We start from the raw sequence: 57,671 nt of genomic DNA, 5'->3' as shown, positions 1-57,671 counted from the left end.
CTAAACAATTGCGCGACGTCGCTGCGCCGGGTCAGCACCGCTTCTGCGCGCAGGCCGGCGTCGTCGTTGACCAGGGCGATGACGCATGGCGAGAAGCGATGTTCGCCGAACACGCGGCCGACCAGGTAGGCGCGCCGTTCGCGATAGAACACCGTCTCCAGCAATTCCACGCTGCGCACCGGGTGCTCGCCCCAGTGCGCGAGATCATCGAGCAGGCGCACCGCGATCGCCGCTGCACAGCGGGTGCGATGCGCATACGGAACGTCGAAGGAATAATCGCCGAGCACGCGCACCAGCATGTCGGTCAGCCGGCCGGGCGAGACCGCATAGGTATGCCGTGCGACCGGCACCGTGATCGCGTCGGTCGGCTCGATATCCAGCGCGATGAATTCGATCTCCGCATCCACGCCGTGGGTGCCGAAGTAACGCCGGGTCAGGGTGTTGTAGAAGGTCTTGTACAGCTCCTGGTCGATCAGCCCGCTCAGCAGCGCGGCGTAATGCACGCGTGCACGCATCCACAGCGCGCGATCGTGCGCCTGCCCCAGCAGCACCGCACGCAAGCGCAGCATGCATTCGCTGATGTACTGGTCGTACAGCGCGATCCGCGCCACCGCATCATCGCGCGCGCCGCTCCAGTCGCGCGTTTCGAAGCGCTGTTTGGCGCGTGCGGTGATCTCGGCAAACCGGGCGTGGTAATCCTCGAAGGCGTCGTACACGGCATGGGCGATCGCCAGCGCACGGCGCTCGGACTGTGGCGGTAACGGGAGCTGGCTCATGCCGGCAGTGTACCCAGCGCATGTTGCGACGTGCAGCGGAGACAAACGATCCATCGAACAGGCGCACAGTCGGCCACATGCCGAGACTGCTCGCACCGAGGCGCAGGATCTCTCGCAGGCAAGGCACTGCCAGGTCGTGAGGCCTGGCACGCAACGACCGTGTTCTCGCTGTTGCGCGCAAACGCCGGAAACGACAAGGCCCGCCCCTCATCGAGGCGGGCCCTGCCTGTTGCACCTGCTGGACGCACCGCCAGGCGGTGCGCTGGATCAGGCCTTCAGCGTGGCCAACACGTCGTTGAAGGTCTTGCTCGGGCGCATCGCCTCGCTGACCTTGGCCAGATCGGGGTGATAGTAGCCGCCGATCTCGACCGGCTTGCCTTGGGCGCCGTTGAGCTCGGCCACGATGGTGGCTTCGTTCTCGGTCAGGGCCTTGGCCAGCGGTGCGAACTTGGCCTGCAGGGCGGTGTCCTCGGTCTGCGCAGCCAGGGCCTGCGCCCAGTACATCGCCAGATAGAAGTGGCTGCCGCGGTTGTCCAGTTCACCGACCTTGCGCGCTGGCGACTTGTTGTTGTCCAGGAATTGACCGTTAGCGACGTCCAGCGCCTTGGCCAGCACCGTGGCCGACGGATTGTCGTAGCGGTTGCCCAGATGCTCCAGCGAGGCGGCCAGGGCCAGGAACTCGCCCAGCGAATCCCAGCGCAGGCTGTTCTGTTCGACGAACTGCTGCACGTGCTTGGGCGCCGAGCCACCGGCACCGGTCTCGAACAGGCCGCCACCGGCCATCAGCGGCACGATCGACAGCATCTTGGCGCTGGTGCCCAGCTCCAGGATCGGGAACAGGTCGGTGAGGTAGTCGCGCAGCACGTTGCCGGTGACCGAGATGGTGTCCTGGCCCTTGCGGATGCGTTCCAGCGAGAAGGTGGTCGCTTCCACCGGCGGCAGGATGCGGATATCCAGGCCGCTGGTGTCGTGATCCTTCAGGTATTTCTCGACCTTGGCGATCACCTGCGCATCGTGCGCGCGCGCCTTGTCCAGCCAGAACACCGCAGGCGTCTCGCTCAGGCGCGCGCGCTCGACGGCCAGCTTGACCCAGTCCTGGATCGGCGCGTCCTTGACCTGGCACATGCGCCACAGGTCGCCGGCTTCCACCGCATGTTCGAACACGGTGGCGCCGGTGTCGTCGGTGACCTTGACGGTCCCGGCGGCGGCAATCTGGAAGGTCTTGTCGTGCGAGCCGTATTCCTCGGCCTTCTGCGCCATCAGGCCAACGTTGGGCACCGAGCCCATGGTGGACGGATCGAATGCGCCATGCGCCTTGCAGTCGTCGATCACCGCTTGATAGACATCGGCGTAGCAGCGATCCGGGATCACCGCCTTGGTGTCCTGCAGCTTGCCTTCGGCATTCCACATCTGACCGGAGTCGCGAATCATCGCCGGCATCGACGCATCGACAATCACGTCGCTGGGCACATGCAGGTTGGTGATGCCCTTGTCCGAATTGACCATGGCCAGGGCCGGACGCTGCGCGTATTCGGCCTGGATATCGGCCTTGATCTGCGCCTGCTGGTCGTCCGGCAGCGTGGCGATGCGTGCGTACAGGTCGCCGATGCCGTTGTTGGGGTCGAAGCCGACCGACGCAAGCGCTTCGGCATGCTTGCTCAGCGTGTCCTTGTAGAACTCGCCGACCACCACACCGAACAGCACCGGGTCGGAGACCTTCATCATGGTGGCTTTCAGATGCACCGAGAACAGCACATCCTTGGCCTTGGCATCGGCGATCTGCGCGTCGATGAAGCTGGCCAGCGCGCGCTTGCTCAGCACCGCGGCATCGACGATTTCGCCGGCCTTGACCGCCACCTTGTCCTTCAACACGCTGCTGCTGCCGTCGTTACCGACGAACTCGATCTTCAACGCGCCGGCGGCCGCCACGGTGGCGGATTGCTCGCTGCCGAAGAAATCGCCGTCGTCCATATGGGCCACGTGCGACTTCGAATCGCTGCTCCACTTGCCCATGCGGTGCGGATGCTTGCGCGCGTAATTCTTCACCGACAGCGGCGCGCGACGGTCGGAGTTGCCTTCGCGCAAAACCGGATTGACCGCGCTGCCCTTGACCCTGTCGTAGCGCGCCTTGACGTCCTTTTCGGCATCGTCCTTGGGCGTGTCCGGATACGCCGGCAGCGCATAGCCCTGGCCCTGCAGTTCGGCGATGGCGGCCTTGAGCTGCGGCACCGAGGCGCTGATGTTGGGCAGCTTGATGATGTTGGCTTCCGGCGTGGTGGCCAGCTCGCCCAGCTCACCGAGGTCGTCGGCGATCTTCTGCGCGTCGCTCAGGTGCTCGGGAAACAGCGACAGGATGCGGCCGGCCAGCGAGATGTCGCGGGTTTCGACCACGATGCCGGCAGTATTGGTGTAGGCATCGATGATCGGCAGCAGCGACTGCGTGGCCAGATACGGTGCTTCGTCGGTGAGCGTGTAGATGATCTTCGGTGTCTTCGACATAAGGTGCGATGGCTCGTGTGGTCGGAAGGAGCGCCGGCGTTGTTGGCACTGGCGTTGGCGTGCGCGACGGGGGTCGCTGCTGGCACGCCGATCGGCCGGCGCGTGGAACGCGGCGATGGATCAGCACGGCATTGTCGCGTCTGAGCCGCGCCCGGGTAAAGCGACCACAGGCGGATGCTCCATCCCGCCACTCGGCCAATGCGATGGATGCAGCTGTAACGAATGTGCCGGCTGAGAGAATTACGCAGAAAAAAGGGCGCGATCGTGTGATCGCGCCCCGATGGCCTGCTTAATGAGCGTTGGGACAGCGCGATGGACGCGCCTGTCCGACACGCTTGGTATCAGTCTACCCAGGTTGCGAGCACGCATCCCTATTTGCAGACGGACTGCTCGCGTGGCTGCTTACTTGACCGTGATGGTCTGCGGAGTACCCGCCGGCTTGCCATCCACCATGACCTGCGCGGTGTAGCTGCCGGCCGGCCAGCCATCTGGCTTGCTGAAGCTGAGGTTGGTGGTTTCCGGGCCAGTCGTGGTCAAGGTGGCATTCTGCTCGCCGGCCACCTGGCCATCCTGATAGGTGAGCTTGGCTGCGACCGCCACATTGCTCGCGCTGCCATCGGTTTTCACCGAGACGATGATGGTGTCTTTGCTGCCGATGTTGCCCGACGGGGTCACCGACTTGTCGGCGGTCGCCGTGGTGCCGACCACTACGCTTGACACCGTGACTGCCGAACCCATTGCGGCTGCGGTATCGGTGCTGGCGGCGCCGGTCGCGGTGCTCTGGCCAGCCTGATCGCTCGCCGGCGGTGTTGCGGCCGGGCCTGGCATCGCCTCGGTGGCAGCCCCGGAGGTCGGATCCTTGGACACGCTGTCGTCGTCGGCCTTCTTGCTGCAGCCCGACAGGGCGAGAACGCCGGCAAGGGCAATGGCGAGGGTGCTAGAAACGGATGTAGTACGCATGGATCAATCTCCGGATATCAGAATAAAAGTGGGTTTCGAAAGGTGCCAGGGTTGCGGTGCGCCTATGACTTCGGCGGCAACTGCAGGACCTGACCGGGAAAGATCTTGTCCGGATCCTTGAGCGTTTCGCGGTTGGCCTCAAAGATCCGCGGCCACAAGTTGCCGTCGCCGTAATGGCGCTTGGCGATGCTGGACAGACTGTCGCCCGCCTGCACGGTGACCGACTCGCTGACCAGCTGCGCAGTGCTCTGTACGCTGGTACGCACGTTGGAGAAATCCGCCGCTGGCGCAACGTCTGCGGTGCTGTCGACCGAGGACGTCACGTTGGAAAAATCTGCTTTCTTGTCGACATTCATTGCCGCAATCCCTTTGCATCACGATGACTGCAGGGTGCGCGGCGCGCTGTTAAGCGTGGATCGCGCCACCGTGAAGCTGGCGCGAGCCTTGAATGGGCGCGATTACTGGCGCAGGTCGCGGAAGATCGACAGCGGTGTCGGCACGCTGGGCGAGCTGCGCAAGGGGTTGATGTCCAGCCCGCCACGGCGGGTATAGCGCGCTTCCACCACCAACCACTCGGGCGCACAACGGAGCAGCACGTCATGGAAGATACGCTCCACACATTGCTCGTGAAACTCGGCGTGGTCGCGGAAACTCACCAGATAGCGCAGCAGGCCTTCGCGGTCGATCGGGGCGCCGCGGTAGCGCAACATGACGCTGGCCCAATCCGGTTGACCGGTGACCGGGCAATTGGACTTGAGCAGGGCCGAGGTCAGCACTTCTTCCACCACTGGTTGTGCGTGCGCCGCCAGATACGCCGCATTGGGCGGGCCGTAATCGTCGATGCTGACATCCAGTGCGTCGATCGATTCGCCCTCGCCCACCGCATCGATCGGCGGCAGACCGAATTCCACCGCCACATCGGCACCGGCGCGCGTGGACAGGTCGGAGGCGATGCGCATACGCACCGCTTCGGCGCTATTGAAGCGGGTGGCATTGAGCGAATTGAGATACAGCTTGAGCGACTTGGATTCGATCAACGACGGCGACTCGCTGGGCACGTGCAAGGTGGCGGTGGCCACGCACGGCTTGCCCTGCGCATCGAGCCAGCTGAGTTCGTAGGCATGCCAGCGGTCGCGGCCGATGAAGGGCAAGGCCCCCGTCAGGCCGATCGCCTCGCGCCCGGCCGCGCGCGGAATCGGGAACAACAGCGACGGATCGTAGCCGCTGGGATAGGCGACCTCACGACCGAGGGTGGAATCTTCTGGGGTATTCATCGCGCCATTTTAGGCCGAGCGGGCTGGCCGTGAGGTGTATAGCGGACGCTGGAGCGAGCTGGCGACAGAAGCAGCGGGCCGTCAAGCGGCCCGCCGCCCCACACGATCACCAACGCTCAGCGGAGACGGCGCAACTGCACACGATTCCCGATTCCCGAATCAACCAGCCTCCCCCTGATGCAGGTAATCCAGCGACACCTGCAACAGCGCGCGCAGACCCACATCCAGCGACGATTCGTCGAGCAGGAACTGCGGCGAATGGTTGCTGGGCGCGGTGGCCGGGTCGATGCCCTTGGCGGTGGAGCCGACGAAGAAGAACATCGACGGCACCTGCTGGGCGTAGAAGGAGAAATCTTCCGCGCCCATCTGCAGCGGCGGCTCGTAGACATTGTCGGCGCCGACCACGGCCTGCAGGCTGGGCAGCATCCTGGCGGTCAGCGCCGGGTCGTTGACCGTGGCCGGGTTGCCGGGCTGGTCCGGTACCTGCGCCTCAACCTTGGCCCCGTGGGCGGCGGCGGTGTGCTCGGCCACCGTCTTGAGGTCGGCGAAGATCTGCTGGCGCATGGCTTCGTCGAAGGTGCGGATGGTGCCGACCATTTCCACGTCGTCGGGGATGATGTTGTAGCGGATGCCGCCCTTGATCGCGCCGAAGCTCAACACCGCCGGTTGTTTGGACAGGTTGGCGCGGCGGCTGATCACGGTCTGCGCGGCACCGATCATGTCGGCGCTGGCCACGATCGGGTCGATGCCGTTCCACGGCGCCGAGCCATGCGTCTGGCGGCCGATCATCTTGATCGCAAACCGGTCCGAGGCGGCCATCAGCGGGCCGCTGCGCACCGCGATCTTGCCGGCCTGCACGCTGGAGAACACATGCAGGCCGAACACCGCCTGTGGCTTGAAGTCGGCGAACAGGCCTTCCTTGAGCATCAGCGAGGCGCCGCCCTCTTCGTTGCCGGGCGCGCCCTCTTCGGAGGGCTGGAAGATCAGCATCACTTCGCCGGGCAGCTGCTCGCGCATGCCGACCAGCGCTTCGGCCACCCCCAGCAGTATCGCGGTGTGGGCGTCGTGGCCGCAGGCATGCATCACCCCGACCTGCTCGCCGCGGTACTCGGCGGTGACCTTGGAGGCGTACGGCAGGCCAGTCTGCTCCTTGACCGGCAAGGCATCCATGTCCGCGCGCAAGGCGATCTTCGGACCTGGCTTGCCGCCCTTGATGATGGCCACCACGCCGTGATGGGCGATGCCGGTGCGCGGCTTGAGGCCGAGCTTGCGCAGCTGCGCGGCCACGGTGGCGGCGGTGCGCTCCTCGCGGTTGGACAGCTCCGGATGCTGGTGGAAGTCGCGGCGCCACTGCACCAGCTTGCTCTGCAACGGCGCGGCGGCGGCCTGGACGTCGGGCCGGGGCGCGGCCTGGGCGGCAGCCAGGGTGGGCAGGGTGAGCAGCAACGCGCTGGTCAGCAGGCGGGAGTGGCGCATCAGCAATCCTCTAAAGATGGTTGCTTAATGTAGTGCAGGTGCACGCTCGGTGGGCTGCAGTGGGGCTCGATTCAGTCCTGCGGTCAACCACATCGGCCCTGACGCGTTGCCGCTGCATTGCATCTGTGAACGCTGCAGTCGTTTCGTCCGGCGGGCCGTTACTTCAGTAACGCTCAATTGCCTGATCGCAACGATATGCTTCGCACAGCCGCCCCACGGTCGCACCAGCGCCCGGCCCGCCCTCAGGAGTTGTCGCATGTCGCGTTTTTGGAAGATCACACTGCTGGTCGTAGCGGTGCTCGTCGTGGTGTTCGTCGCAATGCGGATGTTCGGTGGGGGCAACCACGGCAAGCGGGCGGACGCGCCTGACGGCAATGGCACCGAGAACAGCGGCCCGGTACCGGTCACGGTCGTGGCCGCCACCACCCAGGATGTGCCGGTCTACGCCAGCGCGCTGGGCACGGTGACCGCGCTCAATACCGTCACGGTCAGCCCGCAGGTCGGCGGCCAGCTGATGAGCCTGAATTTCAAGGAGGGCCAGGAAGTGAAGAAGGGCGAGCTGCTGGCGCAGATCGACCCGCGCACCCTGCAGGCCAGCTACGACCAGGCACTGGCGGCCAAGCGCCAGAACCAGGCGCTGCTGGCGACCTCGCGGGTGAACTACCAGCGCTCCAACGACCCGGCCTACAAGCAGTACGTCTCGCGCACAGACCTGGATACTCAGCGTAACCAGGTGGCGCAGTACGAGGCGGCGGTATCGGCCAACGATGCACAGATGCGCTCGGCGCAGGTGCAGTTGCAGTTCACCCGCGTGACCGCGCCGATCGACGGCATCGCCGGCATCCGCGGCGTGGACGTGGGCAATATCGTCAGCGCCAGTTCCACCATCGTCACCCTGACCCAGATCCGCCCGATCTACGTGTCCTTCAACCTGCCCGAGCGCGAGTTGCAGGCGGTGCGCAGCGGCCAGGCGGCCGCCCCGCTGGACGTGGCAGCGCTGGACCGCGGCGATGCGCACGTGATCAGCGGCGACGGCAAGCTGGAGGTGATCGACAACCGCATCGCCGCCGACAGCGGCACCTTCGGTGCGCGTGCGATCTTCGCCAACACCGACAATGCCTTGTGGCCGGGCCAGTTCGTCAACGTGCGCCTGCAGCTGCGCACCATCTCCGGCGGCACCGTGGTGCCGACCCAGGCCGTGCAGCGCGGCCCGGACGGCGATTACGTCTACGTGGTCGGCAACGACAACACCGCGCAGATGCGCACCGTGGTGCAGGGCGTGGAAGTGGACGACAGCCATGTGCAGGTCACCAAGGGGCTCAAGCCAGGCGAGCGCGTGGTGACCGAAGGCCAGTTCCGGCTCAAGCCGGGCAGCAAGGTCAGCGCACTCAAGCCGGGCGAAACCCCGCCGGAGCCGACCGAGGCCGAACTCAAGGCCGCGCAGGACAAGAGCCGTGGCGGCGCTGGCGGCCGACGCAGCGGCGGCGGCCCGCGCTAACTCGCGAGCACCGGCGACGGGCCTTCCGTCGCCGGTGTGCATCGGCGCTGCGCGCGCCGGCATCGATTGACGTCTTCAGCAAGGACACCCCCCGTGGGCTTTTCGACCATCTTCATCCGCCGTCCCATCGCCACCTCGTTGTTGATGGCGGGCATCCTGCTGCTGGGCATCCTGGGCTACCGGCAATTGCCGGTCTCGGCGCTGCCGGAGATCGACGCGCCCAGCCTGGTGGTCACCACCCAGTATCCCGGCGCCAACGCGACCACCATGGCCTCGCTGGTGACCACGCCGCTGGAGCGCCAGTTCGGGCAGATCTCCGGGCTGCAGATGATGACCTCCGATTCGTCGGCAGGCCTGTCCACGATCATCCTGCAGTTCTCGATGGACCGCGACATCGACATCGCCGCGCAGGATGTGCAGGCGGCGATCCGTCAGGCCACCCTGCCCTCGTCGCTGCCGTATCAACCGGTCTACAACCGGGTCAATCCGGCCGACGCGGCGATCCTGACCCTCAAGCTCACCTCCGACTCGCTGCCGCTGCGCGAGGTCAACCGCTATGCCGATGCGATCCTGGCCCAGCGCCTGTCGCAGGTGCCGGGCGTGGGCCTGGTGTCGATCGCCGGCAATGTGCGGCCTGCGGTGCGCATCCAGGTCAACCCGGCGCAGCTGTCGAACATGGGCCTGACCATGGAATCGCTGCGCAGCGCGCTGACCCAGACCAACGTCAGCGCGCCCAAGGGCTCGCTCAACGGCAAGACCCAGTCCTACAGCATCGGCACCAACGACCAGCTCACCGACGCGGCGCAGTACCGCGAGACCATCATCAGCTACAGCAATGGCCGCCCGGTGCGGCTGGCCGATGTGGCCAAGGTGGTCGACGGGGTGGAGAACGACCAGCTCGCCGCCTGGGCCGACGGCAAGCCGGCGGTGCTGCTGGAAATCCGCCGCCAGCCCGGCGCCAACATCGTGCAGACGGTGGAGCAGATCCGCAGCATCCTGCCGCAGCTGCAGGCGGTGCTGCCGGCCGACGTGCACCTGGAGGTGTTCTCCGACCGCACCGAAACCATCCGCGCCTCGGTGCACGAGGTGAAGTTCACCCTGGTGCTGACCATCGCGCTGGTGGTGGCGGTGATCTTCGTGTTCCTGCGCCGGTTGTGGGCCACCATCATTCCCTCGGTGGCGGTGCCGCTGTCGCTGGCCGGCACCTTTGGGGTGATGGCATTTGCCGGCATGTCGCTGGACAACCTGTCGCTGATGGCGCTGGTGGTGGCGACCGGGTTCGTGGTCGACGATGCGATCGTGATGATCGAAAACATCGTGCGCTACATCGAACAGGGCAAGAGCGGGCCGGAAGCGGCCGAGATCGGCGCCAAGCAGATCGGCTTCACCGTGCTGTCGCTGACCGTGTCGCTGGTGGCGGTGTTCCTGCCGCTGCTGCTGATGCCGGGCGTGACCGGGCGGCTGTTCCATGAGTTTGCGTGGGTGCTGTCGATTGCGGTGGTGATCTCGATGCTGGTGTCGCTGACGCTGACGCCGATGATGTGCGCCTACCTGCTCAAGCCCGACGCCCTGCCCGAAGGCGAAGACGCGCACGAACGCGCCGCGGCCGCCGGCAAGACCAACCTGTGGACGCGCACCGTGGGCGCCTACGAGCGCAGCCTGGACTGGGTGCTGGCGCACCAGCCGCTGACCCTGGCGGTGGCGATCGGCGCGGTGGCGCTGACCGTGGTGCTGTACATGGCGATCCCCAAGGGCCTGCTGCCCGAGCAGGACACCGGCCTGATCACCGGCGTGGTGCAGGCCGACCAGAACGTGGCGTTCCCGCAGATGGAGCAGCGCACCCAGGCGGTGGCCGCGGCGCTGCAAAAGGACCCCGCCGTGACCGGCGTGGCCGCCTTCATCGGCGCCGGCACCATGAACCCGACCATCAACCAGGGCCAGTTGTCGATCGTGCTGAAGACGCGCGGCGACCGCGAGGGCCTGGACGAGGTGCTGCCGCGCCTGCAAAAGGCGGTGGCCGGTATTCCCGGCGTGGCGCTGTTCCTCAAGCCGGTGCAGGACGTCACCCTGGACACCCGCGTGGCAGCCACCGAATACCAGTATTCGATGTCGGATGTGGACAGCAGCGAGCTGGCCACCTGGGCCGGGCGCATGACCGAGGCGATGCGCAAGCTGCCCGAGCTGGCCGACGTGGACAACAACCTGGCCAACCAGGGCCGGGCGCTGGAGCTGAGCATCGATCGCGACAAGGCCAGCATGCTCGGCGTGCCGATGCAGACCATCGACGACACGCTGTACGATGCCTTCGGTCAACGCCAGATCTCCACCATCTTCACCGAGCTCAATCAGTACCGGGTGGTGCTGGAAGTGGCGCCGGAGTTCCGTAGCAGCACCGCCTTGATGAACCAGCTGGCGGTGGCCAGCAACGGCAGCGGCGCGCTGACCGGCACCAATGCCACCAGCTTCGGCCAGCTGACCTCGTCCAACTCCTCCACCGCCACCGGCGTGGGCGCGCAGAACACCGGCATCGTGGTCGGCGCTGGCAGCATCATTCCGCTGGCCGCACTGGCCGAGGCCAAGGTCACCAACACGCCGTTGGTGGTCAGCCACCAGCAACAGCTGCCGGCGGTCACGATCTCGTTCAATCTGGCCCCGGGCCATTCGTTGTCGCAGGCGGTGGAGGCGATCGAGCAGGCGCGCCAGGATTTGAAGATCCCCACCCAGGTGCATGCGGCGTTCGTCGGCAAGGCGGCCGAATTCACCGGCAGCCAAACCGATATCGTATGGCTGCTGCTTGCCTCGATCGTGGTGATCTACATCGTGCTGGGCGTGCTCTACGAGAGCTACATCCACCCGCTGACGATCATCTCCACGCTGCCGCCGGCCGGCGTCGGCGCGCTGCTGGCGCTGATGATGTGCGGATTGAGCCTGTCGGTGGACGGCATCGTCGGCATCGTGTTGCTGATCGGCATCGTCAAGAAGAACGCGATCATGATGATCGACTTCGCCATCGACGCCCGCCGCGAAGGCGCCAATGCGCACGAAGCGATCCGGCGCGCCTGCCTGCTGCGTTTCCGCCCGATCATGATGACCACCGCCGCCGCGATGCTGGGCGCGCTGCCGCTGGCGCTGGGCACCGGCATCGGCTCGGAACTGCGGCGTCCGCTCGGCATTGCCATCGTCGGCGGCCTGCTGCTGTCGCAGCTGGTGACGCTGTACACCACGCCGGTGATCTATCTGTACATGGAACGTGCCGGCGAGCGGCTGCGTGACTGGCGCGCGCGGCGTGCCTCCCGCCGCGACGGCATGCCCCCGGCTTCCACTTCGGAGCGCCCGGCATGATGACCGATGGCGTCATCGCTGATCGGTCTGCCTGCCCACGGCATCGCCTTCCCGCACGCGCGTATGGCAACTGCGCTGGCTGTTGCCTTTCCCGATTCCCGAATCCCGAATCCCGATTCCCGGCAGTCACCCCATGAACATCTCCGCGCCCTTCATCAAGCGCCCGATCGGCACCGCGCTGCTGGCGATCGGTTTGTTCGTGATCGGATTGATGTGCTATCTGCGGCTGGGCGTGGCGGCGTTGCCGAACATCCAGATTCCGGTGATCTTCGTGCACGCCACGCAGTCCGGCGCCGATGCCAGCACCATGGCCTCCACCGTCACCGCACCGCTGGAACGCCACCTGGGCCAGCTGCCCGGCATCGACCGCATGCGCTCCTCCAGTTCGGAGAGCAGCAGCCTGGTGGTGCTGGTGTTCCAGAGCAATCGCAACATCGATTCGGCCGCGCAGGATGTGCAGACGGCGATCAACTCCTCGCAATCGGACCTGCCGTCCGGGCTCGGCACGCCGATCTATTCGAAAGCCAATCCGAACGACGACCCGGTCATTGCCATCGCGCTGACCTCGGACACGCAATCGGCCGATGAGCTCTACAACGTTGCCGACTCCCTGCTGGCGCAACGGCTGCGCCAGATCACCGGCATCAGTTCGGTCGATATCGCCGGCGCCTCCACGCCGGCGGTCCGCGTGGATGTGGATCTGCGCGCGCTTAACGCGCTGGGCCTGACCCCGGACGATCTGCGCAACGCGGTGCGCGCGGCTAACGTCACCTCGCCGACCGGATTCCTGTCCGACGGCAACACCACCATGGCGATCGTGGCCAACGATTCGGTATCCAAGGCCGCCGATTTCGCCCAGCTGGCGATCTCCACCCAGTCCAATGGCCGCATCGTGCGGCTGGGCGACGTGGCCACCGTCTACGACGGCCAGCAGGATGCCTATCAAGCGGCCTGGTTCGACGGCAAACCGGCGGTGGTGATGTACGCCTTCACCCGCGCCGGCGCCAACATCGTCGAAACCGTGGACCAGGTGAAGGCGCAGATTCCCGAGCTACGCGCCTACCTGCAGCCCGGCACCAAGCTGACGCCCTACTTCGACCGCACCCCGACCATCCGCGCCTCGCTGCACGAGGTGCAGGCCACGCTGCTGATCAGCCTGGCGATGGTGGTCCTGACCATGGCGCTGTTCCTGCGCCGCCTGGCGCCGACGCTGATCGCGGCGGTCACCGTGCCGCTGTCGCTGGCCGGCTCGGCGCTGGTGATGTACATGCTGGGCTTCACCTTGAACAACCTCAGCCTGCTGGCGCTGGTGATCGCCATTGGCTTTGTGGTCGACGATGCGATCGTGGTGATCGAAAACATCATGCGTCATCTGGACGAAGGCATGCCGCGTCTGGATGCCGCACTGGCCGGTGCGCGCGAGATCGGCTTCACCATCGTGTCGATCACTGCCTCGCTGGTGGCGGTGTTCATTCCGATGCTGTTTGCCAGCGGCATGATCGGCGCGTTCTTCCGCGAGTTCACCGTGACCCTGGTGGCGGCGATCGTGGTGTCGATGCTGGTGTCGCTGACCTTGACACCGGCGCTGTGCAGCCGCTTTCTGTCCGCGCACACCGAGCCGGAAAAACCTAGCCGTTTCGGCGCCTGGCTGGACCGCATGCACGAGCGCATGCTCGCGGTGTACACGGTGGCGCTGGATTTCTCGCTGCGGCACGCCTTGCTGCTGTCGCTGACGCCGCTGCTGTTGATCGCCGCCACCGTCTTTCTCGGCGGCGCAGTCAAGAAGGGCTCGTTCCCGGCGCAGGACACCGGCCTGATCTGGGGCCGAGCCAATTCCAGCGCCACGGTGTCGTTTGCCGACATGGTCAGCCGCCAGCGCCGCATCACCGACATGCTGATGGCCGACCCGGCGGTGAAGACCGTCGGCGCGCGGCTGGGCTCCGGCCGGCAGGGTTCCAGCGCCTCGTTCAATATCGAATTGAAGAAGCGCGACGAAGGCCGCCGCGACACCACCGCGCAGGTGGTCGCACGCCTGAGCGCCAAGGCCGACCGTTACCCGGATCTGGATCTGCGCCTGCGCGCGATCCAGGACCTACCCAGCGACGGCGGTGGCGGCACCAGCCAGGGTGCGCAGTACCGCGTTTCGCTGCAGGGCAACGACCTGGCGCAGCTGCAGGAATGGCTGCCCAAGCTGCAGGCCGCGTTGAAGAAGAATCCGCGCCTGCGCGATGTCGGCACCGACGTGGATACATCGGGTCTGCGCCAGAACATCGTGATCGACCGCGCCAAGGCCGCGCGCCTGGGCATTTCGGTCGGTGCCATCGATGGCGCACTGTATGGCGCCTTCGGCCAGCGCTCCATTTCCACCATCTATTCGGATCTCAACCAGTACAGCGTGGTGGTCAATGCACTGCCCTCGCAAACGGCAACGCCCAAGGCGCTGGACCAAGTCTTCGTGCCCAACCGCGCCGGCCTGATGGTGCCGATCACCTCCGTCGCCACCCAGGTGCCCGGGCTGGCGCCGCCGCAGATCGTCCACGAAAACCAGTACACCACGATGGATCTGAGCTACAACCTCGCACCGGGCGTGAGCACCGGCGAGGCGGACCTGATCATCAAGTCCACCGTGGAAGGCTTGCGCATGCCCGACGGCATCCGCCTCAGCGGCGACGACAGCTTCAACGTGCAACTCAGCCCCAACTCGATGGGCGTGTTGCTGCTGGCCGCGGTGCTCACCGTCTACATCGTGCTGGGCATGCTGTACGAGAGCCTGATCCATCCGGTGACCATCCTGTCCACGCTGCCGGCCGCCGGCGTCGGCGCACTGCTGGCGTTGTTCCTCACCAACACCGAGTTGTCGGTGATCTCGATGATCGCGCTGGTGCTGCTGATCGGCATCGTCAAGAAGAACGCGATCATGATGATCGACTTCGCGCTGGTGGCGCAGCGCGTGCACGGCATGGATGCGCGCGCGGCCGCACGCGAGGCCTCGATCGTGCGCTTCCGCCCGATCATGATGACCACGATGGTGGCGATCCTGGCCGCGGTGCCGCTGGCGGTCGGCCTGGGCGAGGGCTCCGAACTGCGTCGCCCGCTGGGCATCGCGATGATCGGCGGGCTGATCTTCTCGCAGAGCCTGACCCTGCTCAGCACCCCGGCGCTGTACGTGATTTTCTCCTGCCTGAGCGAACGCTGGAAGGCGCGTCGCGCACGTGCGCGTGCACGCCGGGCAGAGCGCGCGGCGGCACGGCGCCCGGCGGCGTCGGCGCACTGAGGCGAAGCAGCACACGCGCCGGTCTGCACGGACCGACGCGTGCCGGCCGGTATGCCGGTGGCCCGCATCTTTCGCCATCGCTCGTTGATTGCCGGCATGCCGCAGGGGCGTCGCTGCTGGCAGTGCATTCAAACGCGGCACAGTGATGCGAGCTGCAAATGCACGCTCGACTTACTTGCTTTTGGCCAGAGCCCACGTGTTTGACCGCATCCAGACGACACTGCGACCGGAAGTTCGGCTGCCTTGACGTGTTGGACGGCAGGGATGGATCAGTTGTCGCGCGGCGGGGCTGCGGCCTGGTTACAGGGCCCTTGCCCGCCCACCATCGCAGGACACGCCGCAAGTACGTCCGTGTAGGCGCTTACGCGGCATCCATGCCGCGTAAGGTCCCGCGACGATAGGCGGGCAATGACCTGTCGAGATGGTCGGTGTGCAAGATGCAAACCGTGCGTTACATACGTTGTTCGGGCGACGGCGCGCCCTGACCGCTACACCAGCAACGCCTGCAGCGACGCCCGCTCCAGCTGCGCGTACAACGCGCACTCATCCTGCACCTGCGCACCCAGCGCCTGTTCGAAACTGCGCTTGCTCGAATGGGCGGCATAGGCGCGTTGTTCGGCGCCACCGAGATTGGACTGGAAGATGCCGGCCGCACTCACCGGCAGGAAATCTTCATAGATGATCGGATCGGCACTGAGCAGACCGAGCGCAATCGCGGTTTCTGCCGGCATCGCCGCCACCTGCGCGGGATCGGCACGTCCGGCCTCGGTCAGCGCATAACGGAAATAGCCCAGACCTTCCTGACGCAGCACGGCTTCGTCGTCGGGAAACGCCACGAACGCGGTCTGCAGCCGCGTGGCGTAATCGGTACCGGTGCTGCCCGCGCCATCGCTGTCGCGTGCCTGCGCCAGCAGCGCGTCGTACAGCGCGCGGCCCTTGGGCGTCAGCGCGAGCCCGCGTTGTTCGATCTCGCCAAAGCGCGCGGTGTGCGTGCCGTGCTCGGCCTGCCCGCTGTCGCCGACAAAGCGCACCGGCTCCTCCAGTGCCTTGAAACTGGTCTGGCGCAGCAGGATCGGCACCCGCCGACGCGGCGGCCCTTCGATCACCGCCTTGGCGTCGATGCCGGCGCGCTGCATCTGCGCCTGCGCCGCATCGATATCCAGCGTGCGTGGCGTCAGGTGGTTGATATGCGGCCCGTGGAAGCTCACCACGTCGGCGATCAGCTTGTGCGCTTCGCTCAGCGCGCGGTAGGTCGGCAGCGACACCGTGGCATCGCCATGCCAACGGAAGGTTTCCAGCGCTTCGTCCACGAACTGCTGCGCCTGCGCCGCCTCCAGCCCGCCGTGGCGCTCGTGCTGCTCGATCAGCTCCAGCGCGGCGGCGGTGAAGATCTGCCGCTGCTCCAGGATCTGCGCCGCCTGCGCCCGCAGCGCGGCGTCTTCGATCAACTCCAGCCGCAGCAACGAGGTGAACACGCGGAACGGATTGACCGACAGCGCCGCCTCGTCGATCGGGCGGAACGCAGTGGAATGCACCGGCACACCGGCCACCGACAAATCGTAATAGCCCACCGGATGCATGCCCATCACCGCAAACAGCCGCCGCAACGTGGCCAGTTCCTGCGCCGTGCCGACCCGGATGGCGCCATGCCGTTCCAGATCCAGCCGCGCGCGCTCGTCGTTGCGTTGCAGGCGCGCGGCCAGGGCGGGATCGGCACTCAGGGTGTCGGCGTTGACCTGCGCCACCAGCGTCATCAGGTCGCCGTACAACGGCACCTCGGCGCGATACATGTCCGACATCGCCTGCGCGAACAGGCTGCGGATGTGATCGGGGGAGACAAACACGGTATCGCGCATGGGCTGGTCTTGGCAGGGCCGGCCAACGCCGGCGTTGCGGCATTCTCGCCGACCGCGCCCTGCGGCGGCCAGCTGCACGGCAGCATGCCGCCGCCTGTGTTGCCGCGCAGACAGGCGCGCAGCCGATCGGTCACCTCACGGCTTGCCGCTGCGCAGGTTCCCACCAGGCGTAAGACGCACCGAGTGGCGGCTGGCGATCCGTGGCGAGCAGTCGTCCGCTGGATGCAGATGGCGCACAAGCTTGGAACCCCAGCGCACGGCGTGGTCCATGTCGGTCCTACTGCCGGCTGCGCCTGTGTGGCCGGGAGCGCAGTCATCTTGTGAGTCGCTCCGGGGATGGCCAACAAGCGCGAGAGGCCGCCAGCCTCGCCCAGGCTCAGGCCGACCCGGCGCGCACCGAACGGCCGGCACGGCTCCGGTGACACTACTGCAGCGAGTTGACGCCGAATAGCACGCTGCCGCGCCGGTAGCCGACACCACCTTGAGCCGGCAGCCGCCGGATGTGCGTGGACGGCGCGCAGGAAGCGCAGCGCACGAGTGCTACACGCCGGTTCCTAGCACCGCCGCGCTCGCCTGGTGGCTACGCCGTCGGTTTGCCGGTCGTTCTAAAGCCCGGCCTGGGCCGCTGCCTCGGCCGCCTCGCTGGCCTGGCGCGCGGCTTCCAGCCGTTGCGCATGATCGCCGAGCTGGCGGCGCAGCAGCGCGTCCAGCGTGATCGGACGTTCCCAGCGGTCGTAACTGGCGACGATGGCGTGCCGCAGCGCGCGCATATGCACGGTCTCCGGCGTGACCGACAGCCGCGTGATCACGCCCTCCCAGCCGTCATGATGGTCGCGGCTGTAGGCGCGTACCGTGTCGCGGCAGGACAACTGCAGCGTCTGCGCCCAGAAACAGGCGAAATAGATGTCGCCGGCGTGCCAGCCATGCACCTGCAACAATGCCTGCACATAGCCGCGCGGGGTGCCGGTGTAGCGCGCAACTTCGCCGATGAAACTGTCCGGGTAGCGCTGCGCGTAGCTGCCCATGTCGGCCAGATGCTGGTCCACCCAGGCATCGCCGGTGCCTGGCGTCACTGCCGGCGCAGCAGCCGATGCCGCAGCGGCAGGCGCAGGCGACGTCTGCGCAACTGCCAGCATCGGCAGCAGCAGCGCACTCAGCAGCGGCAGGGATCGCAACGGCGAGGTAAGCAGTGAAGGCATGCGCCGATGATGCCGCATGCCCGCGTCGCTGTCAGGCCGAGCGCTTGCGCCACCGACACAGGCGGCGCGCCGTCAGCGCGCCAGCCGTATGGGATGCCCCGAGTCGGAACGGATGCATGACGCCGGACCGCCACGAGCATTCGCATGTGTGGCGCGCACACAGCGGCGCCGGCCGCGCTCAGCGCAGATCGTAAAAGCCGCCGTAGTGCACTTCGCGGCAGCCGCTGAGATCGCAGGCACCCACATAGCCCGGGCCGATGTAACGCTGCCGCGCATCGCGATTGTGCGGGCTGCTGTAAGGGTCCGGGCCGTACAGACCATTGCCGTAATAGATCTGGCCGTAGGGGCGGTTGCGCGACGCGCCTAGCCGCAGCCCGGCGCCATACCAGAGGTATCCGCGGGCGTCGCCGCCGTATGGGCCGTAGCGCTCGCCCGAATATCCGTCGGCAGCAAATACGCTGCTGCGCTCACGCCGGTCCGGCCGGGTCTGCAAGGTCGCAATGCTCTGGCCCTGGGCATCCACATAGCCCTGCTCGCGATCGAAGCGCACCATGCGGAAATACACCAGCTCTCCCGCGTCCCGACGCGTACGCAGGCGGACATAGTTGCCGCCATCGTCGTAGTAAGGCTGACCGTCGCGAAAGATCACTTCGCTTGGGTTGATGACTTCTTCTTCGAGCTCGGCAGCCGCTAGCGACGGCACGCCGCCTGACAGAGCCAGCAATACGGTCAGGCTGACACGGCAGGTAAACGACAACATGCGCATCGGTGATCCCTCCTAGTCGGCCGGGCATGCACGCCTGACCGGAAACGTCCTGTTGCTGGGCGCCGCCGGTTGCGCCGGCAGATCCAGGTCGCGGCGCTGGCCGCGACGGAGCTCAGCTTAGCGCGTGCTGCCGGGCCACTGCATCCAGCGCATGCACTGCCGCCGGCCAGCCGGCAGCGTCGGGCACTTCGCGCATGCGTGGCTCGTCGGCGGCCACGCCATGCTCCTGCTCGTGCGCCCAGGTCACCGCGTACGGGGTGTAGATCCCCCAGCCGCCGATGGCCAGCACCGGCTCCACGTCCGAGCGCAAGGAATTGCCGATCATCACAAAGCGCTGCGCCGGCAGGTCGAACTCGCCCAGCACGCGCGCATAGGTCTGGGGATCCTTCTCGGACACCACCTCCACGCGCGGAAACAGATCGGCCAGACCGGATTGCTCGATCTTCTGCTCCTGATGGAACAGGTCGCCCTTGGTGATCAGCACCACCGCATAGTCGGCGGCAATTGCGCTGACCGCCTCGCGCACGCCGGCAATCACCTCCACCGGGTGCTGCAGCGTGGCGCGGCCGATCTCGACGATGCGCTGGATGTCGCGTGCGGCAATGCGCGCCTGCGTCAGTTCGATCGCCGTCTCGATCATCGACAGCGTCATGCCCTTGGCGCCGTAGCCAAATACCTTGAGATTGCGCCGCTCCACCGCCAGCAGGTGCTGCTGCATGCGGCTGTCGCCCAGATCCAGGTAATCGGCCAGGATCGCTTCGAAATCCGCTTCGGCAGTGCGGTAATAGTCCTCGCTTTTCCAGAGGGTATCGTCGCCGTCGAAGCCGACCAGTTGGATCGCCTGGCCGTCGCGCTGTGCAGAAGAGGTCATCGCGCTAGTTTAGCAGCGCACTGGAGCGCTGCCGCGGTCAATCCCCCGCGGCGTCGCCTGGACCGGGCTGGTAGCTGGCGAATTCGTCACGCGACAGGCGCCCATCACCATTGCTGTCGAAGCCGGCAAAATTCTCGCGCAGGACGGGGTCGGCGCCGGCTTCGGCCACCGTCAATGAGCCGTCGGCGTCGCTGTCCAGGCTGCGGAAGGTCCGTGGCGCCAACGTGCCGGCCTGCGGCGCCAGTGCGGCCTCCGCACCGCCTTTGGCAGCCGATGGCGCAGCAGCGTCGGCCGGCAGCAAGGGCGTGGTGGCAGGCGGTGGTGGGTCGATCGGCAACGGCGCCATTGCCGGTGTTGCCGGCCCTGTGGTGGAGGTCACACGCGACGGGTTGGCTGGCGGCAACTCCGGCGGCGCCGCGAGCGCCCACAGTGGACTCGACAGGCCGACCAGCATGGCGATACGCAGCAGCATGAGAGTGGGTCGAAGGGACGAGCGGGCAATCTAGCGCGGTGCACGTAAAGAAAACGGGAGCGACCCTGGCAGATCGCTCCCGCGTGTCCATCCTGTTACGTGGTCATGCTGCTACTTGCCGATCACGGGCATCCACTAAGCGACGCCGCGGATCAAACGACAACAACTGCTCAAATGACTGCAATTGCGAAAGCTGCCTCCTGATGTCGAAAAAACACGTCAGCAAACGAACTCACTAGCTTGCGACCTACTACCTCAGTTGCCTTGCGACCCACTACCCGCTGCGCCGCCCTGCTGCTTGGCGACAAACGCCTTGTATTCGTCCGGAGTCAGCTTGCCGTTTTTGTCGGAATCGGCGTCATTGAAGATCTGCGCGAGCCCGGCGTTGACCTGGGCCTCCTGTGTGCTGATGGCGCCGTCGCTATCGGTGTCGACGCTCGCCCAGGTCTGCCCGCCGCCGGACTGCGCAGGCTGTGCCGCGCTCGTGGCAGAGCTTCCCGACTGGGCCGACGTCGCGGCGGCATCCTGCTGCGTACTCTGCGCCATCGCCGGCAGCGCCAGGGCGGCGGCAAGAGCGGCGGTGGCGGCGAGCAGCGAGGTGCGGTTGCGATTCTTCATTTGGGTGGTCTCCTTGGCTTGGGAATGCGCGGTGTCGCCGCACATGGCCCCACCTTACCCAGCACGAATGAACGCAAAACCCGCCGCAATTTCGCGCAAAACATCCTCTTAACCACGCGTCGGACGTTTGCGCCTAGCCATCTGTTAGACATCGGTGAGCCAAACAGAAGCAGCTCATTCAATGCATCGAAATATGCGAACCGCGCCCCATTTCATAACGTAAATTTACGCATTCGGTGCCTCGTCATCCCAGCTTCCGGAGCTGAACAGTTTCCAACCCAGCACCACACCGGCAATCGCTCCGGCCACTTCCAGGATCACCCGCGATCCCAATTCGTTGGGATCGTGAATCTTGGCCAATGCCAGGCGCGCGTACAGCGGCGACTCCAGCCGCACGATGCTGGTGTAGACGAGATTCCAGATGTCGTAGCCGCCGCCAATGGCGACCGCGAGCAGACAGGCAATACCCAGCGTGTGCCCGTGGGTGAAGTGCACACGCCGGCCGATATGCTCGACCCCGGCGAAGACCAGCACACCCAGCACCAACGCGATCAGGCCAGCCTCCAGCGAACCGAGCAGACCGAAGTGCAGAGGCAGATTCATCGTGACGATCCAGGCAGCAGGCGCATCAGTCTAGCGGTTGCGGGTGATGGATCCCGGCCCAAGCAGCAAGCGCGAGCGCTTACGCGAACGCGGACCGGCCGGGCGCTACGAGTGCCCGATGCTGCGGCACGCCGCGCTCACGCATCGTCCTGCCCGCGCGCACTGACCTGCGCCTCGCCTTCCTCATCCCACTGCACGCTGACCGAGATAGGCTTGCAGCACACCTGGCAATCTTCGATGTAGTGCTGGTCGCCGCCGGTCAGATCCAGCGTCAGGGTGATCCACTCCCCGCAATACGGGCAGGCGATATCGATAAAACGTTCCGGGTCGGACATGGCAATTCCTTGCAGCAATTTGGGGTGATGCACAACATGGACAGGCCGGTGGCCGAGTCACCGCCTGCGGCGCGGTTGCTCAGTTGACCGGCACATCGAACGCGGTATCCGGCATCGGCTCGGGGCGGAAGGTGAAATGCCACCACTCCATCGGATAGTTGGCAAATCCCTCCGCTGCCATGGCACGCAACAGCTGCTGGCGGTGGGCACGTTGGGCAGGACTGATGTCGCGCGCATCGGTATGCGCACGCGCATCGAAGAAATCGAAGTCGGTGCCCATCGCCACCGGCTGGCACGGGCCCTGCCGGCAATCGAGCAGGCCCAGGTCCAGCGTCGCGCCACGGCTATGCCCCGAAGTCTCGGCAATGTAGTCGCCCAGCAGTGCGCGCTTGTCCACACGGGGGTAGTACTGCGCCTTGGTCGCCTGGTCCTGCAGATCCGCAGCCCAGGCCACGAACGCCTGCACCGCGCGCCCCGGCCGGTAGCAGTCGAACACCTGCAGTCGATATCCCTGGGCCTTGAGGGACCGCGCCACCCGTGCCAGCGCCTCCGCCGCCGGACGCAACAGATAGCACGTGGGCGCCTCATACCCCGGCACCACGCGCCCGGTGAAGTTGTTGCTGCCCGCATAACGCATGTCCACCGCAATCTCCGGCGCAAGGCCCTGCACATTGACCAGACCGGCTTGTGCGGCGGTTGTTGCCGAAGAGACATGCACCTCGGCAGCTGCGGCAACCAACGGCACCACCGCGATCGACAGCAGTGCCTGACAGACCGCTCCCCGAACCCGCCGACGCAATGTCCGCACCGACCTGATTTGCCTCATCGTTTTTTCCCTTGTAATCAATGGGGACATTGCACATCAGGCATCACGCCCGAATCGGTCGCCAGGATGGCGCTGGCGAACGCGACCACGATGCACTTATGAGCCTTCGCTCTCAAGCTGCTTGGCAGTAACTGGCACGCTGAGTGGTCGCAGCGGCCCGGTCAACGCATGCAGGATGCGCAAATCCTCGGCATCCAGCGTGCGGGCGTCGCTGCCGCGGTAGTGATGATGAAATGCCTGCAGCGTCGCAGCGGGATCGTCGACGCTGTAGCCGAGCAGGGCCAGCGCCTGCCAGGGATCGAAGCCTGCCGGCGCGGCGGGGGCATCGGCGGCAGGCCAGCGGCCGAAGCCGGCGTCGGCCAGGCGTTTCCACGGAAACAGCGGGCCGGGATCGTTCTTGCGGGTCGGGGCCACGTCTTCATGCCCGACGATCTGCGTGCGCGGAATGCGCAGGCGGGTGCACAAGTCGTCCAGCAGCACCAGCAGGCTGTCGATCTGGGCGGGCGCGAACGGCTCGCTGCCGTCGTTGTCCAGCTCGATGCCGATCGAGGCGGAATTGATGTCGGTGATGGTGCCCCAGCGCCCGGCGCCGCCATGCCAGGCGCGCTGGTCGTCGCTGACCAGTTGATAGCGCGCGCCATCCTCGCCGATCAGATAGTGCGCACTGACCCGGCCGCCGCTATTGCGCCCGCGCAGCGTGCCCAGGCTCTGCGTCACCGATTGCTGGTCGGTGAAGTGCAGCACGATCAGGATCGGCCGCCGCGCGTCGTAGTTGGGCGAGGGCACCCACTGGGCCAGCGGGTTGCGCTGCGGCGCATGCGCGCACGCACCCAGTGACAGCACCACCAGGCACAGCGCGGCGCGTAGCCAGGGCGATGGCGACAGCGTGGGAGCAGATGACATCGGATTCTCCTGGCAAAACGGCAAGGGCTTGCGCTGCACCAGCACCCTGATGGGCCGCGCAGGCGATGCACCCATTATCTGCCGTGCGGACGATGGCGTGCAGCACGCGGCTGCGGCCGGTGGCAGGCAGACTGCACGTGCGCAGAGACCGACAGACCTTACGGCGCCGCTGCGCCATGCGACACGCACAGGGGATACTTGCGCATGCGTACACTACAAGCCGGCGCGGTCGGCGCAGGTCCACCCTGCGCTTGCCGTAGTGATTTCCCGCACAGAGCCTCGCCAGTCGCTGCATCCATCAAGAGCCCTCTTCATGCCACTGTCGCGCCGCCTGCTGACGTTGTTGCTGCTGGTCACTGGACTGTCCTGGGATGCCGCTGCGGCAACCCCTGCCACTCCGATACCGCACACGGCACCGTTTGCGGCCAGCGATGCGCAGCTGACCGCCGACTACTGGATCCAGCGCGCTGGCAACGCGCAGACGCTGCGTATGACTGCCGCACAGATCGCCGGCTTCAATGCGCGTTTGCTGCGTGACGATGGCTCCATGCACGACCTGTCGCCGCTGGCCGAGGTGCTGCCAGCGGCCGAGGTGCGCGCGCGCATCGAAGCGCTGTCGGCCATGCCGACGCGTGCGCTGTACGACAGCGAAGGTCGCAGCATCGATGCCTCCCGCCTTGCGACGCTGCGCCACGCCCTGGCACTGGATGCACTGCCTGCGCAGGTCACGCCACGGTTTGCACTGGTGGTGCAGCGCGCGGCACTGCGCACCTTCCCCACCGCGCAACGCGTGTTCAGCACTACCGACGACCACGATATCGACCGCTTCCAGGAATCGGCGCTCTACCCCGGCACGCCGGTGGCGGTGCTGCACACCAGCGCCGATGGTGCATGGCACTTTGTGCTGGCAGCCAACTATGCGGCCTGGATCGCTGCCGACCGGATTGCCGTGGGCACGCGTGAGGAAGTGCTGGACTATGCACAACGCCGCCCACGACTGGTGGTCGCCGGCGCACGCGTGCAAAGCGCCTACACCCCGGAGGTACCCGCCATCTCCGCACTGGCGCTGGACATGGGCACCAGCGTGCCACTGCTTGGCGACTGGCCGCCGCAGCAACCGGTCAACGGGCAGTTGCCGCAGGCCGCCCATGTCGTGCAGCTGCCGCTGCGCAACAGCGAGGGTCGCTTGCAGCTGGTGCCGGCACTGATCCCACGCGGCGCCGACGTGCGCGTGGGCCCGTTGCCGGCCACGCCTGCAGCGTTGTTGCAGCAGGCATTCAAATTTCTCGGCGAACGCTATGGCTGGGGCAACGATTACGATGCGCGCGACTGCAGCGGTTTCGTGCTGGATGTGTATCGCAGCCTGGGCATCGCATTGCCGCGCAACACCGGCGACCAGGCACGCAGCCCGGCACTGCTGAGCGTTCCGTTTCATACCAAGGCCGCACTGCCGCAGCGCCTGCAACAACTTGCCCAGCTGCAGGTCGGCGACCTGATCTACATCCCTGGTCATGTGATGCTGGTGATCGGACACGAGCGCGGTGCGCCATGGGTGATCCATGACGTGGCCGGCGCCAGTTACCGCGACGCAGCCGGCAACGTGCAGCGCGCGCGCTTGAACGGTGTGTCGGTGACGCCGCTGCTGCCCTTGCTCGCCAGCGACGGCACACCGTTCATCGACCACATCACCCGCATCCAACGCATCGCACCGATTGGCTTTCCATGAAGATCACCGGCTTTCGCCTCGGCATGCTGCGCGTGCCATTGAAGACCCCGTTCAAGACAGCAGTGCGTACCGTGCAGGCGATCGAGGATGTGGTGGTGCTGCTGCAGACCGACAGCGGCCACATCGGCTATGGCGCAGCGCCGGCCACCGCCCCAATCACCGGCGATACGCACGGCTCCATCATCGCTGCGATCCAGCATTGCATCGGGCCGACGTTGATCGGCCAGGACGTGGCCGATCTCAACCGGCTATGCGCGCTGGTGCAACACGCGCTGGAGCGCAACACCAGCGCCAAGGCGGCGGTGGAGATCGCGCTCTACGACCTGTGGGCGCAGGCCCTGGGCACCCCGCTCTACCGGGCGCTCGGCGGTGGCATGCCGCGCATCACCACCGACATCACCATCAGCGTCGATAGCATCGACGTGATGGTGGCGCAGGCGCAATCCGCGCTTGCACGTGGCTATCGGTCACTGAAGATCAAGGTCGGCAAGGACAGCGGCTCGGACCTCGAGCGTATCACCGCGATACATGCCGCTGTCGCTGGTCGCGCATCGCTGCGCCTGGATGCCAACCAGGGCTGGACGCCCAAACAGGCGGTGCGCACCATGCACACACTGGAACACGCCGGCATCGTGATGGAACTGGTGGAGCAGCCGGTTAAGGCCGCGGACATCGACGGAATGGCGTTTGTCACCGCGCGGATCGACACGCCAGTGATGGCAGACGAAAGCGTGTTCTCGCCGGTCCACGTGATCGACCTCATCCAGCGCCGTGCCGCCGATATCGTCAACATCAAACTGATGAAGACCGGCGGGCTATCCAACGCAATCCGCATTGCCGATATCGCTGGCCTGTACGGCGTGCCCTGCATGATCGGCTGCATGATCGAATCCAGCATCAGCGTGGCTGCGGCAGTGCATCTGGCGGTGGCCAAGGCCGGCAGCATCACCCTGGCGGATCTGGATGCGCCCGCGCTCGGGCAGTTCGATCCCACCGAGGGCGGCGTGCACTTCGACGATGCCCAGATCCATATCGACGACTCGCCCGGCCTGGGCATCCGCCGCATCCACGGGCTGGAGCTCTTGCCGGCTTAAAACGTCAGTAGGATCTCCAGGCCGCATTGGCCCAGGCATGGCGCCGTCAGCGCTTCTTTGCACACGCAGTCACCCGGACAGCGAACGTCGTGCATTGCTTGCACCATGCCCACCGATCATCTCGACAGGTCCTTGCCCGCTCACCGTCGCGGGACCTTACGCGGCATGGATGCCGCGTAAGCGCCTACAAGAACGTACTTGCGGCGTGTCCTGCGAGGGCGGGCGGGCAAGGGCCCTGCAGCCATGCCCCAGATCAGCCGCTCTGCAGCCAGCCACAGAGGCCAACTCTCCCAGAAAAAACAAGACACACTCGCTAACTGTTACAAGCCCCGCCAAGCAGTCGCACAAACCAGGCGCGCGCATGCGGCACACGGCCACATTGCTGAGTACAGTAGCGACAGTTGGGTGTGCCCAACGCGGCACCAAAGCAGCGTACTGTCTCCGTCAACCGTGTATCGCCCCCAGACTCGTCCCCCGCTCGACCTATTCCCCCCGGAGCCTGCATGCGCCTTGCCACCTTGTTTCGATCCGCTGTGCTGTTGGCGCTGGCGAGCTGCGGCAGCGTTGCCGTCGCTGCCGGGCCGATCGATGCCCTGAATCAAGCGCGCGCATTGATCGTGGTGACCACGCCGGACTGGGACAGCACCCAGGCGCGCCTGCAGACATTCACCCGTGTGGACGGCCACTGGCAACCGGCCGCACCGGGCTTCGCGGTCGCGCTCGGGCGGCATGGCAGTGCCTGGGGCGATGGCCTGCATCCGGCGCAGGCGCAAGGCCCGCAGAAGCGCGAAGGCGACGGCCGCAGCCCGGCCGGTGTCTTCGCGATCGGCCCGGCCTTCGGCTATGCCCAGCAGATCGACAGCGCCATGCCGTACCAGGCGATGCGCGCCACCCACTACTGCATGGATGTGCCGAGTTCGCCGCTGTACAACCGCATCGTCGATGCGGCGCAGGTCGGTAAGGCTGCAGTGGCCGGGTCGACCGAACCGATGCGCCTGGACCTGCAACATCCCGGCGATGCGCGTTACAGCGAGGGCTTCGTGATCGCCCACAATCCCGACGCGGTTCCCGGACGCGGCAGCTGCATCTTCGCGCACCTGTGGCGCACGCCGGGCCAGTTCACCGCCGGCTGCACCGCGATGGCGCCGGCCGATATGCAACGCCTGCTGGCCTGGTTGAAGCCCGACGACAAACCGCTGTTCGTGCTGTTGCCACGTGCCGAATATGCACGCCTGCAAGCCCAGTGGCAGTTGCCCGAATTGAAGGAGGCGGCACGATGACCACCCCGGCTCCTGCACCCGATTCCACTGGCCTGGTCCGCGTGGTCAGCCGCTGGCAGATCGTTGGCTTGTCGATCAACGATGTCATCGGCAGCGGCATCTATCTGCTGCCCGCGGCCACCGCGGCACTGCTGGGGCCGATGAGCCTGTGGGCGGTGATGCTGGCCGGTCTGGCGGTGGCGTTGCTGGTGTTGTGCTACGCGCAGGCGGCCAGCTATTTCGACACGCCGGGCGGCAGTTACCTGTACACGCGTGAGGCGTTCGGCCCGTTTGTCGGCTTTCAGATCGGCTGGATGATCTGGCTCACGCGCATCAGTTCGGCAGCGGCATTGAGCAACGGCCTGGCCGATGCGGTGGCGCGGTTCTGGCCGACCGTGGCGACCGATCACTGGGCACGCTTGCTGGTGGTCGTCGGTTCCCTGGGTCTGCTCACCGCCATCAACGTGATCGGCGTGAAATCGGCTGCGCGTACCGGCATCGCGCTGGTGATCGGCAAGCTGGTGCCGTTGCTGCTGTTCGTGGCCATCGGTCTGTTCTACGTGGACTGGTCGTGGGCCTTTGCCGGCACCACGCCGGATCTGCGCGACCTGGGCAATCTGGGCGAAGCGGCCTTGCTGCTGCTGTTTGCCTATGCAGGCTTTGAAAACATTCCTGCGGCCGCTGGCGAATACCGCAACCCACGCCGCGACGTGCCGTTTGCGCTGATCACCATGATCGTCACCGTCACCTTGATCTACGCCGCGGTCCAGGTCGTCGCGCAAGGCACGCTGCCCAATCTTGCCGCCTCGCCCACGCCATTGGCCGATGCCGCAAGCCGTTTCGGCGGCGAGGCGCTGGCGCTGATCCTCACCGTGGGTGCCACCATTTCCATTCTCGGCACCACCAGCAATACGGTCATGCTCGGGCCGCGGTTTCTGTTCGCGCTGGCACAGGATGGCTACGGCCCCGCATTCCTGGCACGTGTGCATCCGCGCTTCCACACCCCGGCTGCGGCGGTGCTGACCCAGGGCGTGCTGTCGCTGGCGCTGGCGGTGTCCGGCTCGTTTACGCAGCTGGCATTGCTGTCGATGGTCACGCGGCTGTTTGCCTACATCGGCACTGCTGCGGCAGTGATCGTGCTGGCGCGTCGCTACCGGCAACGCACCGACACCTTGCGCCTGCCTGGCGGGCCGGCCATTCCCATCGCAGCGCTGCTGCTGTCGCTGGGCCTGCTCGCCAGCGCCAGCTGGCAGAACCTGGCGGCCGCCGGGGTGGCATTGCTGGTGGGCTGGCTGATTTACCTGTTTCCGCGCAAGCCCGCATAGCGGTTTTCGCAGGACGCTCGCACAGCGATCACGCACGACTAACCGTGCCCGTCCAAGGCTGCAGCCCTACCTGCATGGGAGCTTGCGATGAAACTGCGCCATGTCTACAGCACGCCCGATATCGAAAGTGCGCAACGCGTCATGCAGGCCGCACGCAGCGCCGGCATCGACAACGATGCGCTGTCCTTGATTGCCCGTTCGGATATCGAGCTGGAAGGCATTCCCGATGAACGCAAGGATGCCAAGACGGATTTTCTCCCTGCTGCCGCGCGCGGCGCCGCCACCGGGGGCGCTGCGGGCTTGGTCGCCGGACTGGTTGCCATCGCCGTGCCTCCGATCGGCCTCACCATCGCCGGTGCCGGCGTCATGGCGCTGGCAGGCGCCCTGGTCGGCACCTGGTCGTCTGCACTGATCGGCGCCACCGTCCCCGATCCGGTCCGCCGCCAATTCGAGGACGAAATCCAGGCAGGGCGCGTCCTGGTCATCATCGACGCCGACGAGCCCTCGCTGCAGCATGCAGAAGCCAGCCTGCGTGCCGCCGGTGCCACGCCACTACCATACGAAGCTGCATCGGCAGCGACGTGACGCGCGCCGACCACCGGCTGAATCGTTGGGCGCGGCGCACCGTGTCGCGCAGGGGCGCACCAGAGAGCGTCACCAAGTGCAGCATGCCTTGATGCCCTCCTCACCTGTCCTGGCAACGGATTTAACACCTGCCCGCCTAGGTTAGGGCGCACATTCAACACGGAGACGAGCATGAACGTGCCGTATCAGATTCCGGGCCGCGCACCGGACGAAGACCGCAGCCAGAACGTATCCAATTATTGGCGCGAGCGCTTCACCGAAGAATCGTATTACACCGAAGGTGACCGCTACGAAGATTACGAGGGCGCCTATCTCGCAGGACACCAAGCGCGCATCCGCGAAAACGCCCGCGCCTACGATCAGGTCGAAGCAGAATTGCACCGCGAGTGGGAAGCCAATCGCGGCACCAATGGCCTGAGCTGGAGCAAGGCCCGTCACGCCGTCAAGCGTGCCTGGGAAAATGCGACAGACCTCGTGACTGGCGACAACAAGTCCAAGCCCTGAAGACAGCAACGCCACCGTGGAGGTGGCGTTGTTGTATCAATCTGTCTGTAGTGCATCAGTCCAGCGGCGGCGGTACTGCGCGCGAGTAATGCGATGCGTTGGCGACATCCATCGCATCGCGGGTGTTCTTCTGCACCGCAACCGCGCCGAACAGGCTCAATGCGTAGGCCATCGCGTAGAAACCTTTCTCGCTCAGCAATAGGGTCGCGTTGATCAGGCCGATTGCCAGGAGCAGCAGCGCGATGACCAGCGAGAACCAACAGATCGCGTAGTACAGGCCCGTCACCGGAATTCCATCTGCGCGGTCACGCACACTCTTCTGCAACGACACCGATGCGAACAGGCCAAACAACAGCAGCGTGAAGTAATAGCCTTTTTCGTTGAGCATCATCTGCGCATTCCATAGCCCGACCAGGTAGGCAATGCCACCCAGCAGCAATGCAGCCCAGGATGCGGCGATAAAAGCAGGTGACGTTTTTTGCGTGGCAGCCATGGAAACTCCTTTTCATGGTGAAGCAGTGATGTGGGACGCACACGTCTCACAAAGAAAGTGATCTACGACAAGGCGGCCTTGAAGGCGTCGTGTAAGGTACTTTAAAACCCGACGCAGGACACGTTGTGGGAGGGCTGCAACGTCACTGCGCCCATTCCCTGGAGGACCTCATGTCTGTCCGACGTCTGCTTGCCCTGGCCTGCTCGGCCAGCTTGTTCACCGCCGCCACCGCATGTGCCGCGCCTGCCGTCGCGCCGGCGGCCGCCATTCCCAAGGCGCAGTGGCCGTTCCAGGCCACCACCGTTGCCGATTTCGACGAACCCTGGGCAATGACCTTCCTGCCTGACGGCAGCCTGTTGGTCAGCGAAAAACGCGGTGCATTGATGCGGCTGGATCTCAAGACCAACCGCAAGAGCGCCATCACCGGCATTCCGGCGGTCGCCTATGGCGGCCAGGGCGGTTTTGGCGATGTCCTGGCGCATCCGCGCTTTGCCAAAAATGGCCTGGTCTATGTCAGCTACGCCGAACCGGGACAGGGCGATACACGCGGCGCAGCGGTGGCACGCGCCAAGCTCACGCTGGATGCCAGCGGCGGCGGCACGCTGTCGGACCTGAAGGTGATCTGGCGCCAGGATCCCAAGGTCACCGGCAACGGCCACTTCGGCCACCGGCTAGCGTTCGGCCCGGACGGCAAGCTGTGGATCAGTTCCAGCGAACGCCAGAAGTTCACCCCCGCCCAGGACATGCAAGCCAATCTCGGCAAGCTGATCCGTCTCAACGATGACGGCAGCGTGCCGGCCGACAACCCGTTCGCTGCGCAGGGCGGCGTTGCCGCGCAGGTGTGGTCGCTGGGTCACCGCAATATTCTCGGCCTGGCCTTCGATGGCAAGGGGCGCCTGTGGGAACACGAGATGGGTCCGCTTGGCGGCGATGAGTTGAACCTGATCCAGCGCGGCGCCAACTACGGTTACCCGATCGTCTCCAACGGCGACAACTACGACGGCACCCCGATCCCGGATCACAACACCCGCCCGGAATTTGCCGCGCCCAAGATCAGTTGGACACCGGTGATCTCGCCAGCCGGCTTTGTGATCTACAGCGGCAAGCAGTTCCCGGCGTGGCGCGGCAACGGCTTTATCGGCGGCTTGTCGTCGATGTCGCTGGTGCAGGTCTCGCTCGGCGATCAGCCGCGCGAGGTGGCCCGCTACGACATGGGCGCGCGCATTCGCGAAGTGGAACAGGGTCCGGACGGCGCGCTGTGGTTGCTGGAAGACGAAGCCAGCGGCAGCACCGGGCGCCTGCTCAAGCTGACGCCCAAGAGCAAGGCAGCAGTCGAGAACGAGGCATAACTCCGCAAGATCGCGCCCAGGGGAGTCGTGCCACCGCCACGCGTCGAATGCGTGCTGGCGGTGGCCACGATTTTCGCGGCGAAGCCGCGTTCGATTAGGTGCGGTGCATGGCGCGATACATACAGATGCGAGCAGAGCCGTGGTCACATCGACCAGGCATGCGCTTACATCTTCCCTGACCCAATGACGGCGCGCCCTTGGGCCACGTCCGTCACCGTCATCTCAAATCCCGCGTAGCAGCCGCACTCCGCTGCGTATCGCGTGAGTGCGCCCTACCACGCCCGCGGGTGTTTAGGCCTCCAGCAACTCGAACGTCACCGCCTCGCCACTCTTGGCCGAGGCGCACACCCACACATCGAACACGCCCGGCTCGGCGCCAAACACATTCTTATGGTTGGTAAAGGCCAGTGCGTCACGCGTCAGGGTGAACACCACGTCCGTACTTTCGCCAGGCTGCAACAACACCTTGCGGAAACCCTTGAGTTCGCGCACCGGGCGCACCCGGCTGGCCACGCGATCGTGCACATATAGCTGCACCACTTCTTCGCCGGCCACGCGACCGGTATTGGTGACGCGCGTGGTGATGGTCAGGGTCTGGTCCCAGCCCAGCTGCGCACTGCTCAGCTGCGGCTGCGCATACGCAAAGGTGGTGTAGCTCAAGCCATGGCCAAACGGGTACAACGGCTCGTTGGGCATCTCGCGCCAGCGTGCCTTGTACTCGGACAGCGTCGGCAGTTCCGGGCGGCCGGTGCGCAGATGGTTGTAGAAATACGGCTGTTGCCCGGTCACCTGCGGAAAGCTGATCGGCAGACGCGCGGAGGGGTTGTAGTCGCCGAACAACACGTCGGCCACGCCGGTACCGGTCTGCGTGCCCAGGTACCAGGTCACTGCGATCGCATCGGCATCGCGCACCGCACCGCTCAGGGCCAGCGCGCGGCCATTGCGCAGCAGCACCACCATCGGCGTGCCGGTGGCGGCGATGGCTTCGGCCAATGCCTGCTGCGCCGGCGGCAACACGATCTCGGTGCGCGACTGCGCTTCGCCACTGAAGCGCTGCGGCTCGCCCAGCGCCAGCACCACCACGTCGGCGGCCTGCGCCGCATCGATGGCGGCGGAAATACCGCCCGGCAGCGCGTCTTCCAGGCCACAGCCCGGCACCACCGTCAGATGCTCGCTGTCGACCACCGCGCGCACACCCTGCTCCAGGGTCACGTAGCGCTGCTTGTCGCCGAACAGTGTCCAGCACCCCTCGATGTTCTCGCGGTCCTGCACGAACGGCCCGATCAGCGCGATGTGCTGCCCGCTTTTCTTCAGCGGCAACACCTCGCCCTGGTTCTTCAACAACACGATCGAACGCCGCGCCGCATCGCGCGACAACGCATCGTGCGCGGGCAGATGCGCGGTGTCGGCTTCGCGTGCCGGATCCAGCGAACGGTACGGGTTGTCGAACAACCCGATCGCCTCCTTGAGCTGCAGCATGCGGCGCACGCTGGCGTCCAGCGTGGCCATCGGCACCTCGCCGCTTTCCACCAGCGACGGCAGATGCGCGGCATAGAAGCCGCTCTGCATGCTCAGATCCAGGCCGGCCAGGAACGCCTTCTTGGTCGCATCGCGCTCATCGGCCGCATAGCCGTGCGCAATCAGTTCCATGTCGGCGGTGTAGTCGGAAATCACCACGCCGGGGAACTGCCATTCGCCGCGCAGGATCTCGGTCAGCAATTCGTGATTGGCACTGGCCGGCACGCCGTTGATGTCGTTGAACGAGGACATCACGGTCAGTGCGCCGGCATCGAAGGCGGCCTTGAACGGCGGCAGGTGCACATCGCGCAGCGTCTGCGGCGCGATGTCCACGGTGTTGTATTCCATGCCCGCAGCCACGGCGCCGTAGGCGGCGAAATGCTTGGGCGTGGCCAGCAGGCAATCGTCGGCCTTCAGATCGCTGCCCTGGAAGCCGCGTACGCGGGCGGCGGCAAACGCCGCGCCCAGCACCACGTCTTCGCCGGCGCCTTCCGCGCCACGGCCCCAGCGCTGGTCGCGCGCGATATCCACGGCCGGTGCGTAGGTCCAGTGCAGGCCGGCGGCGGTCGCCTCGATCGCGGTGGCGCGCGCGGTGCGCTCGGCCAGCTCGGGCTCGAAGCTGGCCGCCTCGCCCAGCGGGATCGGGAACACCGTGCGCATGCCGTGAATCACGTCCGCCGCCAGGATCACCGGGATGCCCAGGCGGCTTTCTTCCACCGCCACCTTCTGGATCTGCACACCCAGCGCGGCGCCGACGCCATTGAACAACGAGCCGACCCGGCCTGCGCGCACTTGCTGCAGCACCTCGTCGGCGTTGAGCACATTGGCTTCGGGATTCACGTCCGGCGCGAACGGCCGCACCATGTCGGCGAACACACCCAACTGTCCGACCTTCTCTTCGACGGTCATCTGGGCAATCAGGGTTTCGATACGATCAGCAGCCATGAGATCCTTGAGAAAACGTTTACATGGCCGTCAATTCTAGCCTGAGGCGACCGCGAGGGGGCAAGTACCGGGATTTGGAATTCGGGATTCGGGATTTGTCGGGTCCGGTTGAACCGCGCCTTGGGGCTGGGGATCGTTGGCGTGGTCGTAGATCTCGGTCCGGTGCCACCTAGGTTTTCCGGGGCGCGGCCAAGGATCGGAGCTCGCTGAGCGAGTCCGCGGCCGGTGGCCGTCAGCGGGCCCGCTCGCGCTCGATGATCACTCCCACCGCCTGCGCGCCGCGCACCGCACCGGGCTTGCTCAGCTTCAACCGCAGCCAGTGCACGCCGAACTCGTCCAGCACGATCGCCGCGCAGCGCTCGGCCAGGGTCTCCACCAACCCGAAGTCCGAGGCCTGCACGAATTCGATCAGCCGCTTGCTCACCGCCTTGTAGTTCAGGGTATCGGCGATGTCGTCGCTGGCGGCCGGAATGCGGTTGTCGAAGCCCATCTCCAGATCGAACCGCAGCGTCTGGCGGATGCGCCGCTCCCAGTCGTAGATGCCGATCAGCGCATCGATTTCCAGGCCTTCGATAAAAACTTTGTCCATTGGGAGCCGTGATTAGGGATTCGGGAGTGGGGATTGGCAAGAGCGCGACAGACAGCAGGTAGAGGGACTAGCTTCTACGAATCTCCAATCCCCACTCCCGATTCCCGCGCCGCCGCCAACGGCGGCAAGCCCGCCATATCCCAACGCGGCGTCACATGCACTGCCGCGTCGGCGCGCTCGCCGGCCTCCAGCCGCAGCGCGCCAGCGAAGGCGATCATCGCGCCGTTATCGGTGCACAGGGCCGGCCGCGGGAAGCACACCCGGCCGCCGCGCCGCTGCGCCGCGTCCTGCAGGCGTGCGCGCAGGCGCTTGTTGGCGCCCACGCCGCCGGCCACCACCAGGGTGTTGCAGTCGGCCGCATCCAGCGCGCGCAGGCATTTGATCGCCAGCGTCTCCACCACCGCATCCTCGAACCCGCGCGCGATATCCGCCCGCGTGGTGTCGGACTGGTCGCTGCCGCGCCAGGCCAGCAGCACCTGGGTCTTGAGCCCGCTGAAACTGAAATCCAGCCCGGGGCGGTCGGTCATCGGCCGCGCGAACTTGTAGCGCCCCGGGGTGCCGGTTTCGGCCAGCGCCGCCAGTTGCGGCCCGCCCGGATACGGCAGGCCCATCATCTTGGCGGTCTTGTCGAAGGCCTCGCCGGCCGCATCGTCCAGCGTCTCGCCGAGCACTTCGTACTGGCCCAGCGCCTTCACCGACACCAGTTGGGTGTGGCCGCCGGAGACCAGCAGCGCCACGAACGGCGGCTGCGGCGGGTCGTCTTCCATCAGCGGCGCCAGCAGATGGCCTTCCATGTGATGCACGCCGATCGCCGGCACGTCCAGCGCCCAGGCCAGCGACCGCGCCACACCGGCACCAACAAGGAGTGCGCCGACCAGGCCCGGGCCGGCGGTATAGGCCACCCCATCGAGTTCGTCGATCCGCAATCCGGCCTCGTCCAGGGTCTGGCGGATCAGCGGCAGCAGCTTGCGCACATGATCGCGACTGGCCAGCTCGGGCACCACGCCGCCGTATTCGGCATGCAGCGCGATCTGGCTGTAGACCGCGTGGGCCCGCAGCGCAGGCACGCCCGACAGCGCGGTGTCGTAGACCGCCACGCCGGTCTCATCGCACGATGATTCGATCCCAAGAACTTTCACGGCAACTCGGCAGGCAGGGACATGCGGCCTATTTTCGCAGCTTTTGCCCTGCGCAGATCGGCCAGGGGCGATCTGCTGCGCGGCCGTGTGCTCGCCACCGGATCACCCGCAAGCGCAGGCTTTATCAGGCTTGCTCGCGCAGATGCCGCAGGGGGCTTGCAGGTCGTTGGCAAGTCGTTATAATGCGCGGCTCGCCGGGGCAACCCGGAAATTCCGTCACGCGAGTCCGCTCGCACCCGCCCGGGGCTCCCGGACGGAAATCCCATTATCTGGAGAACCCATGCCCAGCGTTAAAGTCCGCGAGAACGAGCCCTTCGAATTTGCGCTCCGTCGTTTCAAGCGCACCTGCGAAAAGGCCGGCGTGCTGGCCGAAACCCGCAAGCGCGAGTTCTATGAAAAGCCGACCCAGGAGCGCAAGCGTAAGGCTGCCGCTGCTGTGAAGCGTCAGTTGCGTCGTTCCTCGCGCGACGTCACCAAGCGCCAGCGCTTGTACTGATCGAACGCGGTTCCTTGCCGACGGGCATGCGCTGAAGGCGCGGCCCATCGGAGTGGAACCCAAGAGCCGGCACGCGCAAGCGTCGCCGGCTTTTTGTATTGGTTCGATGCCAGGCGACCGCTGCGTTCTGCGCTGCAGAGCCGGCCGGCGTCGCTGCCATGACCCGCGCCTGTCAGGCCGACTTCCTGCCGATGCACTGCGCCCGTCGTGGCGCATCGGCACATCTGCAACACGCACTCCCAGGAGTTACACCATGCCCCTCAAGCAACAGCTCACCGATGACATGAAAGCCGCCATGAAGTCCGGCGACAAGCACAGCCTGGGCGTGATCCGGCTGATCAATGCCGCGATCAAGCAGAAGGAAGTGGACGAGCGCGTCGAGATGGACGATGCCGCCGTGATCGCCGTGCTCGACAAGATGGTCAAGCAGCGCAAGGACTCGGTCACCCAGTTCGAAGCCGCTGCACGCGACGACCTGGCGCAGATCGAGCGCGAGGAGATCGTGGTGATCGAGCGTTACCTGCCGGCCAAGATGGGCGAAGCCGAGATCGTCGCCGCCATCCAGGCAGCCATCGCGCAGACCGGCGCCAGCAGCCCGGCCGACATCGGCAAGCTGATGGGCGCACTCAAGCCCAAGCTGGCCGGGCAGGCCGACATGGGCCTGGTCTCGACGCTGGTCAAGCAGCATCTGGCAGGCTGAGTCTTCGCCTGCACAGTGCCCTGTGCCCGATGGCCAGGGCACTGCAGCGAGCCGCCCAAGTGCGGCTGGCTGCAGCGCCGTTTCAACGGCAGCACACGCGCAACATCCAGCGCCCGCTTTCACCCGATCTTTGAACACGCCCTGTTAGAACACCTTCGCCAGCACAGGTCCGGGCGAAGCATTCCGCATGCCGGCTTCGCCTTACGACGCCTGCGCGCACAACGGTATGCCCAAGGATTCTCCCGCCGGTGACGAAGCTCTCAACCGAACACCTGCAGAAACATCTGAGCCGCCTGCAGCGCAGCCTGCCGATGGCACTGCTCAATCGCTTTCTCGAGATCGACGTGATGACGCAGGCCGCGTCGCTGTCGTTCTACGCCTTGCTGTCGCTGGCACCGCTGCTGGTGCTGCTGCTGTGGCTGACCGCATCGCTGTATCCGCCTGCGCAGGAAGCGCTGGTGCAGCAGATCGCGCAACTGGCTGGCGGCAGCGCGGCGGAGGTGGCCGACACGGTGATCCGCAACGCCACCGATCAACCCGGCGTAGGATCGTTGGCCGGACTGTGGAGCACGTTGCTGCTGTTCATCGGCGCCACGGCGGTGTTTGCGCAGTTGCAGAACGCCCTGAACCTGATCTTCCGCACCGACAAGCAGCGCCTGGAAGGCCTGATGGCGTGGCTGAAGAAGCGCGTGTTCTCGTTCGGCGTGATCCTGGCCCTGGGCTTCTTGTTGATCGTGTCGATGATTGCCACCACCGCGTTGCAGGTGGTGTTTGCACGGCTGCCATCGGTGCTGCCGGCGATCGGCTACGTCACCACCCTGGCGCTGTATTCGCTCGCCTTCGCTTTTCTGTATCGCTATCTGCCCGATCGTACCGTCAACTGGCGGCAGGCCTTTGTCGGCGGCGTGATCACCGCATTGTTGTTCGCACTGGGCCGCTACTGCATTGGCCTGTACATCGCCAAGGCCGCGCCTGGCAGCGCATACGGTTCGATGGGGACCTTGGTCATCCTGCTGGTCTGGATGTACTACGCCTCGGTGGTGTTCTTCGTCGGCGCCCTGCTGACCGCGGTGATCGACGAGCGCGTACGCTCGCATCGCAAGCTGCGCGAGGCCGGGGTGGATACGGACAACCTGCCGCCTGCCGCCGCCGAACCGGATGCCGCGCCGCAGCCGCAGGAAGCACCCACGCGCAATTGATTGCGCATGCTGCGCCGGGTGCCGCGCGTACCCAGGCGGCATCCAGCGCTTCGCTGAGGTCCCTCGCTCGCTGAAATCGGCGCGCGCCGGCGGCTGGGATATCCTAGCGGGATGGCCCGCATCCCCGACGCATTCATCGACGAACTGCTTGCACGCACCGACATCGTCGAGGTGGTGGGCGGTCGCGTGCCGCTCAAGCGTCAGGGCAAGGAATACTCGGCGCGCTGCCCGTTCCATGACGAGCGCTCGGCCTCGTTCACGGTCTCGCCGACCAAGCAGTTCTATCACTGCTTCGGCTGCGGCGCGCACGGCACCGCGATCAGCTTCCTGATGAATTACGACCGCCTCGAATTTCTCGATGCGGTCGACGAGCTGGCCAAGCGTGCCGGCATGGAAATCCCGCGCGAGACCCAGCAACGCACCCCGCAGCAGCAGGACGACAGCCGCGAGCTGTATTCGGCACTGGAAGCGGCGACCAAGTTCTTCCAGCGTCAGCTCGAGGGCAGCGAACGCGCCCGCGACTATCTGGACGGCCGCGGCGTGGATGCCGACAACCGCGCGCGTTTCCAGATCGGCTACGCGCCCGATGGCTACAGCGCACTGAAGGACACGCTGGGCACCGATGCGCGCCGCATGAGCGTGCTCGAACGCGCCGGGCTGTTTTCCAAGAACGATCGCGGCCATGTCTACGACAAGTTCCGCGACCGGGTGATGTTCCCGATCTTCGACCGCCGCGGCCGCGTGATCGCGTTCGGCGGACGCATCATGGGTGCGCCGGCCGATGGCCGCGACCCGGGGCCGAAGTACCTCAACTCACCGGAAACCGCGCTGTTCCACAAGGGCCGCGAGTTGTACGGCCTGTGGCAGGTACGCCAGGCCAATCAGAAGATCGAGCGGCTGATCGTGGTGGAAGGCTATATGGACGTGGTCTCGCTGTTCCAGTTTGGCGTCACCCAGGCGGTGGCCACGCTGGGCACGGCGACCACGCCCGAACATGCCGAGTTGTTGTTCCGCAACGCGCCGGATGTGTACTTCTGCTTCGACGGCGACAACGCCGGCCGCAAGGCCGGTTGGCGTGCACTGGAATCGGTGCTGCCACGCATGAAGGACGGCCGCCAGGCGTTCTTCCTGTTCCTGCCCGATGGCGAGGACCCGGACACCATCGTGCGCAAGGAAGGCGCGCAGGCCTTCGATCAACGCCTGAAGCAGGCCACGCCGCTGTCGCAGTTCTTCTTCGACGAGATGTCGCGCGAGATCAACCTGCACACGCTCGATGGCAAGGCACGGCTGGCCGAACGCGCAAAACCGATGCTTGCACAGATCCCCGAAGGCGCGTTCGGCGACCTGATGAAGCAGGAGCTGTCGCGCCTGACCGGCGTGGGCGTCACTCAGGCGGCGCAGGCGTCCACATCGCAGGCACGGCCACCTGCACGCATGGGTGCACCCGCGCAGAAACGCAGCCTGGTGCGCGCGTCGATCGCGATCCTGCTGCAGCGGCCGTCGCTGGCGATGAGCCTGGAGGGCGACCACGATTTTTCCGGCCTGCGCCTGCCCGGCATCGACCTGTTGATGGAACTGCTGGCACTGGTGCGGCAACGCCCGGAAATCAGCACGGGCGCGCTGCTGGAACACTTCGCCGAACGCGACGAACAGGCCGCGCTGCAGAAACTGGCCGCACAGGCATTGCCCGGCGACGAACACAGCTGGGCGATGGAACTGCATGACGTCGTCGCGCAACTGGACAAGCAATTGCTGCGTCAGCGCCTGGACGAACTGCAGGACAAGCAGCGCGCGCAGGGCCTGGACGACACCGACAAGTACGAATTGCGCGAGCTGTTCAAGGCGCTCGCTGCGTTGTAGTGCGGGTAGCGCGAGGGGATCGGTTTACGCTGTCGTGTGCGGGCCAGGCGCGCACGCTGCACGACACCATGGCCCAGTTGCACCGGCAACTGCTGCAGCAGCGCATCGAAGAGCTGTAGACAAGGCAACGCGCACACGGACTCGACGAGATCGACCAGCGCGCCCTGCTGCGCCTACGTCGAGGCGCGCGCCGAGCACCTGGCGCATGCTGTCAGACCACCTGTTGCCGACGCAGCCGGCCAGCGCTGGCCGCCGCATGCAGATGCGCGCTCATAGCTGCTTGAACAAGGTCTTGGCCATCGAGCCGAGCGCCGCGCTGACCGCTTCGATCTTGTCGGCATCGGCCAGTGCGGCGTGGCCGGCATGCGCGGTCAGCCGCTCGATCAGGGCATCGCGCGCGGGCGCTTCGTCGGCACTCTGGCTCTGCGGCGTACCGGACACCGGCGTGAGCCATGGGGCAATCAAGGCCTGATAGGCGGTGGTGTGCTGGGAAGCCATCTGCTCGAGAAATTGCAGGACCGTCGTGGGGGTGCCGGTGAGCGTGCCGGTCAGCGGCTGGTTGGCGATCTGCCGGTAGTTCACCGTGGACGCCACCGCATTGGCGATGGCCACATCGACCAGCACATCGATCTCCTTGATCGGCGCATTCCCGTACAGCGTCTTGATCTGGCTGAGCATCGGCACGGTCCACGCATGCGGCACGCAATCGAGCGTGTTCCACAAGTCGGCATTCCAGATCTGATACGGCGCCGCGCCCGGCGCTGGAGAGGGTAATGCCTGCGCATACAGCGCGGCGAACCCGCCGTTGCCAGGCGTGGCGCCGGCGGTGGGATAGCAGTGCACGGCGCTGAAATTGTCCAGCTTGCCGTTGGTCTTCAACCAGGTCGCCAAGGTCGGCGACAGCGCACCGCCCAGGCTGTGCCCGGCAAAGATCACCGTCGCCTTGCTGCCATCCAGCGCTTGCAGGAAATCCAGCAGCGTCGTGTTCGGCGCCAGTGCGGTGGAGGGGCTGACCATGTTGAGCAGATGCCACACACCGGTGGCGGCCCCCATCGAGATGACCGCCGAACCTGGCTTGACGGGTTTCTTCGCCGCAACCGGCGCGGTGCCGAGCAACGGCGTGTAGGCCGCAAAATCCACCACCGAGGACACATCGAAGTCTTCGGTGAACCAGTCGTAGAGCGACTCCGGGTTGGTGGCGCTCAGCGCGACCACATACGCCTCGCCGATGCCCGGCATGGCGTCGGTATGCGCCACGTACATGGCATTGCCCGACAGCGACGAATCGGCCGCCTGCCAGACCTGCGGCCCCCACACCAGTTGCCAGTCGCCGATCCTGTCCTGGGTGTCGGCCGATGCCAGCGTCTGCAGCAACGTGGCCTGGTAGTCCGCCTGCAACACCGGCTGGCTGCCCCTGCGATCGCCCACCCAGTTGGCCAGGGCGGAAAGCGCAAAGGTCTGTTGATATTGGTCGTAGCGCATGGACCGGCTCCTTTCCTTAGGCCTTGCGTGGAAACACGAGCGAACACGGACGCAGCGCACGGGCACCGTTCGGGCACCGTTCGGGCACCGTTCGGGCACGGATGCGCGCGGCGTGTGCAACCGGAATCTAACAAAGGATGTGCGTGCCAGAAGCGCCGCGCAGCGGAATCTCGACGCATCGCACGAATCGCCCACCACACCGAGCGGCGCCATCCGCAATGCTGCAGGCAGGCGCAAGCGCACGCTGCTGCCGGAGCCGGTGCGAGCACGCATGCGTCCCCGGCCTGCGCTGCGCGGCCGACTCGCACGGTGCACGCTGGCCTCTACAATGGCACTCTGCAGACAGCCCTCCCCCTGAATACGCACGATGATCAAACACTGGCTGGCGCGGTTGCGCATTGATCCATTCACCCTCGCGCTGCTGTGCACGGTCACGCTCGCCTCGTTCCTGCCGGTCTCCGGCACCGCCGCGGCGGTCATGGACGATGTCACCGACGTGGCGATCGCCGCGCTGTTCTTCCTGCACGGCGCGCGCCTGTCGCGCGAGGCGGTCAAGGCGGGCGCGCTGCATTGGCGCCTGCATCTGGTGATCCTGGCCTGCACCTTCGTGCTGTTCCCGCTGCTCGGGCTGTTGTTCAAACCGCTCGCGCATCTTGCGCTGACACCGGAGCTGTATATCGGCGTGCTGTTCCTGTGCGCGCTGCCATCCACGGTGCAATCGTCGATCGCCTTCACCTCGATGGCGCGCGGCAACGTGCCGGCAGCCGTGTGTGCCGCCTCGCTTTCTAGCCTGCTGGGGGTGTTTTTCACGCCGTTGCTGATGGGCGCCCTGGTCGGCAGCCAGGGCGCGATGGCGCACCCGGCCGAAGCGATCGGCAAGATTCTGCTGCAGTTGCTGGTGCCGTTCCTGGCTGGCCATTTCATGCGCCCGTGGATCGGCGGCTGGGTCGAACGGCATCGCGCGGTGCTGCGTTACACCGACCAGGGCACCATCCTGCTGGTGGTCTACACCGCCTTCAGCGCATCGGTGAACGAAGGCCTGTGGCAGAAGACGCCGTTGCCGGCCTTGCTCGCGGTGCTCGGCGCGGCCGCGCTGTTGCTGACAGTGGCGATGCTCTCGATCACCTTCATCGCGCGGCGCCTGCGCTTCAACCGCGCCGACGAGATCGCGATCGTGTTCTGCGGCTCCAAGAAGAGCCTGGCCACCGGCGTGCCGATGGCCAAGGTGATGTTCGCCGGCGGTGGCCTGGGCGCGATCGTGTTGCCGATCATGCTGTATCACCAGCTGCAGCTGATCGTCTGTGCATTCGTGGCCGCGCGTTATGCGCGCACCGCGCCGGGCGAGCCGCAGGTCACTCCCGGTGGTCATTGAAGGTAACGGCCACTGCACGGCAGTGGTCTGATCGATGACACCCAGCACAGCCCACGCTGTGCGCGCTGCAAAGGCCTGCTTGCCGCCGGTGCGTTGCCTGCGCGCCATCGCCGGCCCGCTACGCCCGGCGCGACACCGGTTCGCGTTGCGTGCCGGTGCCGGTTGTAAGCAGATATACAACGGTTATGACGCACTCCGACGCTGGCACAGTGCCGCTCGCTAGAGTGTTCGATCCACCTTGCTGCCGCCCCCATCGGTGATTGCCATGACGCTATCGTTCCGACGCCCTGCCCCGTCCCTGATCGCGCTGCTGGCGGTGCTGGCCACGCTCACTGCCTGCAACAAGCCCGCCACGCCGCCAGCCCCGACACAGACCAAGGCGGCCGCCACGCCGGCGCCTGCGTCCAGCATCGCCTGGCGCGAGGGCGATGTCGAAGATGCCTTCGCCGAGGCCAGGGAAAGCGGCAAGCCGATCCTGCTGTACTGGGGTGCGGCCTGGTGCCCGCCCTGCAATCGCCTGAAGGCCACCTTGTTCAAGGACCCGACCTTCATCGCCCGCACCCAGCAATTCGTGGCGGTGCATCTGGACGGCGATTCGGAGGGCGCGCAGGCCTGGGGCGAGCGCTTCGGCATCAAGGGCTACCCCACCATCATCGTGCTGCGCCCGGATCGCAGCGAGATCACCCGCCTGGCCGGCGATGCCGACAACGCGCGTCTGGCCGATGTGCTGCGGGTCGCGGCCAAGAGCACCAGTACCGCCAGGCAACTGCTCGACACCGCATTGCAGACCCCGCAGCAGCTCAGCGCGGACGACTGGGCCGTGCTCGGCAACTATGCCTGGGGCACCGACGATCGGCTGGTCAAGCCAGAGCAGGCCGTGGATGTGCTCACGCGCCTGTCCAGGTCGGCGCCACAGCCGGCCCTGCAACGCAGCTTCGCCCTGGCGGCGATTACCGCAGCCAAGGAGCCGCCTGCCGCCAGCGCGGCGTCACGCACGTTGCTGGAAGCGGTGCTGGCCGATCCGGCAGAGGTGCGCGCCAATCTCGGCACGCTGAGCTACATGCCTGCACGGCTGGTCGCCGCTGCCAGCAGCGATGCCGGTGAGCGCGCTGCCTTGTCCAATGCGCTGAATCTGGCATTGGACAAGGTCTACGCCGACACCGCACTGCCGATCGCCGACCGGCTCGGCACCGCGTACGCCCGCATCCAGCTGGCACGCCTGGCACAAGGCCAGCCCACCGAAACCGAGGCCAAGGGCACGCAACCGCCGTTGCCCAAGACCGTGGTCGACACCGTGCAGCAACGCGTGCAATGGGCGACCGACACCGCCAGGACCGATGAGGAGCGCCAATCCACCATCAGCACCGCCGCGGCACTGCTCGGCGAGGTCGGCGACCGCAGCGGCGCCGAACAGTTGCTGCTGGCCGAATTGACGCGCAGCAAGACGCCTTACTACTACATGCCCGAACTGGCCGATCTGGCCGAACAACGCGGCGATAAGAAGACCGCGCTGTCCTGGCTGAGGAAGGCTTACGAAAGCGCGCAGGGACCGGCCACTCGCGTGCAATGGGGCGTGATGTACGTGGATGGCCTGATCCGACTCAGCCCGGACGACACCGCCGGCATCGAGGCCGCTGCCACGCAGGTGATCGGCGAGCTGGCCGGGCAGCCCGATGGCTACCGCCAACGCACCCGGCAGCGCTTCGCCACGCTGGGCGCCACGTTGAAGACCTGGAGCAAGCAGCATCGCCAGGAAGGCAATGCGGTGCTGACGCGCCTGCAGCAGAAGATGCAGAGCAGCTGTGACAGCAAGAACACCAGCGAGTGCGCCAGCTGGCTGAGCTGAGCTGGCGTGAGCGAGCAGCCAGCTACGCCACGAATTTGAGTCCGCTAAGTAGCGATTGCGCGCCCCATGCCGAACGGCGCGCACAACTGACGTGTAAGAGCGATATGAGCCGGTTCCAGCCACCGGCCGCATCCGCCTGACGGCTGCATCAGTCGCAGCTCTATCGATCGCCTTGATGGCAGCAGCGGGCATTCGCTGCCGCTAGCGCACCCACGGCAACAGCAGGTGGTCCACCATCAGAAACGCGAACAGCGCCATCAGGTAGACGATGGAGTAACCGAACATCTTCATCGAGAACAGCTCGTCCGGCGGGTCGAGCATGCGCCAGGCGTACCAGAGGAACACCACGTTGAGCACCACCGCGCCGCCCAGGTAGAACAGCCCGCTCATGCCCACCGCCACCGGCAGCAGGGTCACGATCGCCAGCAGCACCGTGTACACCAGGATCTGCTTGCGCGTATGCGGCACGCCATGGGTGACCGGCAGCATCGGGATCGCCGCCTTGGCGTAATCGGCACGGCGGAAGATCGCCAGCGCCCAGAAATGCGGCGGCGTCCAGATGAAGATGATCAGCACCAGCAGCGAGGCGTTGATCCAGTCGGCACTGGTCGGCAAGCCGGTCACTGCGGCCCAGCCCAGCATCGGCGGCGTGGCGCCGGCCAGGCCGCCGATCACGATGTTCTGCGAGGTCGCACGCTTCAGGTACACGGTGTAGATCACCGCGTAACCGATCAGCGACGCAAACGTCAGCACCGCGGTGATCACATTCACCCAGACCACCAGGATGGTCATGGAGATCACGATCAACACGCCCGCAAACAGCAGTACCTGCCACGGCCGCACCTTGCCCACCACCAGCGGGCGCCACGAGGTCCGCGCCATCTGCGCGTCGATCTTGGCGTCCAGCAACTGATTGATCGCTGCCGCCGCCGACGCCGCCAGCCAGATGCCCAGAAAGCCCAACGCACCGGTGCGCACCTGCACCCACGTCGGCACATCGGGGATGGCCAGGAACATGCCCACCAGGGCGGTGAACACGATCAGTGCCACCACCTTGGGTTTGGTCAGATCCCAGTAATCGCGTGCGCTGACAGCCATGCTCACTCCGGCGCGCGCAGCCGCGCCAGCAGCGAGACCAGCACGAACAACAATGCGACCGCGCCGCCGTTATGCAGCACCGACACTTCCAGCGGCAACGCCAGCTTGACGTTGAGCATGCCCAGCGTCACCTGCACCGCCACCAGCACCGCCAGCGCACCGGCCCACACCCGCATGCCCGGCGAACGCGACAGGCGCCAGGCCAGCCACCACAGATACAGCGCCGTCGCAATTGCCCACAACCGGTGCGCCATCTGGATGGCAATACGCGCTGCGCCATCGAGCACACCGCCTTCGTAATCCACCCCGATCCCGCGCCACAGCGTGAAGCCTTCGCGGAAGTCATGCGGCGGCCACCACTGACTGACGCAGCGCGGGAAATTGTCGGCCGACCAGCTACCGCCGCCACAGGCCAGCGCCGCGTAATTGGCACTGACCCAGCCGCCGAGGGCAATCTGCAGGCCCAGCACCGCCACACCCGCACGCAGCAGCCACTTGAGCCGCGAGGCATCGGCCAGCGTGATCGGCAGATGGGTCGCGCGCCAGGCCATCCACACCAGCAGCGAGAACATCAGCATGCCGCCGAGCAGATGGCCCATCACCACGATGGGTTTGAGCAGCAGCGTCACCGTCCACATGCCCAGCAGCGCCTGGAAGATCACCACCGCCAGCGTCAGCACCGCCGCACGCGCCAGGTCGATATTGCTCCAGCGTAGCGCCGCCAGCAGCAGGATGGCCTCGCCGGCAATCGCCACGCCGAACGCCAGTGCGTGCCAGCCGGACATGTACAGCGGAATCGACAAGGCCACCAGCAACGCAGCAGAAACCACCTGGGCGATGCCCATGCGGCGGCGGCGCACCGCCAGCAACGACAGCACCAGCACCTCCACCCCGAGCGCGCCGGCCAGGAAGCGGTGCACCTGCTCGCGCCAGGCCTTGTGCGATTCCAGCGGCCGGATCTTGCTGGCCACATGCGTATTGGCTTCGTCGCTGGTCTGCGGCCAGGTGACGCGGCCGTAGCAGGTCGGCCAGTCCGGGCAGCTCATGCCGGCATCGGACAGGCGCACGAACGACCCGAACAGGATCGTGCTCGCAGTGAACAACGCAGCCAGCCAGGCCATGCGATGGAAGTGGCGGAACAATGCCGGTGGCGCAAACAGATTCATCGAAACGGGCTCACATCAGTTTCAGCAGCTTGACCAGATCGGCACGCAGGCCGGCCGGGTCGAACCCCGGGGCGTACCGCAGGATCACGAAGCCATTCGGGTCGATTACATACACCGGCACGCCGGCGGCATCGTTGGCACGCGGCAGGCCCTGCCGCAGCCGCGCGTCATCGCGCAGCACACGCAGGGCCGGCATCGGCGGCAGACCGGCCGGCGGGGCGCCGATCCACAACACCTCCACCTTGTCGGCGCGATGGCCGAGCAGCTGCCACACCTTGTCCAGTTCGGCCGCCAACATCACGCACTGCTGCGTGCAGCTGGCAGGCGGTGCGAGCGCAATCCGCCACACACGTTCGGCAGGCGTCCAGGCATACGGCTGCCCGTCCGCGCGCACCGGCACCAACCCGCGCAGGTCGGCGGGCGGCTTGAGCAGTTCGCCGTGATTGCGCATCGATGCCGGCTGCCATCCGGAGAAGCGCAGCACGCCGGCCAGCAACATCGAGCCGAAGAACAGCACCGCCAGGGCAATCAGCATCCTGCGGCCGCGTTTGACCGAATGCGGCGTGGCCGATGTGGAGGAGGTCATGCCGGCGATTTTCTCATGCCGCAGGCGTCAGTGCCCGCGTTGACGGCGGCGACGCGCACGCCAGCTCAGCAGCGTCGCGGTGACCAGCACGGCCGCGGCCAGACCGAACCATTGCACCGCATAACCCAAGTGCCGCGCGGGTGGCAGCGTGTTCGGCAGCATCTCCAGGTCGCGTGCATACCCGACCGGTAGGGCTGGATCCAGGCGCAGGACCTGCGACGAAATGTCGCGCCTGCCCAACGTGCTGCGCAGGGCGCTGGTATCCAGGCGCGTGGCCAGCCAGGTCTGCGGCGCATTGCCGGCGGCCAACGCTGGCCCCATTGCGAGTCCGGCCGAGGGCGGCGCACTCAGCAATCCCTGCACTGCCTGGCTCCCCTTCAGTGGCGCGATTGTCGGCAGCTGCCGATTGGCCGGCAACGGCAGCCAGCCCAGATCGACCAGCAGCGTGACCGGGCTGCCTTGCGGCGCGGCAAGTTGATAGATCCGCACACCGGCGCGCCCGGCATGCAGCTGGTTGTCCAGCAGCACCTGCTGCGGCAGGAACCGCACCTCTCCGCTCACCCAGGCCAGCGCATGCGGCGTGGCCAGGGCCTGCACCAGGGTCAACGGCGTCTGCCGCACATGCGCCGCGCGTTCCAGCAACGCCTGTTTGTCGTGCATGCGCTGCAGCTGCCACTGACCCAGCGCTGCAAACCCCGCACTGACCAGCACGGCCAGCCCCCATCCCAACACCGCCGTGTGCTTGCGCATCATGACAAGCGACGCAAAAAGGCGTGCAATGCCGTTACCACGCCGACGACCACCGGGGCTGTTGTGAACGATTCGCTCAAGACGTTGCTGATTGTCGCCTTCCTGATCGTGATCCTGTGGAACCTGGGTGCGGGCCTGTATTACCTGCTCACCGACCGTGGCGAAACCAAGCGCACCGTCAACGCACTGACCTGGCGCATTGGTCTATCGGTCGCACTGATCGCCGTCGTGATCCTCGGCATCTACACCGGCTGGATCAAGCCGCATGGGCTCGGCCGCTGACGCGGCCGATGGATTGGGGATTGGGGATTGGTAACAGCAAACGCAGATCGCTCTTGCGAATCCCCAATCCCGACTCCCCAATCCCCAATCCCCGCCCTCAAAGTACATACACGAACAGGAACAACGCCAGCCACACCACGTCGACGAAGTGCCAGTACCAGGCCGCCGCTTCGAAGGCGAAGTGGTTGTCGCGGGTGAAGTGCCCGCGCGCCACCCGCAGCCACATCACCGCCAGCATGATCGTGCCCAGCAGCACGTGCATGCCGTGGAAGCCGGTGAGCATGAAGAAGGTCGATCCGTAGATGCCCGATCCCAGCGTCAGATTGAGCTCGGTGTAGGCGTGGATGTATTCCTCGGCCTGCAGGAACAGGAACACGCAACCCAGCAGCACGGTCAGGCCCAGCCACAGCAATAGCGCGCCGCGACGGCCGCCCTTGAGCGCGTGGTGCGCAATGGTCAAGGTCACGCCGGAGCTGAGCAGGATCAGCGTATTGATCAGCGGCAGGCCCCAGGCCGGGATGGTCTGGAACTGCCCACCGATCGTGCCGGGGCCATTGGTCGGCCATGCAGCGGAATAGCCGTTCCACAGCAGTTCGTTGGTCATCACGCCATCGCCTTCGCCGCCCAGCCAGGGCAGCGTCAGCACACGCGTGTAGAACAACGCGCCGAAGAAGGCGCAGAAGAACATCACCTCGGAAAAGATGAACCACACCATCCCCATGCGGAAGGAGCCGTCCACCTGGCGGTTGTAGTGCCCGGCGTTGGATTCGCGGATGACATCGCCAAACCACATGAACAAGGTCGCCAGCAACATCGCCATGCCGACGAAGAACGTCCAGCGCCCCCATGCCGCATCGTTGAGCCAGCTGGCCACGCCGATCATCATCACGAACATCGCAATCGACCCGACAAAGGGCCATTTGCTCTGGCTCGGGACGAAATACGCATCGGCGTTGGGACTATGGTCGGCCATGGCGTTGCTTCCGTGTCGGTGCTGCGTGTGGATGAAGGATCAAGGCGCCGCGCGCGGCGCGCTGGATGCGCCACCGCCCTGCAACTCCGAGGTCAGAGTGTCGTTGCGATAGAACGTGTAGGACAGGGTGATCGTGGTGACTTCCGGCGGCAGCGCCGGGTCGACAATGAAACGCAGCGGCATGTCGCGCGTTTCGCCGGCCTGCAAGGTCTGCGCGGTAAAACAGAAGCATTCGGTCTTGTTGAAGTATCCGGATGCCCGCGCCGGTGCGACCGATGGCACCGCACTGCCGACCACTGCCCGCGCACTGTCGTTGCGTGCGAAGTACAGCGCCTCGTTGAGTTCGCCCGGCACCACATCCATCGTCATCTGCTCGGGATGAAAGGTCCACGGCAGTTTGGAATTGACCCCGGCATCGAACTCCACCCGCACCGTGCGTTTGCCAGCCCCTGCACTCGCGGCGGCATTGCCGCGCGTACTGCCCGGCACACGCTCCATGCGGATGCCGAAGACTTTTTCGCACGCGATGCGATACAGCGGCACCAGCGAAAAGGTCAGCACGAACACGCCCAACACCACGCCCAGCAGCTTGAACAGGCCGGCCGTCGGTGCAGGTGCGGGCGCCCGCGCGTTCACCGCCCGATGACTCCCGACGCAATGAAACCCGCATAGATCAGCAGCGCGATGATGCCGACGGTGATCGCCGTGCGGCGCACCGCACGACGCTGTTGCGCCTGCCGTTCGGCAGCGGAGAGCAGACGTGCCACAGCCGGCGGCGCGGACTCAGTGACCGATGTCTTCATGCGCAAGATCTCCAGGCTTGATCACCGGCGGCACGGTGAAGGTATGCGCAGGTGCCGGCGACGGCACCGTCCACTCCAGTCCCTTGGCGCCTTCCCAGGCACGTGCGTCGGCCTTGGCGCCGCTGCGCAGCGAGGCGAGCAGGATGCCGGCCATCAGGAACGGCGTGGCGAACATGCCGAACGCGCCGATCGAGCTGATCAGGTTCCAGTCGGCAAACACCACGTTGTAATCGGGGATCCGCCGCGGCATGCCGGCCAGGCCAAGGAAATGCTGCGGGAAGAACAGCAGATTGACGAACACCATCGTCCACCAGAAATGGAACTTGGCCCAGGTCTCGTTGTACATCCGCCCGGTCCACTTCGGCCACCAGTAGTACACCGCCGCAATCAGCGCGAAGACCGCACCGGTGACCAGCACATAATGGAAATGCGCGACCACAAAATAGGTGTCGTGATACTGGAAATCCGCCGGCACGATTGCCAGCATCAGGCCCGAAAATCCACCGATGCTGAAGAGAATCACGAACGCCACCGCCCACAGCATCGGCGATTCGAACGTCAGCGAGCCCTTCCACATCGTGCTGACCCAGTTGAACACCTTCACCCCGGTCGGGATGGAGATCAGCATCGTGGCAAACATGAAGTAGATTTCGCCGCCCAGCGGCATGCCCACGGTGAACATGTGGTGCGCCCACACGATGAAGCTCAGGAACGCGATCGCCGCGATCGCATAGACCATCGCCTGATAGCCGAACAGCGGCTTGCGGCTGAAGGTCGGGATGATCTCACTGACCACGCCGAACGCCGGCAGGATCATGATGTAGACCTCCGGATGCCCGAAGAACCAGAAGATGTGCTGGTACATCACCGGGTCGCCGCCGCCGGCCGCATTGAAGAAGCTGGTGCCGAAGAACTTGTCGGTCAGCAGCATGGTCACCGCGCCGGCCAGCACCGGCATCACCGCGATCAGCAGGAAGGCGGTGATCAGCCAGGCCCAGCAGAAGATCGGCATCTTCAGCAGGTCGATGCCCGGCGCGCGCATGTTGAGCACGGTGGCGATGATGTTGATCGCGCCCATGATCGAACTGACGCCGGCCACATGGATCGCGAACACGCTGAAGGCCACGTTGTAGCCGCCCTGCAGCGACAGCGGCGGGTATAGCGTCCAGCCGCCGGCCGGCGCACCGCCGGGCAGGAACAGCGTCAGCAGCAGCAAGGTAAACGCCACCGGCAGCAACCAGAACGACCAGTTGTTCATGCGCGGCAACGCCATGTCCGGCGCGCCGATCTGCAACGGAATCATCCAGTTGGCCAGGCCGACGAAGGCCGGCATCACCCCGCCGAAGATCATTACCAGGGCATGCACGGTGGTCATCTGGTTGAAGAATTCCGGCTTGACGAACTGCAGCCCGGGCTGCATCAGTTCAGCGCGGATCACCACGCTCATCGCCGCGCCGATGATGAACATCACGAAGGAAAACAGCAGATACAGCGTGCCGATGTCCTTGTGATTGGTCGAGAAAAACCAGCGCTCGACGAAACCGGGCTGGTGGTGTCCGTGGTGATCGACTGCGGTATGCGCCATGACGGAACGACCTCTACGAAGCGGTGCGGTTGCGGGCGATTAAAGAGCGGCGGTCGGGGCGGCGGTCGGAGCAGGCGCTGCGGCTGGAGCAGCCTCACCGGCAGGCGGTGCTGCAGGTGTGGACGCCGGCGCCGGGGTGCCGGCCGGTGCGGCAGGCGCTGCGCTGGCACTGCGACGGGCCGCCAGCCAGCGCTGGAATTCGGCCTTGGGCAGTGCTTCCACCACGATCGGCATGAAACCATGATCCTTGCCGCACAACTCGGCGCACTGCCCGCGATACACGCCCGGCTGCTCGATATTGGTCCATGCCTCGTTGACGATGCCGGGGATCGCGTCCTGCTTCCAGCCAAGCGCCGGCACCCACCACGCATGGATTACGTCGTCGGCGGTGATCACGAAACGGATCTTGGTGTTCACCGGCAGCACCAGGCGATTGTCCACGTCCAGCAGATAATGCGGTTGCGATGCAGCGGTCGGACGCTCGCCACTCTGGCGGATGCGATCGGATTCGCGCGCCAGCCGGCTGGTGAACTCCACGCCCTGGCCCAGATACTCGTATTTCCACATCCACTGGTAGCCGGTGACCTTGACGGTCATTTCCGACTCGCGGGTGTCGTACATCGCAATCAGCTTGGCCGTTGCCGGCCAGGCCATCGCAATCAGCACCAGCACCGGGATCACCGTCCACAGCACCTCTGCCGTGGTGTTGTGGCTGAATTGCGCGGCCACCGCCCCCTTGGACTTGCGGAACTTGAAGATCGCATAGCCCATCGCACCGAACACCAGCGCGCCGATCACCACGCAGACCCACAGCGCCACCATGTGCGCCTCGTAGGCCATGCGCGCGGTCTGGGTGACCCCGCGGCCCATGTTGAGCTGCCATTCCTTCGGGTCGGCCGATTGCGCCCAGGCAACCGAGGCGCTCGACAGCGCCAGCATCGCCAAAGCCAATTTCGGATACGTCGCCTTCCAGCTGCTGCGTTGCGTCATTGCCTAGACCCTTACGTCATCGGTGACGGCCATTGGCGGCCGCGAGCAAGCGTTTCAGCGTAGTTGCCAGTTCCACACGTTCGGCCGGCCCGAGAAAACTTCCAATCTCGATCTGCTTGCCGCTGCTGACCAGCACCACCCTGTCGTCGCGTTCCATGCATAACCGCACCCAATGCGGATGTGCCTGAAACGCTGGTGGCGCATGTCCGGATGGAAACACCTCGACAACGGTCTCCCCTACCCGGATCGCTTCTTCGCGCTCGCCACTTCGCCACAACTGCCGTAGCGCCAGCGCCACCACACCACTGTGCAACAGGGCGAACACCGGCGCGAATGCATTGCCGGTCCACCACCCCAGGCCCGCAAATACCCACATCGTTCCCGCCAACACTGCGAACAGCTGCACGAATTGCCTGGCCGACAATGCCCGCGGAGGCCGCAACCGCAACTGCGTCCCGACCCCTTCGGACATCAACGGCAGTACTTCGATCATTGGCAACACGCAGCGCACTGCGGGAATGGCCCGATGGTAGACCCGCACGAACGCATGCGGCAAGCGTTTCCGGCAATCATGCGATTGCTGCAGTGCAGCTAAAAACACGCGTAAATCAATCACTTCCCGGTGCATGTGCCGATGCCCGCGGCTGCGGCCGGCAGGGAGCGAGTCCGTTTTGGGCCTGCGCCGGCCACGTGCACAAAACGGCGGAAAAGTTGCCGCTTCCACACAAGTGCGCAGGGGCTGCGGCTCTCTAGAATGAGCAAGGATTCCCAGGCACCCTTCGCATGAACGCTCAGCTCGACCCGCTTGCCTCTCCCTCAGTTGCGCGCCCGCTGCTGGCGCCCGAGCTGCCTGCCGCACCCGGCGCATTGCGTGCGGCGATCACCGCCGCCTGGCTCAAGGACGAAACCGAGCACGTCCGCGAATTGCTCGACCAGGCGCGTCTGCCCGCCGCCGAACAGGCCAAGGTGCAGGCGGTGGCCGCCGATCTGGTCACCCGCGTCCGCGCACGTGCGCAGGACCAGGGCGCGATCGAAGCCTTCATGCGCCAGTACGACCTGGGCAGCGAAGAAGGCGTCTTGCTGATGTGCGTGGCCGAAGCGCTGTTGCGCATTCCCGACCAGGACACCGCAGACAAGCTGATCCGCGACAAGCTCGGCGATGCGGACTGGAAAAAACACGTTGGCGGCAGCGACTCGGTGCTGGTCAACGCATCGACCTGGGGCCTGATGCTCACCGGCAAGCTGGTGCAGCTCAACGACCTCACCCGCGCCGACGTGCCCGGCGCGTTCAAGCGCCTGATCGGCCGCGTCGGCGAGCCGGTGATTCGCCTGGCGGTGCGCCAGGCGATGAAGATCATGGGCCACCAGTTCGTCATGGGCCGCACCATCGGTGAGGCCCTGTCGCGTTCGCGCAAGGGCGACAACGCCGATTACCGCTATTCCTTCGACATGCTCGGCGAAGGCGCATTGACCATGAAGGATGCGCAGCGCTATCTGCAGGCGTACCGCGATGCCATCCACGCGATCGGCCGCAGCGGCAGCTTCGTCGGTACCGATGTCTTTGCGGCGCCCAGCATCTCGATCAAATTGTCCGCGCTGTATCCGCGCTACGAGCATGCCAAGCGCGCACGCGTGATGGCCGAACTGGTGCCGGGCGTGCTCGAGCTGGCGCAACTGGCCAAGTCCTACGGCATCGGCTACACCGTCGATGCCGAAGAAGCCGACCGTCTGGAACTGTCGCTGGACATCATCGAGGCCACCTTCTCCGACCCGTCGCTGGATGGATGGGAGGGCTATGGCCTGGCGGTGCAGGCGTATCAGAAGCGCACGCCGTACACGATCGATTTTCTCGCCGATCTGGCGCGCCGCGTCGGCCGTCGCATTCCGGTGCGTTTGGTCAAGGGCGCGTACTGGGACGCGGAGATCAAGCGCGCACAGATCGAAGGTCACCCCGGCTACCCGGTCTTTACCCGCAAGCAGAATACCGACGTGTCGTATCTGGCCTGCGCGCGCCGCATGTTCGCGCACAGCGATGCGCTGTATCCGATGTTCGCCACGCACAACGCGCAGACCATCGCGGCGGTACGCGCAATCGCAACGACCAAGCATTACGAACACCAGAAACTGCACGGCATGGGCGATGACCTGTATGCCGAAGTGATTCCGGCCGATCGCCTGGGACTGCCATGCCGCGTGTACGCCCCGGTCGGCTCGCACGAGGATCTGCTGCCGTACCTGGTGCGTCGCCTGCTCGAGAACGGCGCCAATTCCAGCTTCGTCAATCGCATCACCGACGAGGACGTCGCCATCGAAGACCTGATCCGCGATCCGGTCGAAGCGGTGTCCTCGTTCGGCTCCATTCCGCATCCCAAGATTCCGCTGCCCACCGATCTGTTGCGCAGCCAGAACCAACACAGGAAAAACTCCATGGGCGCCAATCTCGCCAACGACAACGATCTGCGGCAGCTGGCCGAGCAACTCAATGCCGCCATCAAGCCGTGGAAGGCCACCCCACTAGTGCCCGGCGCGGTGATCAGCACGCAGAGCGAGGCGGTGCGCAACCCGGCGGACCGACGCGAAACGGTTGGGCACTGGCAGCCGGCCGATCCGGCCACCGTGCAGACGTCTCTGGCAACCGCCGCTGCCGCGCAGCCGGCCTGGAACCGCACGCCTGCGGCCAGCCGCGCCACCATCCTGGAGCATGCCGCCGACCTGCTCGAAGCACGCATGCCCGAATTCATGGCGATCTGCGTCAAGGAGGCCGGCAAAACCCTGCCCGACGCCGTGGCAGAAGTGCGTGAGGCGGTCGACTTCCTGCGTTATTACGCAGCCCAGGCACGCGCGCAGTTCGGCGCACCCGAGCGTCTGCCCGGGCCAACCGGCGAATCCAACGAACTGCAGCTGCATGGCCGCGGTGTCTTCGTCTGCATCAGCCCCTGGAACTTCCCGCTCGCTATCTTCCTCGGCCAGGTCGCCGCCGCATTGGCTGCCGGCAACAGCGTGATCGCCAAGCCTGCAGAGCAAACCAACTTGATCGGCTACGCTGCAGTGAAGCTGCTGCACGAAGCGGGTATCCCCGAAGCGGTCGTGCAGTTCCTGCCGGGCGACGGCGCCACCGTCGGCGCTGCGCTGACCAATGATCCGCGCGTGGCGGGCGTCGCCTTCACTGGCTCCACGGAGACCGCGCGCGTCATCAACCGTACCCTGGCGTCTCGCGATGCCGCGATCGGCGTGCTGATTGCCGAAACCGGTGGCCAGAACGCCTTCATCGCCGACTCGTCCTCGTTGCCGGAAGCCGTCGTCAAGGACGCGATCTCCAGCGCCTTCATGTCCGCCGGCCAACGCTGCTCGGCGGCCCGCGTGCTGTTCGTGCAGGACGACATCGCCGACAAGGTCATGACCATGCTGGCCGGCGCAATGGGAGAGCTGAAGATCGGCGATCCTGCGCTGCTGTCCACCGATGTTGGCCCCGTCATCGACGCAGATGCGCTCAAGATCCTCGACGATCATGCGGAGCGCATGGATCGCGAAGCCCGCCCGATCGGCACCACCACCCTGGACCCCGCCACTGCCAACGGCAGCTTTTTCGCCCCGCGTGCGTACGAGCTGGCCTCGCTCGCGCAGCTGCAGCGCGAAATTTTCGGGCCGGTCCTGCATGTCATCCGCTGGAAAGCCGACCAACTCGACGTCGTCATCGATCAGATCAATGCCACCGGTTACGGACTGACCCTGGGCGTGCACTCGCGCATCGACGAGACCATCGATCGCATCACCACGCGTGTTGCGGTCGGCAATGTCTACGTCAACCGCAATCAGATCGGTGCGGTCGTCGGCGTACAGCCCTTCGGCGGCCAGGGACTGTCAGGTACCGGCCCGAAAGCCGGCGGCCCGCATTACCTGCTTCGTTTTGCCACCGAGAAGGTCGTCACCGTCAATACGACGGCCGCAGGCGGCAACGCCTCGCTTCTGACACTGGGCGACTGAGGGCCAGGCCCACAACTATCAGGCCATCTCTCTTGGCTTGCTGAGGAAAACAAGAACCCCGCATCGCGGGGTTTTTGTTGTGCCCAGATGTCCGCACAAGGTCCCGTGCCCGTAGATCTGCATTGCGTAGAAGTAAGCGGTAGGTCATTGCTACACAACAGCATCGCTGCGAGTACCTACCTCTCGGCATCGACGTGAAAATCAGGGGACAGAGGTAAGAAAGAAGCTCAACCTTGGGCCCTGTCAGTGACCTGCGTGAACCGACGCGTCAGCTACTGCGTTACATGTCGATGAGGCCCCGATCACAGCGTGGCAAGGTTCCAAGGGATGCGCCTGAAGTGTCCGAGTGCCGTGGCGCTACTCGGCTTCGGCTTTGGCTTCGGCTTCGGCTTTGGCTTTGGCCTTGGCTTTAGCCAGTTGTCTTA

At 65.8% G+C, this 57,671-nt stretch carries 49 protein-coding genes and 1 pseudogene (1 of these 50 running past the window's edge); 18 read left to right on the top strand and 32 right to left on the bottom strand.

Features of this window, described 5'->3' with window-relative positions; genetic code table 11:
- From aceK to AC1KVE_RS10765, 6 genes are all read right to left on the bottom strand, one after another.
- Positions 1–776, bottom strand: the 5' end (the start) of a protein-coding gene (gene aceK, locus AC1KVE_RS10790) for a bifunctional isocitrate dehydrogenase kinase/phosphatase (protein ID WP_481092075.1). Its footprint begins 964 nt before the window's first position; 776 of the gene's 1,740 nt are visible here — the first part of the coding sequence; it begins with the start codon at positions 774–776; its stop codon lies off the left edge, out of view.
- A 267-nt stretch (positions 777–1,043) separates the two neighbouring features.
- The gene (locus tag AC1KVE_RS10785; protein WP_104609382.1) at positions 1,044–3,275 is read right to left on the bottom strand and encodes an NADP-dependent isocitrate dehydrogenase; all 2,232 of its coding nucleotides are present in this window, start codon (positions 3,273–3,275) and stop codon (positions 1,044–1,046) included.
- A 402-nt stretch (positions 3,276–3,677) separates the two neighbouring features.
- Positions 3,678–4,235 (bottom strand): hypothetical protein, encoded by a 558-nt coding sequence (locus tag AC1KVE_RS10780; protein WP_481092074.1) that lies wholly within the window; start codon positions 4,233–4,235, stop codon positions 3,678–3,680.
- Positions 4,236–4,297: 62 nt separating this feature from the next.
- Positions 4,298–4,591 (bottom strand): LysM peptidoglycan-binding domain-containing protein, encoded by a 294-nt coding sequence (locus AC1KVE_RS10775; protein ID WP_024938877.1) that lies wholly within the window; start codon positions 4,589–4,591, stop codon positions 4,298–4,300.
- Between the two features lie 102 nt (positions 4,592–4,693).
- The gene (gene queF / locus AC1KVE_RS10770) at positions 4,694–5,509 is read right to left on the bottom strand and encodes an NADPH-dependent 7-cyano-7-deazaguanine reductase QueF (RefSeq protein WP_481092073.1); all 816 of its coding nucleotides are present in this window, start codon (positions 5,507–5,509) and stop codon (positions 4,694–4,696) included.
- A 159-nt stretch (positions 5,510–5,668) separates the two neighbouring features.
- Complete coding sequence (locus AC1KVE_RS10765; RefSeq protein ID WP_481092072.1) at positions 5,669–6,985, bottom strand: M20 family metallopeptidase; 1,317 nt, start codon at positions 6,983–6,985, stop codon at positions 5,669–5,671.
- 256 nt (positions 6,986–7,241) lie between these two features.
- On the opposite strand from AC1KVE_RS10765, the gene AC1KVE_RS10760 reads away from it, so the two are divergent.
- The 3 genes from AC1KVE_RS10760 (at position 7,242) to AC1KVE_RS10750 (ending at position 15,099) form a co-directional block, all read left to right on the top strand.
- Entirely contained in the window at positions 7,242–8,483 is a 1,242-nt protein-coding gene (locus AC1KVE_RS10760) for an efflux RND transporter periplasmic adaptor subunit (RefSeq protein WP_024938874.1), read from the top strand.
- Positions 8,484–8,576: 93 nt separating this feature from the next.
- Entirely contained in the window at positions 8,577–11,825 is a 3,249-nt protein-coding gene (locus AC1KVE_RS10755; protein ID WP_481092071.1) for an efflux RND transporter permease subunit, read from the top strand.
- A gap of 133 nt (positions 11,826–11,958) precedes the next feature.
- A complete protein-coding gene (locus AC1KVE_RS10750) occupies positions 11,959–15,099 on the top strand; it encodes an efflux RND transporter permease subunit (RefSeq protein ID WP_065048602.1) in 3,141 nt (1,046 codons plus the stop codon).
- 488 nt (positions 15,100–15,587) lie between these two features.
- Here the strand turns inward: AC1KVE_RS10750 and hglS are convergent, their stop codons facing one another.
- From hglS to AC1KVE_RS10695, 11 genes and pseudogenes are all read right to left on the bottom strand, one after another.
- On the bottom strand, positions 15,588–16,955 hold the full coding sequence (hglS, locus tag AC1KVE_RS10745; protein ID WP_102256982.1) for a 2-oxoadipate dioxygenase/decarboxylase HglS: 1,368 nt from the start codon (positions 16,953–16,955) through the stop codon (positions 15,588–15,590).
- Positions 16,956–17,299: 344 nt separating this feature from the next.
- Positions 17,300–17,436, bottom strand: a pseudogene (locus AC1KVE_RS10740) (beta-ketoacyl-[acyl-carrier-protein] synthase II); the annotation flags it as partial.
- A gap of 124 nt (positions 17,437–17,560) precedes the next feature.
- On the bottom strand, positions 17,561–18,172 hold the full coding sequence (locus AC1KVE_RS10735) for a hypothetical protein (RefSeq protein WP_104555116.1): 612 nt from the start codon (positions 18,170–18,172) through the stop codon (positions 17,561–17,563).
- A gap of 160 nt (positions 18,173–18,332) precedes the next feature.
- Complete coding sequence (locus AC1KVE_RS10730; protein WP_481092070.1) at positions 18,333–18,920, bottom strand: hypothetical protein; 588 nt, start codon at positions 18,918–18,920, stop codon at positions 18,333–18,335.
- 112 nt (positions 18,921–19,032) lie between these two features.
- A complete protein-coding gene (locus AC1KVE_RS10725) occupies positions 19,033–19,791 on the bottom strand; it encodes an HAD family hydrolase (protein ID WP_046344739.1) in 759 nt (252 codons plus the stop codon).
- 37 nt (positions 19,792–19,828) lie between these two features.
- Positions 19,829–20,263: an EF-hand domain-containing protein gene (locus AC1KVE_RS10720; protein WP_481092069.1), complete on the bottom strand. Its 435-nt coding sequence runs from the start codon at positions 20,261–20,263 to the stop codon at positions 19,829–19,831.
- Positions 20,264–20,518: 255 nt separating this feature from the next.
- A complete protein-coding gene (locus tag AC1KVE_RS10715) occupies positions 20,519–20,881 on the bottom strand; it encodes an EF-hand domain-containing protein (protein WP_024938867.1) in 363 nt (120 codons plus the stop codon).
- A 225-nt stretch (positions 20,882–21,106) separates the two neighbouring features.
- A complete protein-coding gene (locus tag AC1KVE_RS10710; RefSeq protein WP_024938866.1) occupies positions 21,107–21,484 on the bottom strand; it encodes a hypothetical protein in 378 nt (125 codons plus the stop codon).
- Positions 21,485–21,621: 137 nt separating this feature from the next.
- Entirely contained in the window at positions 21,622–21,819 is a 198-nt protein-coding gene (locus tag AC1KVE_RS10705; RefSeq protein ID WP_016903162.1) for a CPXCG motif-containing cysteine-rich protein, read from the bottom strand.
- Positions 21,820–21,898: 79 nt separating this feature from the next.
- On the bottom strand, positions 21,899–22,645 hold the full coding sequence (locus AC1KVE_RS10700; RefSeq protein ID WP_481092068.1) for a M15 family metallopeptidase: 747 nt from the start codon (positions 22,643–22,645) through the stop codon (positions 21,899–21,901).
- Positions 22,646–22,741: 96 nt separating this feature from the next.
- A complete protein-coding gene (locus AC1KVE_RS10695) occupies positions 22,742–23,548 on the bottom strand; it encodes an N-acetylmuramoyl-L-alanine amidase (RefSeq protein WP_481092067.1) in 807 nt (268 codons plus the stop codon).
- A 313-nt stretch (positions 23,549–23,861) separates the two neighbouring features.
- On the opposite strand from AC1KVE_RS10695, the gene AC1KVE_RS10690 reads away from it, so the two are divergent.
- The 6 genes from AC1KVE_RS10690 to AC1KVE_RS10665 all read left to right on the top strand — a co-directional run bounded on the left by AC1KVE_RS10690 (position 23,862) and on the right by AC1KVE_RS10665 (position 30,041).
- A complete protein-coding gene (locus AC1KVE_RS10690) occupies positions 23,862–25,274 on the top strand; it encodes an SH3 domain-containing protein (RefSeq protein ID WP_481092066.1) in 1,413 nt (470 codons plus the stop codon).
- Entirely contained in the window at positions 25,271–26,368 is a 1,098-nt protein-coding gene (locus AC1KVE_RS10685) for a dipeptide epimerase (RefSeq protein WP_481092065.1), read from the top strand. Before AC1KVE_RS10690 ends, AC1KVE_RS10685 begins: the two co-directional genes overlap by 4 nt.
- A 503-nt stretch (positions 26,369–26,871) precedes the next feature.
- The gene (locus tag AC1KVE_RS10680; RefSeq protein WP_481092064.1) at positions 26,872–27,648 is read left to right on the top strand and encodes a L,D-transpeptidase family protein; all 777 of its coding nucleotides are present in this window, start codon (positions 26,872–26,874) and stop codon (positions 27,646–27,648) included.
- Positions 27,645–28,952, top strand: a complete 1,308-nt coding sequence (locus AC1KVE_RS10675) for an APC family permease (protein WP_039524916.1) — start codon at positions 27,645–27,647, stop codon at positions 28,950–28,952. The genes AC1KVE_RS10680 and AC1KVE_RS10675 overlap by 4 nt, the downstream gene beginning before the upstream one ends.
- Before the next feature lie 87 nt (positions 28,953–29,039).
- The gene (locus AC1KVE_RS10670) at positions 29,040–29,537 is read left to right on the top strand and encodes a hypothetical protein (protein WP_102580512.1); all 498 of its coding nucleotides are present in this window, start codon (positions 29,040–29,042) and stop codon (positions 29,535–29,537) included.
- 171 nt (positions 29,538–29,708) lie between these two features.
- Positions 29,709–30,041: a hypothetical protein gene (locus AC1KVE_RS10665; RefSeq protein ID WP_046344755.1), complete on the top strand. Its 333-nt coding sequence runs from the start codon at positions 29,709–29,711 to the stop codon at positions 30,039–30,041.
- Between the two features lie 55 nt (positions 30,042–30,096).
- On the opposite strand, the gene yiaA is transcribed toward AC1KVE_RS10665, so the two are convergent.
- Positions 30,097–30,534: an inner membrane protein YiaA gene (yiaA, locus tag AC1KVE_RS10660; RefSeq protein ID WP_046344757.1), complete on the bottom strand. Its 438-nt coding sequence runs from the start codon at positions 30,532–30,534 to the stop codon at positions 30,097–30,099.
- A 170-nt stretch (positions 30,535–30,704) separates the two neighbouring features.
- Between yiaA and AC1KVE_RS10655 the strand changes: the two genes are divergently transcribed.
- Positions 30,705–31,883, top strand: a complete 1,179-nt coding sequence (locus AC1KVE_RS10655) for a PQQ-dependent sugar dehydrogenase (RefSeq protein WP_054591062.1) — start codon at positions 30,705–30,707, stop codon at positions 31,881–31,883.
- A gap of 291 nt (positions 31,884–32,174) precedes the next feature.
- On the opposite strand, the gene AC1KVE_RS10650 is transcribed toward AC1KVE_RS10655, so the two are convergent.
- The 3 genes from AC1KVE_RS10650 to tsaD form a co-directional block, all read right to left on the bottom strand.
- A complete protein-coding gene (locus tag AC1KVE_RS10650; protein ID WP_024938858.1) occupies positions 32,175–34,346 on the bottom strand; it encodes a glycoside hydrolase family 3 N-terminal domain-containing protein in 2,172 nt (723 codons plus the stop codon).
- A gap of 232 nt (positions 34,347–34,578) precedes the next feature.
- Complete coding sequence (folB, locus tag AC1KVE_RS10645) at positions 34,579–34,935, bottom strand: dihydroneopterin aldolase (RefSeq protein WP_024938857.1); 357 nt, start codon at positions 34,933–34,935, stop codon at positions 34,579–34,581.
- Between the two features lie 74 nt (positions 34,936–35,009).
- Positions 35,010–36,074 (bottom strand): tRNA (adenosine(37)-N6)-threonylcarbamoyltransferase complex transferase subunit TsaD, encoded by a 1,065-nt coding sequence (tsaD, locus tag AC1KVE_RS10640; protein ID WP_481092063.1) that lies wholly within the window; start codon positions 36,072–36,074, stop codon positions 35,010–35,012.
- 280 nt (positions 36,075–36,354) lie between these two features.
- Between tsaD and rpsU the strand changes: the two genes are divergently transcribed.
- From rpsU to dnaG, 4 genes are all read left to right on the top strand, one after another.
- A complete protein-coding gene (rpsU, locus tag AC1KVE_RS10635; protein WP_002808376.1) occupies positions 36,355–36,570 on the top strand; it encodes a 30S ribosomal protein S21 in 216 nt (71 codons plus the stop codon).
- A 253-nt stretch (positions 36,571–36,823) separates the two neighbouring features.
- Positions 36,824–37,270, top strand: coding sequence for a GatB/YqeY domain-containing protein (locus tag AC1KVE_RS10630; protein WP_016902816.1), 447 nt, complete (start codon positions 36,824–36,826; stop codon positions 37,268–37,270).
- 248 nt (positions 37,271–37,518) lie between these two features.
- Positions 37,519–38,469, top strand: coding sequence for a YihY/virulence factor BrkB family protein (locus tag AC1KVE_RS10625; RefSeq protein WP_481092062.1), 951 nt, complete (start codon positions 37,519–37,521; stop codon positions 38,467–38,469).
- Positions 38,470–38,580: 111 nt separating this feature from the next.
- Entirely contained in the window at positions 38,581–40,329 is a 1,749-nt protein-coding gene (gene dnaG / locus AC1KVE_RS10620; protein WP_054591058.1) for a DNA primase, read from the top strand.
- Positions 40,330–40,599: 270 nt separating this feature from the next.
- On the opposite strand, the gene AC1KVE_RS10615 is transcribed toward dnaG, so the two are convergent.
- Positions 40,600–41,811, bottom strand: coding sequence for a lipase family protein (locus AC1KVE_RS10615; protein ID WP_481092061.1), 1,212 nt, complete (start codon positions 41,809–41,811; stop codon positions 40,600–40,602).
- Between the two features lie 367 nt (positions 41,812–42,178).
- Between AC1KVE_RS10615 and AC1KVE_RS10610 the strand changes: the two genes are divergently transcribed.
- Positions 42,179–43,183 (top strand): bile acid:sodium symporter family protein, encoded by a 1,005-nt coding sequence (locus AC1KVE_RS10610; protein WP_104593659.1) that lies wholly within the window; start codon positions 42,179–42,181, stop codon positions 43,181–43,183.
- A gap of 265 nt (positions 43,184–43,448) precedes the next feature.
- Positions 43,449–45,029, top strand: a complete 1,581-nt coding sequence (locus AC1KVE_RS10605) for a thioredoxin family protein (protein WP_104609397.1) — start codon at positions 43,449–43,451, stop codon at positions 45,027–45,029.
- Positions 45,030–45,230: 201 nt separating this feature from the next.
- On the opposite strand, the gene cyoE is transcribed toward AC1KVE_RS10605, so the two are convergent.
- Genes cyoE through AC1KVE_RS10585 form a run of 4 tightly spaced genes read right to left on the bottom strand, consistent with a single transcriptional unit; the run spans position 45,231 to position 48,632 of the window.
- Positions 45,231–46,127 (bottom strand): heme o synthase, encoded by an 897-nt coding sequence (gene cyoE / locus AC1KVE_RS10600; RefSeq protein ID WP_016902810.1) that lies wholly within the window; start codon positions 46,125–46,127, stop codon positions 45,231–45,233.
- Positions 46,128–46,129: 2 nt separating this feature from the next.
- Positions 46,130–47,293 (bottom strand): COX15/CtaA family protein, encoded by a 1,164-nt coding sequence (locus tag AC1KVE_RS10595; RefSeq protein WP_205392754.1) that lies wholly within the window; start codon positions 47,291–47,293, stop codon positions 46,130–46,132.
- 10 nt (positions 47,294–47,303) lie between these two features.
- Positions 47,304–47,879, bottom strand: coding sequence for a hypothetical protein (locus AC1KVE_RS10590; protein ID WP_047129520.1), 576 nt, complete (start codon positions 47,877–47,879; stop codon positions 47,304–47,306).
- A 27-nt stretch (positions 47,880–47,906) separates the two neighbouring features.
- The gene (locus AC1KVE_RS10585) at positions 47,907–48,632 is read right to left on the bottom strand and encodes an SURF1 family protein (protein WP_481092060.1); all 726 of its coding nucleotides are present in this window, start codon (positions 48,630–48,632) and stop codon (positions 47,907–47,909) included.
- A 60-nt stretch (positions 48,633–48,692) separates the two neighbouring features.
- Here AC1KVE_RS10585 and AC1KVE_RS10580 point away from each other — a divergent pair, with 60 nt between their 5' ends.
- The gene (locus AC1KVE_RS10580; protein WP_006449736.1) at positions 48,693–48,911 is read left to right on the top strand and encodes a twin transmembrane helix small protein; all 219 of its coding nucleotides are present in this window, start codon (positions 48,693–48,695) and stop codon (positions 48,909–48,911) included.
- Between the two features lie 97 nt (positions 48,912–49,008).
- Here the strand turns inward: AC1KVE_RS10580 and AC1KVE_RS10575 are convergent, their stop codons facing one another.
- From AC1KVE_RS10575 to AC1KVE_RS10550, 6 genes are read right to left on the bottom strand one after another with little or no spacing between them, the layout of a single operon-like run.
- A complete protein-coding gene (locus AC1KVE_RS10575) occupies positions 49,009–49,884 on the bottom strand; it encodes a cytochrome c oxidase subunit 3 (protein WP_016902806.1) in 876 nt (291 codons plus the stop codon).
- Positions 49,885–49,923: 39 nt separating this feature from the next.
- Positions 49,924–50,520, bottom strand: a complete 597-nt coding sequence (locus AC1KVE_RS10570; RefSeq protein ID WP_102257003.1) for a cytochrome c oxidase assembly protein — start codon at positions 50,518–50,520, stop codon at positions 49,924–49,926.
- Positions 50,517–50,687, bottom strand: coding sequence for a hypothetical protein (locus AC1KVE_RS10565; RefSeq protein ID WP_024938846.1), 171 nt, complete (start codon positions 50,685–50,687; stop codon positions 50,517–50,519). The genes AC1KVE_RS10570 and AC1KVE_RS10565 overlap by 4 nt, the downstream gene beginning before the upstream one ends.
- Positions 50,668–52,272 carry a cytochrome c oxidase subunit I gene (gene ctaD, locus AC1KVE_RS10560; RefSeq protein ID WP_016902803.1) on the bottom strand — a complete coding sequence of 535 codons (1,605 nt, stop codon included), beginning with the start codon at positions 52,270–52,272 and terminating at the stop codon, positions 50,668–50,670. The genes AC1KVE_RS10565 and ctaD overlap by 20 nt, the downstream gene beginning before the upstream one ends.
- 39 nt (positions 52,273–52,311) lie before the next feature.
- The gene (gene coxB, locus AC1KVE_RS10555) at positions 52,312–53,262 is read right to left on the bottom strand and encodes a cytochrome c oxidase subunit II (protein ID WP_024938844.1); all 951 of its coding nucleotides are present in this window, start codon (positions 53,260–53,262) and stop codon (positions 52,312–52,314) included.
- Positions 53,263–53,278: 16 nt separating this feature from the next.
- Positions 53,279–53,755 carry a DUF2244 domain-containing protein gene (locus tag AC1KVE_RS10550; protein ID WP_016902801.1) on the bottom strand — a complete coding sequence of 159 codons (477 nt, stop codon included), beginning with the start codon at positions 53,753–53,755 and terminating at the stop codon, positions 53,279–53,281.
- A 290-nt stretch (positions 53,756–54,045) separates the two neighbouring features.
- Here AC1KVE_RS10550 and putA point away from each other — a divergent pair, with 290 nt between their 5' ends.
- On the top strand, positions 54,046–57,246 hold the full coding sequence (putA, locus tag AC1KVE_RS10545; protein WP_481092059.1) for a bifunctional proline dehydrogenase/L-glutamate gamma-semialdehyde dehydrogenase PutA: 3,201 nt from the start codon (positions 54,046–54,048) through the stop codon (positions 57,244–57,246).
- Positions 57,247–57,671: the final 425 nt, after the last annotated feature.

This window comes from Xanthomonas sp. NCPPB 2864, assembly GCF_056675615.1.
This window is presented reverse-complemented; position numbering and strand designations above follow the sequence as displayed.

Excerpts from the sequence above, each read along its gene's own strand:
- AC1KVE_RS10595 (WP_205392754.1), bottom strand. The coding sequence starts at position 47,293 with ATGAATCTGTTTGCGCCACCGGCATTGTTCCGCCACTTCCATCGCATG.
- AC1KVE_RS10590 (WP_047129520.1), bottom strand. The coding sequence starts at position 47,879 with ATGACCTCCTCCACATCGGCCACGCCGCATTCGGTCAAACGCGGCCGC.
- hglS (WP_102256982.1), bottom strand. The coding sequence starts at position 16,955 with ATGCGCGATACCGTGTTTGTCTCCCCCGATCACATCCGCAGCCTGTTC.
- AC1KVE_RS10695 (WP_481092067.1), bottom strand. The coding sequence starts at position 23,548 with ATGTCATCTGCTCCCACGCTGTCGCCATCGCCCTGGCTACGCGCCGCG.
- dnaG (WP_054591058.1), top strand. The coding sequence starts at position 38,581 with ATGGCCCGCATCCCCGACGCATTCATCGACGAACTGCTTGCACGCACC.
- AC1KVE_RS10730 (WP_481092070.1), bottom strand. The coding sequence starts at position 18,920 with ATGCGCATGTTGTCGTTTACCTGCCGTGTCAGCCTGACCGTATTGCTG.
- AC1KVE_RS10630 (WP_016902816.1), top strand. The coding sequence starts at position 36,824 with ATGCCCCTCAAGCAACAGCTCACCGATGACATGAAAGCCGCCATGAAG.
- AC1KVE_RS10715 (WP_024938867.1), bottom strand. The coding sequence starts at position 20,881 with ATGAAGAATCGCAACCGCACCTCGCTGCTCGCCGCCACCGCCGCTCTT.
- AC1KVE_RS10780 (WP_481092074.1), bottom strand. The coding sequence starts at position 4,235 with ATGCGTACTACATCCGTTTCTAGCACCCTCGCCATTGCCCTTGCCGGC.
- AC1KVE_RS10750 (WP_065048602.1), top strand. The coding sequence starts at position 11,959 with ATGAACATCTCCGCGCCCTTCATCAAGCGCCCGATCGGCACCGCGCTG.
- AC1KVE_RS10760 (WP_024938874.1), top strand. The coding sequence starts at position 7,242 with ATGTCGCGTTTTTGGAAGATCACACTGCTGGTCGTAGCGGTGCTCGTC.
- AC1KVE_RS10585 (WP_481092060.1), bottom strand. The coding sequence starts at position 48,632 with ATGATGCGCAAGCACACGGCGGTGTTGGGATGGGGGCTGGCCGTGCTG.
- AC1KVE_RS10765 (WP_481092072.1), bottom strand. The coding sequence starts at position 6,985 with ATGCGCCACTCCCGCCTGCTGACCAGCGCGTTGCTGCTCACCCTGCCC.
- AC1KVE_RS10670 (WP_102580512.1), top strand. The coding sequence starts at position 29,040 with ATGAAACTGCGCCATGTCTACAGCACGCCCGATATCGAAAGTGCGCAA.
- putA (WP_481092059.1), top strand. The coding sequence starts at position 54,046 with ATGAACGCTCAGCTCGACCCGCTTGCCTCTCCCTCAGTTGCGCGCCCG.
- ctaD (WP_016902803.1), bottom strand. The coding sequence starts at position 52,272 with ATGGCGCATACCGCAGTCGATCACCACGGACACCACCAGCCCGGTTTC.
- AC1KVE_RS10705 (WP_016903162.1), bottom strand. The coding sequence starts at position 21,819 with ATGTCCGACCCGGAACGTTTTATCGATATCGCCTGCCCGTATTGCGGG.
- AC1KVE_RS10610 (WP_104593659.1), top strand. The coding sequence starts at position 42,179 with ATGATCAAACACTGGCTGGCGCGGTTGCGCATTGATCCATTCACCCTC.
- AC1KVE_RS10785 (WP_104609382.1), bottom strand. The coding sequence starts at position 3,275 with ATGTCGAAGACACCGAAGATCATCTACACGCTCACCGACGAAGCACCG.
- AC1KVE_RS10675 (WP_039524916.1), top strand. The coding sequence starts at position 27,645 with ATGACCACCCCGGCTCCTGCACCCGATTCCACTGGCCTGGTCCGCGTG.
- AC1KVE_RS10775 (WP_024938877.1), bottom strand. The coding sequence starts at position 4,591 with ATGAATGTCGACAAGAAAGCAGATTTTTCCAACGTGACGTCCTCGGTC.
- AC1KVE_RS10565 (WP_024938846.1), bottom strand. The coding sequence starts at position 50,687 with ATGAAGACATCGGTCACTGAGTCCGCGCCGCCGGCTGTGGCACGTCTG.
- AC1KVE_RS10650 (WP_024938858.1), bottom strand. The coding sequence starts at position 34,346 with ATGGCTGCTGATCGTATCGAAACCCTGATTGCCCAGATGACCGTCGAA.
- AC1KVE_RS10605 (WP_104609397.1), top strand. The coding sequence starts at position 43,449 with ATGACGCTATCGTTCCGACGCCCTGCCCCGTCCCTGATCGCGCTGCTG.
- folB (WP_024938857.1), bottom strand. The coding sequence starts at position 34,935 with ATGGACAAAGTTTTTATCGAAGGCCTGGAAATCGATGCGCTGATCGGC.
- rpsU (WP_002808376.1), top strand. The coding sequence starts at position 36,355 with ATGCCCAGCGTTAAAGTCCGCGAGAACGAGCCCTTCGAATTTGCGCTC.
- AC1KVE_RS10720 (WP_481092069.1), bottom strand. The coding sequence starts at position 20,263 with ATGCTGCTGCGTATCGCCATGCTGGTCGGCCTGTCGAGTCCACTGTGG.
- AC1KVE_RS10575 (WP_016902806.1), bottom strand. The coding sequence starts at position 49,884 with ATGGCCGACCATAGTCCCAACGCCGATGCGTATTTCGTCCCGAGCCAG.
- AC1KVE_RS10690 (WP_481092066.1), top strand. The coding sequence starts at position 23,862 with ATGCCACTGTCGCGCCGCCTGCTGACGTTGTTGCTGCTGGTCACTGGA.
- AC1KVE_RS10615 (WP_481092061.1), bottom strand. The coding sequence starts at position 41,811 with ATGCGCTACGACCAATATCAACAGACCTTTGCGCTTTCCGCCCTGGCC.
- coxB (WP_024938844.1), bottom strand. The coding sequence starts at position 53,262 with ATGACGCAACGCAGCAGCTGGAAGGCGACGTATCCGAAATTGGCTTTG.
- AC1KVE_RS10655 (WP_054591062.1), top strand. The coding sequence starts at position 30,705 with ATGTCTGTCCGACGTCTGCTTGCCCTGGCCTGCTCGGCCAGCTTGTTC.
- AC1KVE_RS10710 (WP_024938866.1), bottom strand. The coding sequence starts at position 21,484 with ATGAATCTGCCTCTGCACTTCGGTCTGCTCGGTTCGCTGGAGGCTGGC.
- queF (WP_481092073.1), bottom strand. The coding sequence starts at position 5,509 with ATGAATACCCCAGAAGATTCCACCCTCGGTCGTGAGGTCGCCTATCCC.
- AC1KVE_RS10735 (WP_104555116.1), bottom strand. The coding sequence starts at position 18,172 with ATGCGGCATCATCGGCGCATGCCTTCACTGCTTACCTCGCCGTTGCGA.
- AC1KVE_RS10685 (WP_481092065.1), top strand. The coding sequence starts at position 25,271 with ATGAAGATCACCGGCTTTCGCCTCGGCATGCTGCGCGTGCCATTGAAG.
- cyoE (WP_016902810.1), bottom strand. The coding sequence starts at position 46,127 with ATGGCTGTCAGCGCACGCGATTACTGGGATCTGACCAAACCCAAGGTG.
- AC1KVE_RS10550 (WP_016902801.1), bottom strand. The coding sequence starts at position 53,755 with ATGATCGAAGTACTGCCGTTGATGTCCGAAGGGGTCGGGACGCAGTTG.
- AC1KVE_RS10725 (WP_046344739.1), bottom strand. The coding sequence starts at position 19,791 with ATGACCTCTTCTGCACAGCGCGACGGCCAGGCGATCCAACTGGTCGGC.
- AC1KVE_RS10700 (WP_481092068.1), bottom strand. The coding sequence starts at position 22,645 with ATGAGGCAAATCAGGTCGGTGCGGACATTGCGTCGGCGGGTTCGGGGA.
- yiaA (WP_046344757.1), bottom strand. The coding sequence starts at position 30,534 with ATGGCTGCCACGCAAAAAACGTCACCTGCTTTTATCGCCGCATCCTGG.
- AC1KVE_RS10680 (WP_481092064.1), top strand. The coding sequence starts at position 26,872 with ATGCGCCTTGCCACCTTGTTTCGATCCGCTGTGCTGTTGGCGCTGGCG.
- AC1KVE_RS10665 (WP_046344755.1), top strand. The coding sequence starts at position 29,709 with ATGAACGTGCCGTATCAGATTCCGGGCCGCGCACCGGACGAAGACCGC.